This window comes from Peribacillus sp. NPDC097225 (assembly GCF_044761955.1).
Lineage (GTDB): Bacteria > Bacillota > Bacilli > Bacillales > DSM-1321 > Peribacillus.
This window is the reverse complement of the sequence record NZ_JBIWDJ010000004.1, coordinates 230,685-278,834: the sequence shown is the minus strand read 5'-3', so window position 1 is coordinate 278,834 and position 48,150 is coordinate 230,685. Positions and strand designations below refer to the sequence as shown.

The 48,150-nt window shown below is 42.7% G+C and carries 42 protein-coding genes; 36 read left to right on the top strand and 6 right to left on the bottom strand.

Translation table 11 applies throughout. The features are described from left to right. The 13 genes from ACIQXH_RS14050 to spoIID all read left to right on the top strand — a co-directional run. Positions 1-906, top strand: a 906-nt coding sequence (locus ACIQXH_RS14050) for an NADH-quinone oxidoreductase subunit C (protein ID WP_403124159.1), incomplete at its 5' end; no start/stop codon positions are given. A 4-nt stretch (positions 907-910) separates the two neighbouring features. Next, the gene (locus ACIQXH_RS14045; protein ID WP_402870357.1) at positions 911-2,011 is read left to right on the top strand and encodes an NADH-quinone oxidoreductase subunit D; all 1,101 of its coding nucleotides are present in this window, start codon (positions 911-913) and stop codon (positions 2,009-2,011) included. Next, entirely contained in the window at positions 2,012-3,019 is a 1,008-nt protein-coding gene (gene nuoH, locus ACIQXH_RS14040) for an NADH-quinone oxidoreductase subunit NuoH (protein ID WP_402870360.1), read from the top strand. A 33-nt stretch (positions 3,020-3,052) separates the two neighbouring features. Beyond that, the gene (gene nuoI, locus ACIQXH_RS14035; RefSeq protein ID WP_402870364.1) at positions 3,053-3,472 is read left to right on the top strand and encodes an NADH-quinone oxidoreductase subunit NuoI; all 420 of its coding nucleotides are present in this window, start codon (positions 3,053-3,055) and stop codon (positions 3,470-3,472) included. Then, positions 3,469-3,993 (top strand): NADH-quinone oxidoreductase subunit J, encoded by a 525-nt coding sequence (locus ACIQXH_RS14030; RefSeq protein WP_403124157.1) that lies wholly within the window; start codon positions 3,469-3,471, stop codon positions 3,991-3,993. Before nuoI ends, ACIQXH_RS14030 begins: the two co-directional genes overlap by 4 nt. Then, a complete protein-coding gene (gene nuoK, locus ACIQXH_RS14025; protein ID WP_402870369.1) occupies positions 3,990-4,304 on the top strand; it encodes an NADH-quinone oxidoreductase subunit NuoK in 315 nt (104 codons plus the stop codon). Before ACIQXH_RS14030 ends, nuoK begins: the two co-directional genes overlap by 4 nt. 42 nt (positions 4,305-4,346) lie before the next feature. Next, positions 4,347-6,218, top strand: a complete 1,872-nt coding sequence (gene nuoL, locus ACIQXH_RS14020) for an NADH-quinone oxidoreductase subunit L (RefSeq protein ID WP_403124154.1) — start codon at positions 4,347-4,349, stop codon at positions 6,216-6,218. Continuing rightward, a complete protein-coding gene (locus tag ACIQXH_RS14015) occupies positions 6,215-7,738 on the top strand; it encodes an NADH-quinone oxidoreductase subunit M (RefSeq protein ID WP_403124151.1) in 1,524 nt (507 codons plus the stop codon). The genes nuoL and ACIQXH_RS14015 overlap by 4 nt, the downstream gene beginning before the upstream one ends. Before the next feature lie 2 nt (positions 7,739-7,740). Next, on the top strand, positions 7,741-9,267 hold the full coding sequence (gene nuoN / locus ACIQXH_RS14010; RefSeq protein WP_403124148.1) for an NADH-quinone oxidoreductase subunit NuoN: 1,527 nt from the start codon (positions 7,741-7,743) through the stop codon (positions 9,265-9,267). Positions 9,268-9,416: 149 nt separating this feature from the next. Then, positions 9,417-9,659, top strand: a complete 243-nt coding sequence (locus ACIQXH_RS14005) for a DUF1146 family protein (RefSeq protein ID WP_403079706.1) — start codon at positions 9,417-9,419, stop codon at positions 9,657-9,659. Between the two features lie 164 nt (positions 9,660-9,823). After that, complete coding sequence (locus ACIQXH_RS14000; protein ID WP_402870381.1) at positions 9,824-10,573, top strand: YwmB family TATA-box binding protein; 750 nt, start codon at positions 9,824-9,826, stop codon at positions 10,571-10,573. 32 nt (positions 10,574-10,605) lie between these two features. Then, positions 10,606-11,907 carry a UDP-N-acetylglucosamine 1-carboxyvinyltransferase gene (gene murA, locus ACIQXH_RS13995; RefSeq protein ID WP_402870384.1) on the top strand — a complete coding sequence of 434 codons (1,302 nt, stop codon included), beginning with the start codon at positions 10,606-10,608 and terminating at the stop codon, positions 11,905-11,907. 207 nt (positions 11,908-12,114) lie between these two features. Beyond that, positions 12,115-13,149 (top strand): stage II sporulation protein D, encoded by a 1,035-nt coding sequence (gene spoIID / locus ACIQXH_RS13990; RefSeq protein WP_403124144.1) that lies wholly within the window; start codon positions 12,115-12,117, stop codon positions 13,147-13,149. Positions 13,150-13,170: 21 nt separating this feature from the next. On the opposite strand, the gene ACIQXH_RS13985 is transcribed toward spoIID, so the two are convergent. Then, positions 13,171-13,596, bottom strand: a complete 426-nt coding sequence (locus tag ACIQXH_RS13985) for a VanZ family protein (protein ID WP_402870389.1) — start codon at positions 13,594-13,596, stop codon at positions 13,171-13,173. A gap of 152 nt (positions 13,597-13,748) precedes the next feature. Between ACIQXH_RS13985 and spoIIQ the strand changes: the two genes are divergently transcribed. From spoIIQ to ACIQXH_RS13945, 8 genes are all read left to right on the top strand, one after another. Continuing rightward, positions 13,749-14,648: a stage II sporulation protein SpoIIQ gene (gene spoIIQ / locus ACIQXH_RS13980; RefSeq protein ID WP_402870392.1), complete on the top strand. Its 900-nt coding sequence runs from the start codon at positions 13,749-13,751 to the stop codon at positions 14,646-14,648. 438 nt (positions 14,649-15,086) lie between these two features. Next, the gene (gene spoIIID / locus ACIQXH_RS13975) at positions 15,087-15,359 is read left to right on the top strand and encodes a sporulation transcriptional regulator SpoIIID (protein ID WP_402870395.1); all 273 of its coding nucleotides are present in this window, start codon (positions 15,087-15,089) and stop codon (positions 15,357-15,359) included. A gap of 298 nt (positions 15,360-15,657) precedes the next feature. Further along, positions 15,658-16,659 (top strand): rod shape-determining protein, encoded by a 1,002-nt coding sequence (gene mreB / locus ACIQXH_RS13970; RefSeq protein ID WP_402870397.1) that lies wholly within the window; start codon positions 15,658-15,660, stop codon positions 16,657-16,659. 284 nt (positions 16,660-16,943) lie between these two features. Further along, positions 16,944-17,780 carry a flagellar hook-basal body protein gene (locus tag ACIQXH_RS13965; RefSeq protein WP_403124140.1) on the top strand — a complete coding sequence of 279 codons (837 nt, stop codon included), beginning with the start codon at positions 16,944-16,946 and terminating at the stop codon, positions 17,778-17,780. Positions 17,781-17,834: 54 nt separating this feature from the next. Next, positions 17,835-18,683: a flagellar hook-basal body protein gene (locus tag ACIQXH_RS13960; protein ID WP_403124137.1), complete on the top strand. Its 849-nt coding sequence runs from the start codon at positions 17,835-17,837 to the stop codon at positions 18,681-18,683. Between the two features lie 180 nt (positions 18,684-18,863). Further along, positions 18,864-19,127 (top strand): DNA-directed RNA polymerase subunit beta, encoded by a 264-nt coding sequence (locus ACIQXH_RS13955; RefSeq protein ID WP_402870404.1) that lies wholly within the window; start codon positions 18,864-18,866, stop codon positions 19,125-19,127. A 129-nt stretch (positions 19,128-19,256) separates the two neighbouring features. Next, entirely contained in the window at positions 19,257-19,685 is a 429-nt protein-coding gene (gene fabZ / locus ACIQXH_RS13950) for a 3-hydroxyacyl-ACP dehydratase FabZ (RefSeq protein WP_402870407.1), read from the top strand. Positions 19,686-19,959: 274 nt separating this feature from the next. Then, positions 19,960-20,274: a hypothetical protein gene (locus ACIQXH_RS13945; protein ID WP_402990451.1), complete on the top strand. Its 315-nt coding sequence runs from the start codon at positions 19,960-19,962 to the stop codon at positions 20,272-20,274. 64 nt (positions 20,275-20,338) lie between these two features. Here the strand turns inward: ACIQXH_RS13945 and ACIQXH_RS13940 are convergent, their stop codons facing one another. After that, positions 20,339-20,785 carry a YwpF family protein gene (locus ACIQXH_RS13940; protein ID WP_402870411.1) on the bottom strand — a complete coding sequence of 149 codons (447 nt, stop codon included), beginning with the start codon at positions 20,783-20,785 and terminating at the stop codon, positions 20,339-20,341. A gap of 320 nt (positions 20,786-21,105) precedes the next feature. On the opposite strand from ACIQXH_RS13940, the gene ssb reads away from it, so the two are divergent. From ssb to ACIQXH_RS13895, 9 genes are all read left to right on the top strand, one after another. Continuing rightward, positions 21,106-21,471: a single-stranded DNA-binding protein gene (gene ssb, locus ACIQXH_RS13935; RefSeq protein ID WP_403124134.1), complete on the top strand. Its 366-nt coding sequence runs from the start codon at positions 21,106-21,108 to the stop codon at positions 21,469-21,471. 18 nt (positions 21,472-21,489) lie between these two features. Then, positions 21,490-21,789 (top strand): hypothetical protein, encoded by a 300-nt coding sequence (locus tag ACIQXH_RS13930; protein ID WP_402870416.1) that lies wholly within the window; start codon positions 21,490-21,492, stop codon positions 21,787-21,789. Between the two features lie 300 nt (positions 21,790-22,089). After that, positions 22,090-23,094 (top strand): ABC transporter ATP-binding protein, encoded by a 1,005-nt coding sequence (locus ACIQXH_RS13925; RefSeq protein ID WP_402870419.1) that lies wholly within the window; start codon positions 22,090-22,092, stop codon positions 23,092-23,094. Further along, positions 23,075-24,043, top strand: a complete 969-nt coding sequence (locus tag ACIQXH_RS13920; protein WP_402954822.1) for an ABC transporter ATP-binding protein — start codon at positions 23,075-23,077, stop codon at positions 24,041-24,043. Before ACIQXH_RS13925 ends, ACIQXH_RS13920 begins: the two co-directional genes overlap by 20 nt. A gap of 42 nt (positions 24,044-24,085) precedes the next feature. Beyond that, positions 24,086-25,705: an ABC transporter substrate-binding protein gene (locus tag ACIQXH_RS13915; protein WP_402954819.1), complete on the top strand. Its 1,620-nt coding sequence runs from the start codon at positions 24,086-24,088 to the stop codon at positions 25,703-25,705. A gap of 113 nt (positions 25,706-25,818) precedes the next feature. Then, on the top strand, positions 25,819-26,823 hold the full coding sequence (locus ACIQXH_RS13910; RefSeq protein ID WP_402871314.1) for an ABC transporter permease: 1,005 nt from the start codon (positions 25,819-25,821) through the stop codon (positions 26,821-26,823). A 12-nt stretch (positions 26,824-26,835) separates the two neighbouring features. Continuing rightward, complete coding sequence (locus ACIQXH_RS13905) at positions 26,836-27,738, top strand: ABC transporter permease (protein WP_402870427.1); 903 nt, start codon at positions 26,836-26,838, stop codon at positions 27,736-27,738. Between the two features lie 221 nt (positions 27,739-27,959). Next, positions 27,960-31,700: a S8 family serine peptidase gene (locus ACIQXH_RS13900; RefSeq protein WP_403124129.1), complete on the top strand. Its 3,741-nt coding sequence runs from the start codon at positions 27,960-27,962 to the stop codon at positions 31,698-31,700. 199 nt (positions 31,701-31,899) lie between these two features. Next, complete coding sequence (locus ACIQXH_RS13895) at positions 31,900-32,322, top strand: hypothetical protein (protein WP_403124126.1); 423 nt, start codon at positions 31,900-31,902, stop codon at positions 32,320-32,322. A gap of 35 nt (positions 32,323-32,357) precedes the next feature. Here the strand turns inward: ACIQXH_RS13895 and ACIQXH_RS13890 are convergent, their stop codons facing one another. Both ACIQXH_RS13890 and ACIQXH_RS13885 read right to left on the bottom strand, forming a co-directional pair. Then, positions 32,358-35,330, bottom strand: a complete 2,973-nt coding sequence (locus ACIQXH_RS13890) for a DEAD/DEAH box helicase (protein ID WP_403124123.1) — start codon at positions 35,328-35,330, stop codon at positions 32,358-32,360. Then, entirely contained in the window at positions 35,323-36,945 is a 1,623-nt protein-coding gene (locus ACIQXH_RS13885) for a hypothetical protein (RefSeq protein ID WP_403124120.1), read from the bottom strand. Before ACIQXH_RS13885 ends, ACIQXH_RS13890 begins: the two co-directional genes overlap by 8 nt. Before the next feature lie 145 nt (positions 36,946-37,090). On the opposite strand from ACIQXH_RS13885, the gene ACIQXH_RS13880 reads away from it, so the two are divergent. Then, positions 37,091-37,639 (top strand): REP-associated tyrosine transposase, encoded by a 549-nt coding sequence (locus ACIQXH_RS13880; protein WP_402954803.1) that lies wholly within the window; start codon positions 37,091-37,093, stop codon positions 37,637-37,639. A gap of 201 nt (positions 37,640-37,840) precedes the next feature. Here ACIQXH_RS13880 and ACIQXH_RS13875 read toward each other — a convergent pair whose 3' ends face one another. Continuing rightward, entirely contained in the window at positions 37,841-38,734 is an 894-nt protein-coding gene (locus ACIQXH_RS13875; protein WP_403079684.1) for a helix-turn-helix domain-containing protein, read from the bottom strand. A gap of 196 nt (positions 38,735-38,930) precedes the next feature. Here ACIQXH_RS13875 and ACIQXH_RS13870 point away from each other — a divergent pair, with 196 nt between their 5' ends. Together ACIQXH_RS13870 and ACIQXH_RS13865 are read left to right on the top strand one after the other, a co-directional pair. After that, a complete protein-coding gene (locus ACIQXH_RS13870) occupies positions 38,931-39,059 on the top strand; it encodes a hypothetical protein (protein ID WP_402990422.1) in 129 nt (42 codons plus the stop codon). A gap of 235 nt (positions 39,060-39,294) precedes the next feature. Then, positions 39,295-39,627, top strand: a complete 333-nt coding sequence (locus tag ACIQXH_RS13865) for a hypothetical protein (protein ID WP_402870447.1) — start codon at positions 39,295-39,297, stop codon at positions 39,625-39,627. A gap of 31 nt (positions 39,628-39,658) precedes the next feature. On the opposite strand, the gene ACIQXH_RS13860 is transcribed toward ACIQXH_RS13865, so the two are convergent. Next, positions 39,659-39,805 carry a hypothetical protein gene (locus ACIQXH_RS13860; protein ID WP_403124118.1) on the bottom strand — a complete coding sequence of 49 codons (147 nt, stop codon included), beginning with the start codon at positions 39,803-39,805 and terminating at the stop codon, positions 39,659-39,661. Between the two features lie 220 nt (positions 39,806-40,025). Here ACIQXH_RS13860 and ACIQXH_RS13855 point away from each other — a divergent pair, with 220 nt between their 5' ends. From ACIQXH_RS13855 to ACIQXH_RS13845, 3 genes are all read left to right on the top strand, one after another. Next, positions 40,026-41,465, top strand: a complete 1,440-nt coding sequence (locus tag ACIQXH_RS13855; RefSeq protein WP_403124115.1) for a magnesium transporter CorA family protein — start codon at positions 40,026-40,028, stop codon at positions 41,463-41,465. Between the two features lie 152 nt (positions 41,466-41,617). Beyond that, entirely contained in the window at positions 41,618-43,630 is a 2,013-nt protein-coding gene (locus tag ACIQXH_RS13850; protein ID WP_403124112.1) for a penicillin-binding transpeptidase domain-containing protein, read from the top strand. A 543-nt stretch (positions 43,631-44,173) separates the two neighbouring features. Continuing rightward, positions 44,174-47,578 carry a hypothetical protein gene (locus tag ACIQXH_RS13845; protein ID WP_403124109.1) on the top strand — a complete coding sequence of 1,135 codons (3,405 nt, stop codon included), beginning with the start codon at positions 44,174-44,176 and terminating at the stop codon, positions 47,576-47,578. Positions 47,579-48,150 lie beyond the last annotated feature (572 nt).

Below are 48,150 nucleotides of genomic sequence, written 5' to 3'. Positions count from 1 at the left end.
GAAGACAACCTAGATATAGCGAAGCAGAAGGCAGCCGCAGCAGCAAAAGCGAAAGCAGCAGCCCTGGCACGAAAACAGGCAAAAGAGAGCGGAACAGAAGGAGGAGAAGAGGACAACCTAGATATAGCGAAGCAGAAGGCAGCCGCAGCAGCAAAAGCGAAAGCAGCAGCCCTGGCACGAAAACAGGCAAAAGAGAGCGGAACCGAAGGGGGAGGAGACAACTTAGATATAGCGAAGCAGAAGGCAGCCGCCGTAGCGAAGGCCAAGGCTGCTGCACTAGCCAAAAAGAAAGGAGCGACCAATAAAGAAGAAGATCCCGAAAAGGCGAAGGCTAAAGCCATCGCTGCTGCAAAAGCAAAGGCAGCGGCGGCCGCAAAGGCAAAGAATACTGTAAAAGAAAGTCCCGAAGCGACCCCAGAAGCACCTTCACCCAACCAACCTATCCTCGATCAACTTATTCAGGCCATTGAACGGCATTTGGGAGAAGATGTCCTAGTAGATTACTATATTAATACCCTTTCAAAAGATATTCCCACCTTGGTAGCTAAACCTGATACATATTTCCAAATTGCAGACTTTCTACGCCATGATAAAACGTTAAGTTTTCAGTACTTATCAGAGTTGCATGGCACCGACTTTGAGACCCATATGGAAATGTATGTACAGCTGTACTCCTTTCTAATAAATCATTCAGTTGCACTGAAGGTGAAACTTGATAGGAATACTCCTTCTGTCTCGTCGTTGGTGCCCTTATGGCCGGGAGCAAATTGGCCGGAGTGTGAGGCATACGACTTACTCGGCATCGTATTCCAAGGGCATCCGGATTTAAAGCGGATCTTGCTTGGAGAAGATTGGATTGGATATCCGCTTCGTAAAGATTATCAGCCCTATGACGTGGAGGTGTAGCTCAATGTTACGGACGGAAGAGATGTTGCTTAATGTCGGACCACAGCATCCCAGTACGCATGGCGTGTTCCGGCTTATCATCAAAATCGACGGTGAAATCATTAAAGAGGCCACCCCAGTCATTGGGTACCTTCATCGGGGAACGGAAAAGCTGGCAGAAAATCTGCAATATACACAGATCATTCCCTATACCGATCGGTTGGATTACTTAGCGGCAATGACTAATAATTATGTACTTTGCCATGCAGTTGAAACCATGATGGGGGTGGAGGTACCTGACCGCGCGGAATATTTGCGTGTTATCGCGATGGAGTTGGGCCGTGTGGCCAGCCACCTTGTGTGGTGGGGAACATACTTACTTGATATTGGAGCGACAAGTCCCTTTTTATACGCCTTTCGTGAACGGGAAATGATCATCAATTTATTGACCGAATTGTCGGGGGCACGGCTGACGTTTAATTACATGAGGGTTGGCGGCGTGAAGTGGGACGCTCCGGAGGATTGGATAGAAAAGGTGGCAGAGTTTGTCCCCTACATGAGGGAGCAACTGGCTGGGTACCACCAACTGGTTACAGGAAATGAGATTTTTATGAACCGGGTCAGGGGTGTGGGCGTTTATTCAAAGGAAGATGCACTTTCCTATTCATTGAGCGGCGCTAATTTAAGGTGTACGGGTGTGAAATTTGATTTAAGAAAAGATGAGCCTTATTCCATTTATGACCGGTTCCAATTCGATGTACCCACCCGTGAAGAAGGTGATGCCTTTTCCCGTTATCATTGCAGAATGGAAGAAATAGAAGAGTCCTTGAAAATCCTGGAACAGGCCGTGAAGCAATTTCCTGCTGAGGGACCGATCCTTGCCAAGGTCCCGAAAATCATCAAGGTCCCGAAAGGGGAGGCGTTCGTCCGAATCGAATCGCCAAGAGGGGAAATAGGTTGCTATATTGCGAGTGAAGGGAAAAAGGAGCCGTACCGTTTGAAATTCCGGCGACCATCCTTTTATAATCTGCAAATCCTGCCCAAATTGCTCGAAGGGGAAAATATGGCGAATCTGATAACGATACTTGGGGCGATTGACATCGTTTTAGGGGAGGTGGATGGCTAGATGATCCACAATCTACTACAATCAGCTCCTAGCCTTCTCAACTTTGGCATCTTCTTTGGCTTGGCGGTCCTGCTCCTATTCGTAGTGTTAGGGTTTGTCACCTATGGCATCCTCTCGGAACGGAAAATCATGGGGTTCATGCAGATGCGGGTGGGTCCGAATCAACTTGGGGGTAAATGGGGGCTTTTACAGACCGTTGCCGATGTTTTAAAGCTTTTGATCAAGGAAGACACCATACCGAAAAAAGCGGATAAACCGCTGTATATATTAGCTCCCGTGATCGCCTTTGCTCCGGCTTTCATGGTCCTGGCCACCTTGCCTTTCACAGAAGCTTTTCAATTTGCGGATATAGGTGTCGGCCTCCTTTATTATGTGGCGGTATCGGGCATAACGACGATTGGCATCGTGACCGCTGGTTGGGCATCCAACAATAAGTATTCTTTGATTGGCGGGATGCGCGCGGCGGCACAAATGATTTCATATGAAATCCCGCTTGTCATGTCAGTAGTGGGAATCGTCCTTTTGACGGGGAGCCTGAACCTGAACGAAATAGTTGCCGCTCAGGATAAAGTTTGGTTCATTTTCCTTCAGCCCATTGCATTCTTCGTATTCTTTATAGCTTCGGTGGCCGAGTTGAATCGGGTGCCTTTTGATCTTCCAGAAGCGGAATCAGAGCTCGTTTCAGGCTACCATGTCGAGTATTCCGGCTTTCGTTGGGCCTTCTTTATGTTATCGGAATATGTCTATATGTTTGCAATGGCTACGTTAACCACTGTATTATTTTTAGGTGGATGGAATTCTATACCGTTTCTGGATTTTATTCCGGGAGCCATCTGGTTTGGCTTGAAGTTTAGTTTAGTCTTTTACGTATTGGTTTGGATTCGCGTTACGTTTCCACGGATAAGAGTGGACCAATTGATGGAGTTTGGTTGGAAGGTCTTGTTGCCCGTAGCGTTAGCCAATATATTTTTGACTGCGCTTTTCAAAGAACTATTCAAACTATTTTAGACGTTAAAGATTTTCAGAAAGTGGGGGATCCATATGCTGGGGTTAGCAAAAGGTCTAACGTACACGCTGAAGAACCTGACCCGGAAAAAGGTGACGTATGACTATCCGAATGAGCCACTGCCACTCCCTGATCGGTTCCGGGGAATTCAAAAATTTTATCCTGAAAAGTGTATTGTTTGTAATCAGTGCGTGACGATTTGTCCGACAGATTGCATTCAGTTAACGGGAAAAAGACATCCAGATCCTACGAAAAAAGGAAAGATCATCGATACCTATGACATCAATTTTGAAATATGCATTTTATGCGATTTATGCACGGAGGTTTGTCCGACCGAAGCAATCGTGATGACAAACGAATTTGAACTGGCTGAGTATAGCCGGGATCAGTTATTTAAAAATCTGGAGTGGTTGGATGAGAATGATGAGAATATTCGAAAGGTGAATAAGGTATGAGTGTGTCTGGTGAATTACTTGCTTTTATCGGCTTGGCAACCGGCGCGATAGTGGGCGGGGTACTGCTGATTACGTTAACGAAAGTGGTGCACATGGTGGTTGCACTGGTCTTTACATTCCTAAGCATTGCAGGCATTTACTTGCTTTTATCGGCGGAATTTGTCGCTGTCGTACAAATCCTCATCTATTCCGGGGCGATTACGATCGTGATGCTGTTTGGAATCATGCTGACGCGCCATCATGAAAAGGAGGAACCGGCAAAGGACGGTTGGCGAAAGTTCTTTTTGATCTTAGGGATTGCCGGCTTTGCCTTAGTGGTTTATCTAGGCATTTACAACCTGGATATACCGGTTCAGCCATCGACTCTGCATGAGGAAAATACGAAACAAATCGGAATCGAGCTGTTCTCAAAGTATGTGATTCCATTTGAAGTGCTTTCCGTGCTCCTGCTCGTCGCTTTGGTCGGTGCCATAGTCTTGGCAAAAAAAGATGATGAGGAAGAGGAGGGAGGCAAGTTATGACAGGTGTTCCCTTGTCTGCTTACCTCGTCTTGGCACTCGTTTTATTTTGCATCGGGCTATACGGTGCCTTGACGAAAAGAAATGCAGTTATTGTTTTGATATCGATTGAACTGATGCTGAATGCCGCGAATGTCAATCTGGTTGCCTTCAGTAAATTTGGGGTAACTCCGTCTATTACGGGTCAGGTGTTTTCATTATTTACGATTACAATCGCTGCAGCCGAAGCGGCTGTGGGGCTAGCCATTTTAATGGCTCTGTACCGAAATCGAAAAACAGTCAATGTGGATGAAATGGATACGATGAAGCATTGACGGTTCATACAAATGAAGGTATGAAGAAGGGGATTTGATACGATGATGGAGAATGCTTGGGTCATACCGATCCTTCCACTCGTCTCGTTCGTGTTACTGCTTTTATACGGTAGACGGTGGCGGGAAAAAGGCGCCTATATTGGAATACTGTTCACACTCACATCGTTCATTTTATCTGTAATCGTTTTGGTGGAACGGCTGCAGGGACCTACTTATAAGATGGCGATGGATTGGCTTTCTATCAGTGGGACGCAACTCACGGCAGGATTTGAAATCAATCAGCTGAATGCCTTGATGCTTGTGGTCGTATCTCTGGTGAGTCTGCTTGTTCAAATTTATTCGGTGGAATACATGAAAGGGGAAGAGCGGTTTTCCACTTTCTATGCTTACCTTGGTTTCTTTACCTTTTCCATGCTTGGGCTTGTCATAGCACCGAATTTACTTCAGCTATATATCTTCTGGGAGCTTGTTGGAGTTGGCTCATTCCTATTAATCGGATTTTATTTTCATAAACAGGAAGCGAAGCTCGCTGCGAAAAAGGCATTTATCATGACCAGGATTGGCGATGTGGGACTTCTCATTGGAATTATTCTATTATTCTGGGAAACTGGAAGCTTCGAATATGGGGATATTTTCTCAGCTGTTCAAACGGGGGATATCTCGATGGGAAGGTTGACGCTAATCGCCATTCTGATTTTTATCGGGGCTGTCGGAAAATCCGGACAGTTTCCACTTCACACATGGCTTCCTGACGCGATGGAAGGGCCCACACCGGTCTCGGCTTTAATCCATGCGGCAACTATGGTGGCGGCAGGCGTTTACTTGGTAGCCACGATGTTTCCTCTGTTTCTTGCAAGTTCGGCAGCTATGCAGGTCGTAGCCGTGACGGGTGGCTTTACCGCGATCTTCGCCGCTAGCATTGCTCTCGTCCAAAAAGACGTGAAGCGAGTGCTGGCCTACTCAACCATCAGCCAGCTTGGATTCATGATGCTGGCGTTGGGCACGGCGGGGTATGTAGCAGGGGTGTTTCATTTAATGACCCATGCTTTCTTTAAAGCTTTGCTGTTCTTGGCAGCAGGTAGTGTTATTCATGCTTTACATACACAGGATGCAGAAAAAATGGGTGGGATATGGAAGAAGTTGAAGGTAACGGGTCCACTGTTCCTAATTGGTACGCTCTCAATATCGGGGTTTCCCCTTTTATCAGGATTTTTCAGTAAGGATGAAATCTTGATGTCGGCCTGGGGGAATGGGAGCTACTTTCTATTCACGCTCGCTTTGATTACCTCCTTTTTGACGGCCTTTTATATGTTCCGTTTGTTTTTCATGATTTTCGCCGGAGAATCAAGAGGTCCTGCCAATCAAGTCGAAGATCCTTCTTCTTTCATGTTGGTTCCAATGATGGTCCTTGCGGTGCTTGCCGTGCTCAGCGGATATATACAAACTCCATGGTTTGGGGCCTTTCTTGGAGACTGGCTCATCGATGGAAATGAATCGCTGTTAGGCGTCAGTCATCATGAGGGACCGGTTTGGATCATGTTGTTAGCCATTTTCGTTTCACTTGCTGGTATATTCCTGGCGTATCTCATCTACGTAAAAAGGGCGCTATCACGGAGTTGGCTGGTGGGAGAGGACTCCATGATATATAGAGTTTTAGATAATAAGTACTTCATAGATGAGATGTACTACTTTACCGTAGGCTATCTTACCAGAGGTCTTAGCTTGTTTCTATCTTATATGGAAAAGTTCATTATCGGAGGATTGGTGTCCACAGTGAGTAACTCCATAGAAGGTTTAGGGAAAATGGGGGCTAAACTTCAAACGGGACAGGTACAGCAATATGGCGTTATAGCCTTTCTCGGACTTGCGGTTCTGATGGTCATCTTTGCGTTCACTGGGGGGTATTTAAGATGAACGTATACTTACTCACATTGTTGGTGTTTTCCCCGCTGCTTGGTATGGTGATGGTGGCCCTCATGCCTAGAACCGAGGAAAGGACCATTAAGCAATTTGGTTTCTTTGGGACACTGCCGCCCCTTATACTGACGTTATTTTTACTTGTACAGTACTATTCGGGGATAGCACTCTCTTCTTTTGACATCAAGGTGAACTGGATTCGATTTGGGAATCTTTCGATGTATGACCCAAATTTATTCGCGGTGAATTTTGAATTGGGTCTGGATGGTTTAACCCTTGTCTTTCTATTGTTGACGACAATCATTTCCTCTTTGGCGGCCCTGGCATCCTTTTACATAAAGAGGGAGTGGAAAGGGTATTACCTATTATTTTTACTTTTAGAGATTGGGATGCTTGGCGTCTTTACGGCGGAAAACCTCATCTTGTTTTTCATCTTCTTTGAAATGACCTTGGTCCCGACGTTCTTCTTGATTGGCAAGTGGGGATATCTTGAGAAAGAAAAAGCTTCTTATCAGTTTTTGATCTATAACGGAATAGGATCGGCCATTTTATTGGTGGTGATTCTGATATTGTTCGCCCGGACAGGTACGACGAATATTGCGGCTTTGACACAGATGATGACAATGGGTGGTGTATCTCTATTTGCACCGGTTTCCGGCTCGATGAAATATGGACTATGCTTGGCCCTTCTGATTGCTTTTGCCATTAAACTGCCCATGTTTCCCTTCCATACTTGGATGGTGCGGGTTCATGCCGAGGCGCCACCGTCGATTGTCATGATCCATGCAGGGATTCTCTTGAAGATAGGCGCTTACGGAATCATCCGGTTTGGAATGGGAATCTTTCCAGACCAATATCAAACGCTTGCCTCCATCATTGTTCTCTTTGGGGTCATCAGCTTGTTGTATGGTGCCTTCTTAGCGTTAGTGCAGACAGATTTCAAGCTTGTTTTAGCCTATTCGTCCGTTTCACATATGGGAATCGTGATGATGGGGCTTGGTGCCTTGAATGAAGCGGGTTTGCAGGGGGCTATTTTTCAAGTGGTATCACACGGGTTGATTGCCGCTTTCCTATTCTTTTTGGTTGCTGTGTTGTATGAACGGACAGGTACGACGGTGCTTAACCGGCTTGGAGGCCTAGCCAAGTCGATGCCGCTCTTTTCCGGATTTCTGCTGGCCGGGGGGATGGCTTCTCTTGGTTTGCCGGGCATGTCAGGGTTCATCAGTGAATTCATGGTCTTCCTTGGCTTATTTAAGAGCCAGCCGGTGCTTGCTGCAATTGGCGCCATCGGTCTCATCTTAACAGCTATCTACGTCTTGAGGGCTGTCCTGACGATGACATTCGGCAAGGATAATAGCTTAATAGAGAAAGAGATATATGATCTTAAGGGTAAGGAAATGGTACCGACGGCAGTGCTTCTCGGCTTAATTATAGCGATCGGTATATATCCGAATCTACTCGGCAGGCCTCTTCAAGGAACGATTGACGCAATCATGCTAGCCGTAGGGGGGCGATGAAGATGGATTGGAATACGATGCTTTCATATCATTGGGGAGCGATGATGCCGGAATTCGTCATCCTTGGAACGGCGATGGCCCTTTCCATATTGGACTTATTCTGGCCGAAGCATTTTAATCGGAGAAAGCTGGCCTGGTTGGCCCTTACCGGTATCATACTGGCCTTTTTCTCCTTGATAAGTTTGTTTTCTTTTGAAACGGTAAGTATCTTATCCGATACTTTTCGGTTAGATTCTTTTGCAAAAGCGTTTAAGCTAATCTTACTGTTAGGAGCGGGGTTAATCATCCTGCTTGCAGAGAGCTATGAGCCCAAGGAAGGGTTGAAGGAGCATCGCGGGGAATTTTATTATCTGTTCCTGGCGGCGTTGCTTGGAGCAATGATCATGACATCAAGTGGGGACTTGATCACGTTATTTGTTGGCCTGGAGTTGCTATCACTTTCTTCCTATATATTATCGGGCATACGTAAACAAAATACGAAGTCCAATGAAGCGGCCATGAAATATGTAATTAATGGAGGGATCTCTACAGCCATCACTCTGTTTGGCATGAGTTATTTGTATGGTGTGACGGGATCGGTGAATCTGGGGGAAATGAGCAGAACGATGGCAGGCATAACAGATGGTCAACTGCTCTACATTACGGGGCTCGCTTTCTTCATGGTTTTCATCGGTTTATCTTTTAAAATTGCCGCTACCCCCTTTCACATGTGGGCTCCGGATGTTTACGAAGGGGCACCTACGCCCGTCACCGCCTTTTTAAGCGTCATCTCGAAAACAGCTGGATTTGTAATCCTTCTGCGTATTTTTCTCTCCTTATTCTTGGCTGCACCTGGGGATACTCTCGGGGCATTCGACTTTTTCGAGAAAAACAGTGGATATATCGCTTTAGTGTCAGCGGTGACGATGATCGTAGGGAATGTGATTGCATTAAGACAGCAAAATTTAAAACGGTTATTCGCTTATTCGAGTATCGCCCATGCAGGATACCTTCTTGTAGCCGTAACCACATTGGGCGGCGGGTACTTCTTGATGGATACAGTCTGGTTTTACTTACTTGCTTATACACTGATGAACATTGGTGCTTTTGCAATTATTCAAGTGCTCTCGATCCGTAGCGGTTCAGAGGACATCAGTATCCTTGCGGGGCTAGGGAAGAAGTCACCATATCTGTCCATAGCCTTTACCGTGTTTATCCTCTCATTGGCAGGCATCCCGGGAACGGCAGGCTTTATTGGCAAACTGAATATCTTTCTCGGCGCCTTCATTACGGAACCGGGACATTATGTCCTTGCAGGGATCATGATTGCGGCAACAATCGTGTCCTATGTCTATTACTTTGGATTATTGGTCCAAGTCTTTTTCCGGCCGGACCATTCCGGTAAGTTAATAAAGGTGCGTTCGGGTTTGTCCATCGTTATAATGGTTTGTATAGGCGGCACGATCCTATTTGGATTAGCTCCTAATCTTGCCTTTGATTTCCTGCATAACCATTTTGGGGATTTTAAAGACTTTATTTCAAGTGAGTGATATAATGCCTTTATCAGAGGCTGGTTCCAATGGATACAGTCTCTGTCTTTCAATTCTGAAAGATTTTTCACGATTTTTCCTTTTAAATTCCAAATTTAAAGGGGATTTGTGATAGAATGAAAGACGGGTGTCTTTTAGGAGGTATGTACATGTTTTCAACAATGGGACAGCAGGCCTTGCTAGGTATCATTTCCCACTTGTTCTTCATCGCAGTTACATGGTGGGCTCTGCAGGCTCTACATTTTGATAAGATATTAAGATCCAATTCGGTCATTAAGGCTAGGGTACTTTATATTTTATTGACGGTGGCCATTGGTTCTGTTGTGAGTGATTTCTTCCTTGACTACCTAGGACTTGCTAACCAACTTCCATATATGTTTAGCGATGATTAAATAAGCTATAAGATTTCATGTATAGCAAAATATGATTCTTCTTGTATTCGCCATTATTCTACTGATTTTTATAGCATTAGCAGAAAGCATCATCAAATGTCAGGAAATGAAAAGTATGAACTCTCCTTTTTTGGAAATAATGCTTTAAAGGGGAGGGATTTAACATGTTTGCAGAGAGTAAAAAAATGTTATTATACATAGTAATTCTTGGTTTGACGGTGTTTTTAATTGGGAATAGTACAATTGTGGCAAAAGGTAAAGCCGATATAGTTAAATTGGTGGAGCTACTGCAACAAGATAAAGCGGTAAACATAGGAGATTGGTCTGTGTACGCGCGCGAGATAAATAAAGAGATCACAACTAAACAAGAGTTTGAAAGAGAAGTGATCGCATTAAAACGAAAATATCCTCAATTTGATTGGAACCGGGAAGACGGCGCTTCCGCACAGAAGGCTGAGGCGTTACTTTACCATGCCGATTCGGGCCTGACGGAGTCTATTAAATTGATGACAACCGAGGATGAATCTGATAAAGTTACCTATGTCATTTACGAAGTCAAGGGACAAGAATGGAAGGAAGGCTACCCTGCTTACTTTACCAGTACGTACCAAAATAGAGTGAATGACATATTTAAGGGAACTCCTTCAATTTTTTCTTGTATTACGGGGTCTATCAATGATAATATGGATTCGATTTTAAACTCTAAAACCGAAAGCCTGTTAGATAAGTTCCAAGCGAGGGAAATTGAGAGTGTGCATGAAACAAACTTTACATCTATATCTGCACATTCAACTTTGTTTAAACAACCTTTGACTAAAGAAAAATTAAATTTGCAGTTTGGGCTACGGACAGAAGGATTGGGTGACCGGACGAACTTTGTAATTGGCACACCAATCATAACGTTTGAATATTAATATAGAGAAAATGGACGCGGAGGGGAATACTTTTGGAAAAAATCATCGTCCGCGGCGGCAACAGGCTTAGCGGGACAGTTAAAGTAGAAGGTGCTAAAAACGCCGTTTTGCCAGTTATCGCTGCAACATTATTAGCAAGTGATGGGAAAAGTATCATTAAAGACGTTCCTACGCTCTCCGATGTATATACAATCAACGAAGTATTGCGCAACTTAAACACAGATGTTGCCTTTCAAGATAATCAAGTAACTGTAGATGCATCAAGAGAGTTATTAGACGAAGCACCATTTGAATATGTACGTAAAATGAGAGCTTCCGTTTTAGTAATGGGATCATTATTAGCAAGGAATGGCCGGGCCCGCGTTGCTTTACCGGGTGGTTGTGCCATCGGATCCCGTCCTATCGATCAGCATTTAAAAGGCTTTGAAGCGATGGGAGCAAAAGTGAAGGTCGGCAATGGTTTCATTGACGCTGAGGTAGATGGCAGACTTAAGGGAGCAAGAGTGTATCTTGATTTCCCAAGCGTAGGTGCCACTGAAAATATCATGATGGCAGCGACACTTGCTGAAGGTACGACTATTCTTGAAAACGTGGCAAAAGAGCCTGAAATCGTGGATCTAGCTAATTTCCTTAATAAAATGGGTGCCAAAGTTAAAGGCGCTGGTACAGGTACATTGAAAATCGAAGGTGTCCATAAATTATATGGTGCTGAACATTCAATTATACCTGACCGCATCGAGGCTGGAACATTTATGACTGCTGCTGCACTTACTGGTGGTAACGTTCTTGTTCAAGGTGCCGTTCCTGAACATCTTACGTCCCTCATTGCCAAAATGGAAGAGATGGGTGTTACGATCATCGAAGAACAAGATGGATTGCGTGTAATCGGTCCTAAAACCTTGAAGGCCATTGATATTAAAACAATGCCCCATCCTGGTTTCCCGACTGATATGCAATCACAGATGATGGCATTATTATTGCGTGCTGAAGGAACAAGTATGATCACGGAGACCGTCTTCGAGAACCGTTTCATGCATGTTGAAGAATTCCGTCGCATGAATGCCAATGTTAAAATAGAAGGTCGTTCTGTTATTGTTAACGGGCCAACCAACCTTCAAGGTGCAGAAGTTTCTGCCACTGACTTGCGTGCTGCTGCTGCGCTTATCCTGACTGGATTGGTTGCAGAGGGCATTACCCGTGTTACAGAATTAAAGCATCTTGACAGAGGATACGTGAATTTCCATGGCAAATTAGCATCATTGGGTGCTGATGTGGAACGTGTTAATGAAGAGGTTCCAGCAGAAACAAAAACGATAGCGGATTTAAACGCTTAAGATTACTTATTAGAACCCATTCGGGCTTCATTCATTGAAGCCCGAATGGGTTTTTTGTTGTGTGCTGGGAAAGACAAGGCTAACCTGGGCACCTGACACTTTTCTATTCATAAAAGCTTGTCCTTCGACATACATTTATCATGTAGAGAAACCTGCTGGATTTAATTTGTAAAAAAGCAGAGAACAAGTGTAGGGAGGCCCAGGAATTTGAAAGCAATGAAACCTGTGATTGTACTATCCATAGCTGTAGCATTCGTCATTATCATGATTCCAGCAGTGCTTGTGCTTCCGTTTTCCAATGATGTAACAAGTGGGAAGTTAGCCGAACAATTAGAGAAAAAAGAGAAGGAAGAAGGAAAAGAAGTGACTGCAAATAAAATGAGTTCCATTGATGTGGCCGTGTACCGGACGGCTACCCAAAAGATTCAAAAGCTTCCACTTGAAACATATCTATCTGGTGTTGTAGCAGCAGAAATGCCTGCAGATTTCGAGGAAGAGGCATTGAAGGCGCAAGCATTGACGGCAAGGACCTACATCGTGAATCAGTTGATGAGCAATAATCGCCGGGGGTTGCCAAAAGGAGCTGATGTGGGCGATACGGAGATGCACCAAGTGTATAAGAATAATAACGAGCTGAAGAAACAATGGGGCTCTGATTATAAATGGAAGATGAAAAAAATAGATAAAGCCATTAAGGAAACGGAAGGCAAGATATTGACGTATGATGGAAAACCGATCACCGCCACCTTCTTTTCGACAAGCAATGGGTATACGGAGAATTCCGAGGAATATTGGCAAGCAGAGTTTCCCTACTTGAAAAGCGTGTCTAGCCCATGGGATAAAGAATCGCCGAAATTCTATAATAAAATGGTGGTCGATGCGGGGGATTTCGAGAGGAAGTTAGGTGTGAGTTTATCATCAGGGACGACAATCGGTACAGTCGTTCAAAGGACATCCGGAAATCGAGTGGGTGTCGTTGAAATTGGAGGGAAGAAATTGACGGGTAAGCAAATCCGGGAAAAACTCGCATTGAATTCCTCCGACTTTGACTGGGAGCGTCAAGGGAATCAAATCGTCATTACGACAAAAGGATATGGTCATGGAGTCGGAATGAGTCAGTATGGTGCCAATGGCATGGCTCGGGAAGGGAAAAACTATGAAGACATCGTGAAGTATTATTACAAAGGCGTCAAAGTACAGTCCTCAAGTAAGTGGATCAATACCATGACAGCAAAAAAATGAGAGAAGGGGTTTTCCCAGCTCTCATTTTTTTGCGCCGAATTTTTCTATTAGGGTCAGAAAGCCTCGTTTATGTTTGAAATAGTGATACTGCACATGAAAATAGACAGCGAGCACGCCAATGATGTCCTTCGCCACATCAATCAAAGATGCAGAGCGGTATGGGATGAATGACTGGTGATATTCATCAATGATACCGTATAGACCGGCAACGAATGCGGCTACCAAACTCAATCCAGGCTTCAACTTATGATTAACAGCAAGTGCAGAAACGAATAATATGTACAAAATCGCAAATTCGACTAAATGGAGTGCCTCTTTAATGAATCGATCCACTGTGGAGGACGGGAGGTCAAGAATGATGTCATCAGGTTTACTCGACATTATCCAAATAGCAATCATGTAAAGAAAAGGTAGAATCGTTACTAAGATTTTAATGGTCTTTTTCATCAATTAAACATCCTTCAATAGCAAGATACCAAACATTTTACCATTCTACGAATAAAATCGGATTCTTTTTCATAAAATAAATCTAAAATTTTTTTCACTCGGATGTATATAATCTTGGCAAAATGTTCAGAATGGTTGCTGAGGTGATTAATATGAGAGAGGAAGAAAAAAGACCAACTTCCAAAATCCAACGAATACTCAAAAAGCGTTGGGCATTATCAGCAATCTATATCGCAAGTGCAGCCTTAATCTTAGCCGCGGCCTTTTTATTACAAAATAGTTTTGATGATTCAGCTAAGGACGAGAAAAAGGATTCAGCTGAAACAGGAAAAAACTATGATCAGCCTTCAGTCGAAGTGAATAGTGATCTGGAAACCGTTAAGATGCCTGTAGCCAATGCCGATAAAACGGTCATCAAAAAACAATTCTATGACGTGAATGCAGATGAGAAGGCACAAGAAGATGCGTTGGTCTTCTACAACAATAGATATGAGCAGAATAAAGGGATCGACATTGCAATGGAAGATGGAAAATCTTTCGATGTGAAAGCATCATTGAGCGGTAATGTATCGAAAGTACAGGAAGACGCTCTACTTGGCAATTTGATTGAAGTTGAGCATGAAGATGGCGTCGTTACTCGTTATCAATCTGTTAAGGATATCAAGGTTGCCGTTGGGGACAAAGTGAAACAAGGACAAGCTATCGCAACTTCAGGCAAAAGCCAAATCAATGAAGAGGCAGGCGTTCACGTTCACTTCGAAATCAGAAAAGACGACATCGCGTTGAATCCAGTTGACTTTATTGAAAAGCAAGCATCCGCTATACAAACAGCAACTGAAGAAACAGAAGGTAACAAGGATGATTCAGCAGGCAAAGAAGAAGCACCTGCTGCCGAGGGTTCTGAAAAAGGGACAGAGGAATCACCAGCAACGGGCGAATCTGACGCAGGCACTGAGCTAGAAAGTGGCACTGAAGATGATAACTCCACCCCAGCTGAAGACTCTACCGAGAAAAGCGATTCTTTGGAAGATTCATTAAAGGAAGCAAATTAATCACAATAAAAAATTCAAATACAATCAAAACATAAACCATGAGCGTTAAGAAGTACAACAACTGAAAATTTGGTAAAAAGGGGGCCGTTCAATTTGAACGGCTCCCTTTTTTAATTTCGGGGAAATAGTGGAATATGTGAGAAAAAGTCTGAGTATCTGACATATTTCTCGGGAAATAATGCAGTTACTGGAAAAGGAACGGCAGAATGTTGATAAATAAAACGAAACGCCCTGTCCATTAGGCATATATTCTTAACCAAGCTAATAAGATGTTATAAACCATGCAAAGAGAGTGTTTGAGGTGAGGGGTCGTTTATTACAAATAATCTAATAGTTGATCATTCTATCTTTCATTGTTTATAAGACAGGGGTATTCGATTCGAAAAATACGAATCTCATTTCACACTTCTCACATCCAATTTGGGGAGGTCGAGTGGTGTGCACGATTACATCAAAGAAAGAACTATCAAGATAGGCAAGTATATCGTGGAAACTAGAAAGACGGTCCGCGTCATTGCAAAAGAATTCGGTGTCTCTAAAAGTACAGTCCATAAAGATTTAACGGAGAGGCTTCCGGAAATTAATCCTGAATTGGCTAACGAAGTGAAGGATATATTGGATTACCATAAATCCATTCGTCACCTTCGGGGTGGAGAAGCGACCAAGCTCAAATATAAACGGTCAGAAAAAGAAGAAGAAATCGCTAAGTAAATCACAAATCCATTCCGGAAATTGGAAATGATTCCAAGGGATTAGGGTAAAGACAAAGGATGGCATATAAACATGTCCTTTTCTACACCTAAGTCAGGAACCTCCAACCCGGAATTTTTTTATGGATTAATTTTGTTAATATGGAAATCCTTTATATATCTATGTTAAATAGGATAATACGGGACAGGTTTCGTTTTTATTTGTATTTCATACTTCTTCTTGACAAGGCGATATGGTAAAATAAACAATTAGGACAGAATTAGGTTTTATGTGAGGATATTCAAGGAGGATTTAAGAAATGTTTGCTAGAGATATTGGGATAGATCTTGGAACAGCCAATGTTCTAATACATGTCAAAGGTAAAGGAATAGTGTTAAATGAGCCTTCGGTAGTAGCCATTGATAAGAATACGAACCGTGTTCTTGCTGTTGGTGATGAGGCTCGTAAAATGGTAGGCCGGACACCAGGAAACATTGTTGCAATTCGCCCTCTAAAAGACGGTGTCATTGCTGACTTCGATGTAACGGAAATGATGCTTAAGCATTTTATAAATAAGTTAAATGTGAAAGGCTTTCTTTCTAAGCCACGGATTTTGATTTGCTGTCCAACAAACATCACGAGTGTTGAACAAAAGGCAATCAAAGAGGCTGCTGAAAAAAGTGGCGGGAAAAAAGTATTCCTTGAAGAAGAACCTAAAGTGGCTGCAATCGGTGCTGGCATGGATATTTTCCAACCAAGCGGTAACATGGTCGTGGATATTGGCGGTGGTACAACGGATATCGCGGTTCTTTCAATGGGGGATATCGTTACGTCTTCTTCAATCAAAATGGCCGGGGATAAATTCGATAATGAAATCTTACACTACGTTAAACGTAAGTATAAGCTCCTAATCGGTGAACGTACAGCTGAAAATATCAAAATGCAGGTTGCGACGGTATTCCCAGGTTCACGCAACGAAGAAATTGATATACGCGGACGTGATATGGTTTCAGGCTTACCTAGGACCATCTCCGTTAACTCGGAAGAAATCGAGGAGGCGCTGCGTGAACAAGTCTCCGTTATCGTACAAGCTGCCAAAGCCGTGCTTGAACGGACACCACCAGAACTTTCTGCTGATATTATTGACCGTGGCGTGATATTAACAGGTGGTGGAGCATTGCTTCATGGCATCGACCTGCTTTTAGCAGAAGAACTTAAAGTCCCTGTACTCGTTGCAGAGCATCCAATGGATTGCGTAGCGATTGGAACGGGAATCATGTTAGATAATATGGATAAATTGCCAAGGCGCAAATTCAATTAAAAAAAGCGGCCGTAAAAAGCTGCATTATAAGATAAGGGTCTAAGGTTCAGACACACATGAAGCATAGTGAAAGTCCGTGCAGTTCTAGTACTGATGAGCAATAGACCCTATTCTTTTAGTTTGGAACTTTAACACTATTCCTTTAAATCTGACCTATCCTAAAACAAGAAATGAATGATTCTGGACCAAGCATTTATTTTCCCCTTAAATACAGACGGTTATATCCGATAAGATACATATAGGAAATGAACGGAATACTTTTGTGGAATGAGGAGTGAAATAAAATGTTAAGAGGTTTTTATACAGCCGCTTCTGGAATGCTTACACAGCAAAGACGCACAGAAATGCTAACGAATAATATCTCCAATGCGAATACAACCGGGTTTAAAGCCGATCAAACCAGTGTACGGTCTTTTCCGGAAATGTTACTTGGCAATATGCAACGTAATGCAATACCTACCGAAAAGAATTTAAGTGTGCCCAAGTTATTGCAAGTGGGCAGTCTTAGTACAGGCGTTTATGTACAAGAAGCGAATCCATTGTTCACACAAGGGACCCTTGAAGAAACGGAGCTTAGTACCGATATTGCCTTAGCAGATGAAAATCTTCCCATCAATGAGGAAACGGGGAAGACAGGGTCGGTCCTTTATACCGTCCAAGATAAAGACGGGCAAATGCGTTATACAAGGGACGGCAGTTTCACTCTGGATGGACAAGGCTATTTGACGAATTCTAAAGGCTATTATGTATTGGATGAGAACAATGAACGGATACAGCTTGAGAATGATCGCTTCACCGTGACCGAAAAGGGAATGATCTTTGAAGGCAATAATCAAGCGGCCCGCCTTGGCATCGGTTATGCAGACGACCCCACTAAACAGCTCGTGAAAGATGGCGAAGGGTTATATAGGGCTGTCGATAATGAATTGCCCAATGCGTATGCAGCAGAAGGATTGACCTTCTCAACGAAACAAGGTTTCCTTGAGGGATCTAATGTCGATCAATCGAGGACGATGACGGAAATGATGTCGGCGTACCGATCTTTTGAAGCGAATCAAAAAGTCCTTCAAGCTTATGATAAGAGTCTCGATAAAGCGGTTAATGAAGTGGGGAAACTCTAATTATGGATTTGTAGAAGGAATCTTTAGGAAATTTGAACAGTAAGGGGAATGTCTATGAATCGAACGATGTTATCCGCGACGAATACACTCAACCAAATTCAAAGTCAAATTGATCAGATCAGCAATAATATTGCTAATGTGGATACCACGGCTTATAAAAAGACGCAAACCAGCTTTAGTGATATGTTAACCCAAAGTTTTAATAATCAGCCGAGTGAGACGAAGGAAATCGGAAGGCTGACCACACCGGGCATTCGTCAAGGAACGGGTGCCAAATTAAATCCATCCCAAATCGTGCTGACACAAGGTTCGCTAAAGAATACCGATCGCAACCTGGATGTGGCATTGACGAAGGAAGATCTATTTTTCACGGTAAACGTACAGGATGACGGAGGGACCAACACTCGTTTAACGAGAGATGGCGCTTTTTATCTTTCTCCTAACGAGGCGAACCCAGATCAAATGATGCTCGTTACCTCAGCCGGACATCAAGTCCTTGATGAATATGGGAATCCGATTCTAATTGATGGCAGCATCAAAGATATTAAGGTTTCGGAAGAAGGTTTATTGAATGTGGATACAGAAGAATATGGAGAGCGAAGCTTCGGTCTTGGTATCGTTTCTGTAAAAAAACCGCAATTCCTGGAACAATTGGGGGGGAATCTGTTGGGGCTCCCGGGCAACCTCGGTGAAATGGGTGTAACGGAAGACGACATCATGACGCTATTGACGGGGGATGACCGTACAGAGATCGCAGTGAAACAAGGTTCACTTGAATCATCAAACGTCGATCTATCAAAAGAGATGACGGATTTGATCAATGCCCAACGTCAATATCAATTTCAATCCCGGGCGATAACGATGGCCGATCAAATGGGTGGACTGATTAATGGGATTCGGTAAGCGCGATAGGGTATAAAATCATGACTTTAGGTTTCATATTGAAGCGTTTTTCATTATACTTTAGCAAAGAGGACCGTTGACGCTCATTCATTTTGACATGGCATGTGATTTGATGCTTCTATTTATGTATAAGCCAAGACGCTTTTATTCGGCGAGTTTTCTGAAAAAAGGAGCTTTTGTATGGGTATGGAACAAAAAAGTGTAATGAGACAAGAAGTGAGTGAAGAGGTCAAGGAAGCAAAAACAACGCAACCGAACCGAAGAATCAAGGTCCGGCTGTTGCCGATCTGGCTGCGTTTACTTATGATCATCGGATTGATATTCATCGCTTTACTTGCCGGTTCACTAATAGGCTATAGTGTGATTGGCGGAGGGCAGGCAACGGATGTTTTCAAGAAATCCACATGGACCCATATTATCGATATTGTAAATGAAGATGCATAGAAATAGTCTGTCGACGCAGTTGCCACCGTTTTAGAAAATTTCAATTGGCAACAACATGCCTCTTCCCTATGTAAGGGAGGGGCGAGTTTTCGTTAAAAGTAGGCAATATCATTATTAGGAGGAAAAGCCATGTTAGATATTACGCAGATAAAGGACATCATTCCCCATCGTTACCCTTTTTTATTAGTTGACCGGATTATTGAAGTGGAAGATGGGAAAAGAGCTGTAGGATTAAAAAATGTATCAGCCAATGAAGAATTTTTCAATGGCCACTTTCCGGATTACCCTGTTATGCCGGGTGTATTGATTGTGGAGGCGTTAGCGCAAGTAGGTGCTGTAGCTGTATTGAAACAAGAAGAATTTAAAGGGCGGCTGGCCTTTTTTGCAGGAATCGATAACTGTCGTTTCAAGCGCCAGGTAAAACCGGGAGATCAACTCCGCCTCGAAGTAGAAATTATTCGGTTAAGGGGATCGGTTGGTAAAGGAAAAGCGGTCGCGACAGTAGATGGCGAAGTTGCCTGTGAAACGGAAATCATGTTCGCTTTTGGAGATAAATAAGCTTAAAAGGGCTAAACATGGCCATTTTGAGCAAGAATGTTTAAGAAGAACGAATTAGGTGTACATAATACATATACGATGCAGATGATAGCTACAATGATTGCAGTTAGTTGTTTACAACCATTTTTTCTCCCTTTGATGCCGGACATTTATGTCCGGCATCTTTTATATGCAGAAGTTCAAGCATATTTTACTAATTAAAAATAAGGCGCAAGTTATTTTTACATTCGGGCAAAATACTAAATGATAAAGAATGAAGGGAGGTTACCTACTCATGATGAAGAAAAGACTTTATGCGCTAATCGGGGGATCTTTGATGTCTGCCATGTTCCTTGCTGGATGTGGAAATGATGATGACAACAATCCTGCACCCGAGAATGACAACATGATCGAAGAAAATCAAAATGATGGTGTCGATGATAATGGAGGCACTGGAAACGATAATAACAATCTTGATACGGATAACGACGGTATGATCGAAAATGATGATACGATGAATGGCGACGACAATAACAATACAACGAACAACAACAATGATTCTGACGATTTAATTGAAGATGCTGAGAAAAAAGGCGAAGATAACAAATAAAAGGCATATAAAGAGGACTGGCTTAGCAATGGCGGGTGTTATTCCCTTCAGCTAAGCCAGTTTTTTATTTTATGGACGATTTATAGGTGGCCAGTTTAGGTCTGGATTTAATTTTTTTCTTGAATTCCCTGATTAAATCCTCGCCCTCCAAGCCTTTATAGACTAAATCCTCAAGAAGAAGTTCTGCATATTTTGTGTGGTTTTTTTTGATATGGCCGACAAATAAAAGGCTATAGTGACCATCGACTTTTTTAATGGTGCGCAGGACGGTATCGAATAAAGCGGGTTCATTGTCTTTTTTCGTTATAACAGCCTGAATGGTCACTTCTCCATCAATATCAGGAAGTGAGGATGCAAACTCATGAAAATGTTTTTCTGCCACAAAGGCCTCTAGGAGCCACGAGCTGATATCATTTTCTTTATTAATGATGAGTCCATCGGCTAAGGGTATATCAATTAATCGTGAATCCTCTGTAACAATCTGTAGATAGATTAATTTGAAAGATTTCATTAAATACCTCCATTCCTTGCCTTTATGAAGAAGACAGTCAAATGCCCATTTATCCCTGTTAATTCCTTTTAAAGGTAATTATATCATACTAGAATATTTTGATTTTTTAAAATGATAAACCTAAAAATACGCTAAAAGTAAAAAAAAGTCCAAATTGATAGGTTTAAGCTTTTTAGTAAACAAGTTTTCTGCAAAAAAGAGTTATGGGTGTAATATAACGTTTTTTAAAGCTAAAATGAGTGGCATTCGTCCATTTTGTCGATTTCCCCTTTTTAAAAGAAAATCTTATGATTAGATCATGAAAGGAAAGGAGGAAGAAGATGATCAATCAGGTAACCCTTGTCGGACGATTGACGAAGGATCCCGAATTAAGGTATACGCCAGATGGCAAGGCGGTTTCCAATATTACTTTAGCTGTGAACCGTAATTTTCGTAATAATGCGGGGGATTACGAGGCTGACTTTGTACACTGTACCCTTTGGAAAAGAACAGCCGAAAATACAGCACAATATTGTAAAAAAGGTTCGATTGTCGGGGTTACTGGCAGAATTCAAACGAGGAGATATGACAACCAAGAGGGTAAAAAAGTATATGTCACCGAAGTTATTGCCGAGCTGGTTCAATTCATAGGGACTAAGCAACAGAATGATGGCAAGGCAAAGGAATTCGAACATATTGGTTTATAGCTTACTTGGAGGTGAAGCATGAGTGAAAAAAATGGAATGCTTTCCAACGGGCAACAGCGAAACCGACTCCTGTTCAGTTCGATGCAGGATAAGCAACGAGTAGAACAACTCATTGGCGACTTAATTGGACATGTGGCCAAGACCCATGTCCAAACGAAAGAGAATGAAGATGAGTTGAAACACCTCAGGTTAAAGGTAGCCCAATTAGAATCGTATAACAAGTATTTATATGAGCATAATGAAAAATTAGACAAACGGGTTACAAATTTAGAACAAATCAGTGAACGTATAAAAAGCGGCACCCTTCAAAAAGCATAATAATACTGGGCAAGTCCCTGTAATTTTTCTCTTTCCCCAAAGCCGACCAGGCTTTTCCCCCGTAAGTTTCTCCGAATCCTCTCCTAAAATGGAATCGAAAAGCATGATTCCTCCTCTTTTTAGAATGACTGTACACGTACAGTCATTCTTTTCTGTGGGCTAATACTATTGTACTAATTAAAAATATAATTCTGTTAAGTTGGAATTTTAAGAAAATATATTGTAAAATTTTAATTTTGATGTAATAATAAACCAAATAATATTAAAAATGTAAACTAGAGATATATGGGAAGTGATGTAATGAGTGTTCCAATTATTGAAGTCAACGGGTTACGAACGAGCTTTCGTACTGACGATGGAGAGATTCCTGTCGTGAATTCCATCGATTTTCATATCAATCCTGGTGAGGTGTTAGGAATTGTCGGGGAATCGGGCTGTGGGAAGAGTGTAACCTCTTTGTCGATCATGGGGCTTGTGCCTTCGCCTACCGGTAAGGTAGAAGGGGAAATATTGTTTAAGGGAAGTAACATTGCCAACGCATCTGAAGCTAAAATGCGAAAGATTCGGGGAAATGAAATCGCTATGATCTTCCAGGAACCAATGACAAGCTTGAATCCTGTCTTTACAATTGGAGAACAATTGGTGGAGACACTTCGGATACATAGAAAATGGAATAAAAAACAGGCCCGCCAAAGAGCGGTCGAAATGTTGAAGTTGGTTGGGCTTGGACGAGCCGAAGAACTGATAGATGAATACCCTCATCAGCTTTCGGGCGGGATGAGACAGCGTGTCATGATTGCCATGGCCATGATTTGTGAGCCAAAGCTACTTATAGCGGACGAGCCGACCACGGCCTTGGATGTCACGATTCAAGCCCAGATTTTAGAATTGATGAAGAACCTGAACAAGGAGACTGATACAGCAATCATGATGATCACCCATGACCTTGGTGTAGTGGCACAAATGTGTGAGCGTGTCATAGTCATGTATGCCGGCAGGGTGGTCGAGGAAGGAAAAGTGCAAACGGTTTTTCAAAACCCGAAGCATCCGTATACGATTGGCCTCCTGCAATCGATTCCTGATATGCGCGTAAAGAAGGAACGGCTTTATTCAATCCCTGGAAATGTGCCAAAACCGGGAACGAGCAAACTTGGCTGCCAGTTTGCCCCTCGCTGTTCTCATGCGATGGAGCAATGCCTGAATGAAACCCCGTCTCTTCTGGCTTTTGATGAAGGGCAACAAGTGCGTTGTTGGCTGTATGAAGATGCGAAAGGAGCACCATTGCATGACTCAACCATTAGTTAAGGTAGAAAATCTGAAGAAGCATTTCCCAATCAAAGGGGGAGTGCTCGGTAAAACGATCGGCGAGGTGAAAGCCGTCGATGGCTTGTCATTCTCCATAAACAAAGGGGAGACGCTTGGCCTTGTCGGTGAAAGCGGATGCGGTAAATCGACGACGGGCAGACTTCTGCTTCGATTACTCGAGCCAAGTGAAGGTAATGTCTACTTTGAGGGTAAGGACCTGACGACACTATCCACCCGTGAAATGAGGAAGATGCGCCGTGAAATGCAAATGGTCTTTCAAGATCCATTCGCCTCGCTCAATCCTAGGCACACGGTTGAAAAGATATTGGAAGAACCACTCATCGTCCATGGTGTCAAAGATAAGAAAGAACGGAAAAAGCGTGTGCAGGAGCTACTTAAGGTTGTTGGGTTAAGCAGTTACCATGCCAAACGATACCCACATCAGTTCAGTGGTGGTCAGAGGCAACGTATTGGCATCGCCAGGGCACTAGCCGTCAATCCAAAGCTGATTATCGCGGATGAGCCTGTTTCGGCTTTGGATGTTTCCATTCAAGCACAGGTGTTAAATCTCCTACAAGATTTGCAGAGGGATTTTGACCTCACTTATCTATTCATTGCCCATGATCTCGGAGTCGTCAGGCATATCTCGGATCGGGTAGGCGTGATGTATCTAGGACATATTGTTGAATTGACGGAAAGTGAAGGGCTTTATGAAGATCCGCTACATCCGTATACACAAGCCTTACTATCGGCGGTTCCGATTCCGGATGTAGAGTATAAGGGCGACAGGGTCATATTGCAGGGCGATGTCCCGAGTCCATCCAACCCGCCTAGCGGATGCACATTCCATACAAGGTGCCCGAAAGCGATGCCAGAATGCAAGACTGTAAAACCAATTTTACAGGAACACAAACCAGGTCACTACGTCTCTTGTCATTTATATAATTGATAGGACGTATACATAAATTTACAGAAAATAAGGGGGAAGAATATGAAGAAGACATTAGCTTTATTGTTAACCAGTATTTTAGCCATTTCACTTGCGCTTGCTGGCTGTTCATCATCGACATCGAAAGATAAGGATGATGAAAAAGGCGGCTCAAGCGAGGCAAAGGGTGGCGGGGTTTTAATATACGGTAAAGGCGGAGATGCGGTTTCACTTGATCCTGCTATCGTAACGGATGGCGAGTCTTATATCGTCACACAGCAAATCTATGAAACACTTGTGAAATACGGAGAAGATAATACGGAAATCGAACCGGGCCTTGCAGAGTCATGGGAAGTTTCCGAAGATGCGAAAACTTACACGTTCAAGCTGAAAACGGGCATTAAGTTCCACGATGGCACGGATTTCAACGCGGAAGCGGTCGTTAAGAACTTTCAGCGCTGGGCAACAAGTAAGGATGAAGCGAAATTTGCTTACTATGCTTCCATGTTCGGTGGCTTTGAAGGTGACGAAGGCCACGTGATTAAAGAAGTAAAAGCTCTTGATGATAGCACAGTGGAATTCACACTAGTACGCCCACAAGCACCATTCTTGAAAAACGTTGCGATGTCACCATTTGCCATTGCAAGTCCAACGGCAGTTGAGAAAGATGGAGACAATTTCGGCAAGAATCCGTCTGGAACGGGTCCTTTCAAGTTCAAATCATGGAAACCAGGCGACACGATTGAAGTCGTGAAAAATGAAGACTATTGGCAAGAAGGATTGCCAAAACTTGATGGTATCACGTTTAAAGTCATCAAAGATAACTCGGCTCGTTTGAATGCAGCAATCAAAGGTGAAGTCGACCTAATGGACGGATTGAACCCAAGTGATATCAGCAAAGTGACAGGGGACAAAAACCTTCAAATCTTTGAACGTCCATCCATGAACGTTGGCTACTTTGGATTTAACGTTGAAAAAGCGCCATTCGATAAAAAGGAAGTGCGTCAAGCCATTTCCCATTTGATCAACAAACAGGAAATCATCGATAACTTCTTTGAAGGAACGGCTGAGCCTGCGAAGAACCCGATGCCACCATCCGTCTCTGGATACAATGATGAAATTGAAGACTATGATTACAACGTAGAAAAGGCAAAAGAACTTTTGAAAAAGGCTGGTCTTGAAGATGGATTCAAAATGGATCTATGGGCCATGCCGGTACCACGTCCATATATGCCTGATGGACAAAAAGTCGCTGAAGCCATTCAAGCAAGTCTGAAACAAGTCAATATTGAAGCCAATATCATGACGTATGAGTGGGCTGCATACTTGGAAAAAGTACAAGCCGGTGAAGCTCCTTCATTCATGCTTGGCTGGACTGGTGATAATGGAGATGCCGATAACTTCCTTTATACATTATTGGATAAAGATACAATCGGCTCGAACAACTACTCTCGCTATGCAAACGAAGAAGTGCATAAATTATTGATTGAAGCTCAATCTACTGCAGATGAAGCAAAACGTAATGAGCTATACGGAAAAGCACAGGAAATCATACATGAAGAAGCACCTTGGGTACCACTTGTACATTCGTTGCCACAATTAGCTGGTACTAAGACAATCAAAGGATTCGTTCCGCATCCTACAGGTTCTCAGTCTCTAATTAACGTGTCAATCGAAAATTAATTGTACGGACCGGGGGGTATGAATGTATGCTCCCCGGTTTTGTCATGTGAATTAAAGATTTAAAGAATGAAGGGCGATTAAAAGCCCATGTGTAAAAAAGGCAGGTGAGTGTTTTGTTTTCCTATACCATAAGACGTTTGGGTTCTCTCATTCCGGTGCTTCTCGGAATGGCGTTTATTGTATTCATGATGATTCGGGCGATACCGGGAAACCCCGCCCAGGTAATATTAGGGCAGCAGGCAACGAAAGAAGCCGTCGCTGCCATGACAAAGGAGCTTGGTTTGGACCAACCATGGTTCATTCAGTTCTGGGATTACTTAATTGGCCTGTTAACAGGCAATCTGGGGGTTTCTCTAAAAACGAATACCCCTGTTTCAGAGGAAATTTGGCCTTACTTGACGGCCACGATGGAATTGGCCCTGATTGCGATGATCATAGCGGTTATCATCGGCGTAAATGCCGGAATCATCTCGGCATGGTTCCAAAATTCCTGGTTTGATTATACGGCCATGATCGTCGCCTTAATTGGCGTATCGATGCCGATATTCTGGCTTGGTCTTATGGAACAGTATCTCGTTGCGATTCAGTGGGACTTGCTTCCAACAACTGGACGGGACAATATAAGAGACCCTGTGGAAGCGATAACGGGCTTTTATTTAATAGATACTCTTGTTTCCGGTAGGTTCGATCAATTTATTGAAGTGGTGAAACATCTTATCTTACCGGGAATTGCACTTGCAACCATCCCGATGGCGATCATTGCGAGAATGACACGCTCATCCATGCTAGAAATCATGAGGTCCGATTTCATCCGGACGGCTCGCGCGAAGGGCATGAAAATGTTCTGGGTGGTTTATAAGCACTCCCTGAAAAATGCTTTAATTCCAGTGGTCACCGTTATCGGTCTGCAAACGGGTCTACTATTGGGTGGCGCAATTTTAACGGAAACCATCTTTGGATGGCCGGGTATTGGAACATATATCTATGAAGCTATCCTTTACCGGGATTATCCGGTCATTCAATCGGGAATTCTCGTCATCGCCTTTTTGTTCGTCATGATTAACTTGATTGTGGACCTTTTGTATGCAGCGATTGATCCTAGGATTAAATATAAATAGGGAGGATATCTCATGGCTGAAATTGTTACGAATACACCGCCGATCATTCCCCCTCAAGAGGTAGAGGAAAAAGCCATTTCTCCCTGGAAGGAAGGTTGGAAAAGCTTCAAGAAAAATAAGGTTGCCCTGGTTGGCCTCGGCATTGTCCTATTTTTCATTATACTGGCTATTTTCGCCCCGCTTATTGCACCCTATTCCTACGAAGGGCAGAAGCTCAGCGATAAACATTTGTCCCCTTCGTCAGAGCATTGGTTTGGCACGGATGAATTCGGCCGCGATATCTTGAGCCGAATCATCTATGGCTCTCGTTTATCTCTATGGGTCGGCTTTTTATCAGTGGCCGGTTCTGTAGTGGTCGGATCTTTCCTCGGCATCATTGCCGGGTATTATGGCAAGTGGATCGACACGATCATTTCGAGGCTGTTTGACATTGTACTGGCGTTTCCGAGCATCCTGCTAGCCATAGCGGTTGTTGCCGTATTGGGACCATCCCTGCGCAATGCGCTCATCGCGATTGCAATCGTCAATGTGCCTACGTTCGGTAGACTTTTACGATCACGGGTTCTGACTGTAAAAGAAGAGGAGTATGTAACGGCCGCTAAGGCGATTGGTATGGGGGATGGCCGGATTTTGATTCACCACGTCCTGCCGAATAGCCTTGCGCCCATCATCGTTCAGGGGACTTTAGCGATAGCGACCGCCATCATTGAGTGTGCGGCGCTTGGATTCCTTGGGCTCGGTGCACAACCACCTTCACCAGAATGGGGAAAAATGCTTGCTGATTCAAGACAGTTCATCATTCAGGCGCCTTGGACCGTTCTATTCCCAGGGATCGCCATCATGTTGACCGTACTTGGCTTCAACCTGATGGGCGATGGCCTACGTGATGCATTGGATCCAAGAATGAAAAACTAAAGAGGAAGAGGCGATGATTTTCGGAATCATCGCCTTTTTTGTGTTTTGATATTTTCCATAAACTCTTAATGATGACAGGTATTGAAAAATAAACATATTATACTAGAGTCTTCTAGGAAAATAGTGACTATTATCTCTTAAATTCATGATAAAGGATGTGATACTTTTATACCTATAAGGAAAAATATAGAAAATTCTAATTTTATAGGAGGAATCGTTCATTGATTAAACGCATTTTGCCCATTCTAGCAATCTTTCTATTAGTATTTACAGCAACGGTTTCCGCTGCCAATCTTCCTGATCCTTCGATTGGAAAGAATGCGGGACAGAAAAATCAGGAAAGTATCCTGAAGTTGAAGAAAGAAGAGACAGATAAGAAGTACAAAACTGATGAAAAGGTCAGGGTAATCGTACAGATGAAGGAAGCCCCGGCCATTGAATATGCCTCTAAGGAAGGTAAACGATTTAAAGACCTTTCTAAAAGCAAAAGGGAAGAATTGAAGTCTAAAAAACTATCAGGCCAGAAAAAAGTGAAAAATAAAGTAAAAGAGAAGAAGATAGCTTTAAAGGAATTTGAAAGTTTTACGACAGTCTTGAATGGGTTCAGTGCAGAGCTACAATATGGAGAAGTCAAAGAAGTGGCAGCCTTGCCTGAAGTGGCTGAAGTACATATTGCGAATGAATATAAACGCCCTGTTGAAAAACCGGATATGGTATATAGCAAGGAACTGGTCCAAGCCCAGGAAGCTTGGCGGGAGTACGGCTATACGGGGGAAGGGATGGTCGTCGGGATCATTGATACCGGGATTGACCCATCTCACCGTGACATGATCCTCAGTGACGCTTCAAAGGCGGAACTGACGAAAACGGAAGTCAGTGAAATGATACAAGCCAACCAGTTACTTGGAAAGTATTATACGGAAAAGGTCCCTTACGGATATAACTATATGGATGACAATCAAGAAATCCTCGACCTTGCTGAGGGAGCTTCGATGCATGGGATGCACGTTGCCGGGACAGCAGCGGCTAATGGGGATGAAGAGAATGGCGGCATTAAAGGGGTGGCCCCTGAAGCCCAGCTGTTAGCTTTGAAGGTGTTCGGGAATGACCCTGCTGTGAAGACGACCTGGGGGGATATTTACATCAAGGCCATTGATGATGCCATTATTCTTGGGGCAGATGTCTTGAACATGAGTCTTGGTTCGACGGCAGGCTTCGTCTCAGAGGAAGATCCTGAGCAACAGGCCGTATCAAGGGCCGTGGAAAATGGAATCGTGATGTCGATTTCGGCAGGAAACTCTGCCCACTTCGGAAATGGGTTCGCGAATCCATGGGCAACGAATCCAGACATCGGCATAGCGGGTTCTCCGGGACTTGCCTATGATTCGCTTCAAGTGGCATCGATTGAAAACAACTATCTTGATTTAGATGCTGCTACCTATCAGTTGAACGGACAGGAAGGGAAAGCACCGTTCATGTCGGCTTCCGGTGTGCATCCTAACGCTTTAAAGGAAAAGACGCACGAACTAGTCGATGCAGGCCTTGGAACCCCTGAGGAGCTAGCCAAGGTGGATGTCAAAGGCAAGTTTGCCCTTATCGAACGTGGGGGAATCACCTTTATCGAAAAAGCGCAAAATGCTCAGAATGCAGGAGCAACAGGTGTCATCATCTATAACAATGCCGATGGATACGTATCCATGGCAACAGAGCCTAGCATAACGATTCCACAGCTATTCATGCTTAAATCGGATGGTGCGAAGCTACAAGCCGCCTTATCGGAAGGTGAAAAAGTGACGCTCACTTTCAAGGGGGATAAGGTGAAATCAGCTAATCCCGAGGCTGGGAAAATGAGTGCCTTTACTTCATGGGGCGTCGCACCGAACCTTGATTTCAAACCGGAAATCACAGCGCCGGGCGGACAAATCTATTCGACATTGAACAATGATGAATACGGCATGATGAGCGGTACATCGATGGCGGCTCCTCACGTAGCGGGAGGCTCTGCCCTCGTATTGGAAAGAGTCGATAAAGACTTGAATGCAAGAGGGTTCGACCGGGCAAACCTGGCCAAAAACCTAATGATGAATACCTCTCGACCTGTAACCGATCAAGGCATGGTCAATGCTGCATTCGGATGGGATATTCCCTACTCGCCGCGCAGGCAGGGAGCCGGGATCATGCAATTGAATTCCGCGTTGGCTACGCCGGTGGTTGTGACCGAGGCATTTACGAATGTAGCGAAGGTTGCATTGAAAGAGGTAGGAAACACGTTCGCTTTTACTTTGAAGGTTGAAAATATAAGTGACGAAGCGGTCAAATATGATGTATTGGGGAATATCCAAACAGACTATTCGATTCAGGGACAGTTAGGTTATGCAGCCAATCAATTAGAAGCACAGGAAATTCAGGATGCTACGATAAAAATCAATAACCGTGAACAAGAAGAAATCACTATACCTGCAAAGAAATCGGTCAACATTGAAGTGAAGGTGGACCTATCCAAGGCTAAGGTGCTTGGGGACGACCTCCAGACGCCAGTCGCAATCGATAAGGTCTTTCCAAATGGGTACTTTGTTGAAGGGTTCGTGACACTGAAAGACCCGGCAGACAATAATCCAGAACTGAACATTCCATATGTAGGGTTCAAAGGAGAATGGGACAAGGCACCTATCTTGGACGGAACGAAATATGATGAAGAATCATACTACGGCATGGCTGGGGCGGTATCAACTGCAGGTGAAGACTTTACCTACCTGGGTTATGAGCCGGTTGGAAAGATATTTGACCGGAAATATATCGCGATCTCCCCGAATGGCGATGGAGCGCAGGATGATTTTATCCCGATTCTATCATTCTTGAGAAATGCGAAAAAAGTAGAATACAGCATCATGGATGCTGCGAAAAAATCGGTCCGGACAATCCGTACGGAGAATCAGGTGCGGAAGGACTATTATGACGGCGGAAGCGGGACGGCCTATACGTTAGACCCCGCCCGTAAATGGGAGGGCAAAATCAATAATAAGCTCGTTGCAGACGGTGAATATATCTATGAAGTCAAAGCAGTGATCGATTACGCGGGAGCTAAATGGCAGACGTTTGAAATCCCTGTCAAAGTCGATACAGTGGCACCTACGGTCAAGATTTCAAAAAGTGGCAAGGTGGTCGCCATTGAAGGATCGGATAATGCCAATGGATCAGGCTTGGCGTATTACGATGTACAGATAGACGGGAAATCAATCATAACGGAACCGCTTGCTGCGGATACAAAAGAATATACTCTGCCGGATGTTAAGGGTGAGAAAGTACAGGTTGTTGCCATAGACTTCGCAGGTAATGAAAAGACAGCTGAAGCGGACTTGACTCAGGATACGGAGCCGGTTGAAAAAGATAAAGCGGCCCCATCCGTCTTTATCACGAGTCCTGAAGTGTTGAGCGTGACCAATACGAAGAATGTGACGATTACGGGGTACATTAAAGAGGCATCTGGCATCAAGGAATTCAAGATCGACGATAAAAATGTCCCAGTGAAGTATAATGAAGAGAAGAAACAATACGAATTCTCGTATAAAAAGAAATACAATGACGGCGTCCAAAGCTTCGTGGTTAAAGCAACGGACATAGTTGGTAATACAATTTCCTTCAAACGGATGTTCATGGTGGACACAAAGAAACCAAGCTTGAAGGTCAAAGGAGCACCCCTGATGGTAGGGGCCAAAAAACCGAACCCGAAAGTGGATGTGACCGTCGAGGACAACTTCGATGAAATCCGCCTTTACTTGAACGGAAGTGAAGTATTCTATCATGAATTTAAAGAACCGTACAAAATGCGTTCTTTTAAAGAAACGATAGAGGATGTTGAGTTGCCACTTGAAGTGGGCAACAATACATTCGAATGGAAGGTCACGGATATTGCCGGAAATGAGACGAAGAAAACGACCTACATCTATAAAGCGAAACGATAATAGAATGGCAGCTCCCTTTTTACAGAGGGGGCTGCTTTTCTTATGTTTTAGGCTGCGTTGCACCCTTTCAAGCGTTTTATGGATTATTACGTTGCTTATAACGTAATCCAAGAGAAGCATTCTTTTTTTGAAATAGAGAAGGAAAATAAAAAGATGGTACCGAAATAGGTATATGGAACTAAATAAGAGGAGGAAATCGATGAATTTTAAAAAAGGTCTGACTACGAAGGAATATGGTCGTGGTGTTACAGTTAAATATGAAAATTATGATAGGTCACTAGCAAAAACGAGTTTCTTTGATGCACTTCAACTTGCTAATTCTCCATTTGAAAAGGAACCCCGGCACGATTCATCTTATCAAGAATATCCGCTTATTCCGGATGTAACCCTTTCGCTTTTTGAAAAGGATATGGCTAAGACTTCGATCACATATGATCCCCATAGAGAAAAGGTCATCATTGAAGAACGCTCAGAGAGATATTTGCCCAATAAAGGTGAAGCGCTTACAACGGCATTGGAGCATATCATGATCAGTCATGGAAAGTACCAATCTTTTTTTATAGTCAATCCGAAAGATTGGAACACAAAAAGAAAAACCACCCATAGCTTGAAACCCGATTAATCAGGAAAGCTATTGAGTGGTCTAACTAGCCAAAATTAGTGAAGAGAGACGAGGTCCTTGATTTCATCAGTGGAAAGTTCTGTGATCCAGTTATCACTACTGATGATTTCATCGTTCAGCGCCTGTTTTTTGTCGAGCATCTGATCGATCTTTTCTTCAAGCGTCCCGGTACATATCAATTTATGAACGTGAACGAACCGCTGTTGCCCGATACGGTAGGCACGGTCAGTGGCTTGATTTTCTACCGCAGGATTCCACCAGCGATCATAGTGAATGACATGGTTTGCCGCCGTTAAATTCAGGCCTGTGCCCCCAGCCTTCAACGAAAGGATGAAGATTGGGAAATCGCCATTTTGGAAGCGGGTGATCATATCATCACGCTGTTTCTTGTTCGCACTTCCGTTCAGGAAGGGAACTTCAAAGCCATAGCGATTTTCAAGCAGTTTTTTCATCATGTTCCCCATACCGATGTATTGGGTGAAAATGAGGCAGCTTTCCTCCTGCTCGCGGACAGCATCCACGATTTCCGTTAGCTTCTCAAGCTTCCCGGATCGGCTAGCTGCCATCATGATGTTTTCCTTTTCAGTTTCCTTTAGATAAAGGGCAGGGTGATTGCAGAGCTGTTTCAGTTTATTCAGCATCTGCAGAATGATCCCTTTGCGTTCAAAGGTGGACAACTGCTCGATGTCTGCAAAGGTATCCTTGATTAGCTGTTCATATAATGAAGCCTGCTCGGTGGTGAGTGGTACGAATTCTTTTTGTTCCTGCTTATCAGGAAGGTTCAGTGCGACCTCTTTATCCCGTTTTGTCCGACGGAGCAGGAAGGGCTGAATTAAGCGTTGCAGCTCTTTGATTTTATCTTTTTGTTCTTCCCGCTCGATGGTGGTCACGTATTTTTCCTGGAATTGACCAAGCGTTCCCAGGTAGCCTTTGTTAATGAAATCAAAGATGGCCCATAACTCGCTTAAGCGGTTTTCCATCGGTGTACCCGTTAAGGCGATATGATGACGTCCATCAAGCTTGCGGACTGCCCTGGATTGCTTCGTTTGGGCGTTTTTGATATTCTGAGCTTCATCTAGGATGACACTGCTCCAATGGATGGAGGACAATTCCTCCACATCTTGGTGGGTCAGACCATACGAAGTCAGGATGATGTCGTGGGTAGAAGCTTTTTTAATGAACGCATCACCCTTGGACCGATTCGAACCATAATGAAGGTGAACCTTGAGTGATGGAGCGAATTTTTCCAGTTCCTTCTGCCAGTTGCCGAGTACCGATGTAGGGCAGACAATCAACGCGGCCTGAACAGGAACATGCTCAGGCGGGTTGGTGATTACTTCGACCTCATCGGCGCTTTCCGTTTCACTTTCCTCATCGACAATGATGGGTTCGCTCGTTTGCACCTTTTCTTCATGGATAGGTAGCTCCTTGTCAGTCGCTTCGGCATTCTTGACATAAAGGAGGTAGGCAATCATCTGGACAGTTTTCCCAAGTCCCATATCGTCGGCGAGACACGCGCCAAAACCATATTCCCTTAAGAACAGAAGCCAGCTCATGCCCAGTTTTTGATAGGGACGTAAATCACCTTGCAGTGTCCCAGGGACTGGCATGATCGAAATGTTCTTGGTTTCCCGCAGTCGTCCGACCATTTTTCTAAGCTCCTGATTCAATTCGAATTGAATTCGGAGCATTTCGCCGTTTTCAGGGTCATCCTCGATTTCTTCCCCTTCACTATTTAAAAGCTCCTGTTGCAGCAAATCGGTCAGCTGTATGCCTTTTTCGTTGGCCGTTTCCATCAGGTTCTGGATTTGCTTGATGAAAGCGGGGTCGAGCTTGACCCATTGGCCACGGATATAGACAAGCCTGCGCTTCTCATCGACGAGCTCCGCGAACTCGGACTCAGTGAGCTCCTTACCGTTCAGGGAGAATCTCCAGTCGAAGTCCATCAATGCTTTCAGCCCAACGTAGGAAGGCCCGCGATTCGATTGGCTCTTCACTTTTGCCTTCACTTTGAGGGAGGATTCCTTCAAAGCGACCCACCAGGATGGAAGGAGGATTTCGACACCGAGAAATAGCAGCTTTTCGCTTGCATCGGTCAAAAACTCCCAGGCATCGATTTCGGATAGCTCGCTTTTTAACCGGCCCTTTTCCCCAATCCATGGAACGACGAGCTGCCAGCGTTTCGTCGCCCGTACGACTTCACTTGCGTACTTATTCCAGCCACGCGGCAATTTCTTGCCTGTATACGTTTCGATAATGCTTTCATCTTTTTTAGAGCGAAGCGTGACGTCTAGCTTCCATGGGCCATTTCCTTCAGGTGGTTCGGTTAAGCGTAGGCCGATGGTGAAGGGTTTAGGATCCGGGTTAACACCGAGCCATTCCTGCCAGCTATCCTGATCGAAAAAGGCCTGCAATTCTTCAGGAGAAAGCCTTGAATCCTTTAAGGCCCCAACTGCTTCGCTCCATTTATTGTGCATCGGCGAGTAGGTCTTCAAATACATATTAGCGGCGCCATTATACCATTTCTCGATAAAGGTCCGATTGGTTTCCACTTCAGGTGAAGGGAGGTCCAAAGGAATCTCCTCTTCCCAAAAGGAAGGAAGGAATTCTTCCTCGACCTCTTCCGGCAGTTTCCAACCGATGGAGTCCAACTGTAAATTCGTGAAATCAGGCACAGGAATCCCCGCTTCAATCGATTCATGAAGTACGGGGGCTGCGGATAGGCATAAGGATGAGAGCTCGGACCATTCCCATTCTATAAAGGAGTTAAAGCTTTCCTTCGCGAAAAAGTTCAGCAGTCCCCAGGCATCAAGAATGAAAACAGGGTTTTCGTTTATTGTATCTGTCGTCATTTTTGTTCCATAAAAACTGGCGTCATCCCAGTTGAACAGCAGTCTTCGAATATAACTTGTATTGAGGAAGCTATTCTCTTCATTGACGACACCAAGGACGTAGGATCCATTTTCGAGAGCCGCTATTTTGATTTTTAATTTTCCTGTATTAAACATCGATTAGCTTTCCCCTTTTTAATTCTTCTTGAAAAGCGCGCAGTCGTTTCGTCGAATCGACTACATATTGCATATACCGTTCGAATACCTCTTCCTTTTTCATCTTTTTATAGATGGTACGCATCTTTTTCAAATAACGGACTGCCTGTTTATAGGCTGGCCTGTTTTTCAAGGACACTTTTTCCTGTACCGCATGATAATAGAGGGGAAGCATCACTTCCGGATCTTTCGAGACGACTTCCTTGATGGATTCAGTGCTTATTAAGTCAATGCTGATTTCGGAGTAGATATGCATCTCCACCCATTTTTTATATTGGCCCTGTTCAAAAAGAAAGTTCGCATAGTTCCAATAGCTATGGGGAAGGGTAGCCCGAAAGAATTTCTCAAGCAAGTCATTCCGCTTCAACTTAAAGCAACAGCTTGTGATCAGGGTCGTGAAGGTCCGGACAAAATCGACCCGCTGATAATAATCGGATAGGTCAATCAAGAATTCCTGAACATGGGCGTTGATGAATTCAATGAAAGGAATGGCCCGGGTACGGTCCTCTGAATCGGAAAGGAACTCCAGCCAATAAAAAATATACGGACAGGCTTCCTTCTTCAATTCGTGGAGAAGCTCGATCGCTTGTCGGTCCTGGTTCTCCATCAGAGATAGGTGAATCGTAGCCAGAGTATAGGAAATGCGCTCCGTCGTGCCTGCATATTGCTTGGGCAGTTCCTCCTGAACTCGGTTCAGCTCCTCTTTACGCCACGAAGATGTGGTGAACAGGTAGCTCCAGATTTCCCGGTAGAGGTCGATTTTTTCATACTCCAACCCTTCGCTGCCGTCCAGTAGCTTCGCTACATCTTCCTTAATGCTAAAGACGAAGGGGTCAAAAGCAAAGGGACGGGCCTGTCTGCTCAGTGGCTGCACCGTTTCATGCAGCTCTTCGGCCAAATCGGCGGCGAGCGCATAAAAGACACGGACCGCTTGGGTGTTGCTTTTATGTAGCTGGATCATTCTCATAGTCAGCTGCAACGTACAAAAATGGGTCACAAAATGATAAAGCAGCTTCCATTCCCGTTCCATCGGGGTTTTGGAGCTGAGACGTTTAAAGAAAGTCTGTATATGATTCTCAATCATGTAAGGCGGTTCCTCTATATAAGGCTCCACTTGCTCAGTGAAGGTATCGTGCACGAATTGCTTCCATGATGGATAGCTTTTTTCTAAAATGATGGATTTCTCCTTTGTATGTTTAAATATTTCACTTGCCCGCTTTACCTGCTGCAAAGCCTGGGTAGGTGTGGATTTTGGCGCGTTCCAGTCGCTAACCCAATCGGACACACTGGCATGCTCGGAATATCCGGAGAAGAATACGGCCATTTGGTGTCGGCAAATAAACCTGGAATCGCAGGTGCAGCTTCCATCCTGAGGGATAAGCAAATTCAGCCTTGCCTTATAGCGCGTGACATCCTGTACCTCCGCGGTAATCAAGTCTTCCGCTTCCTCTTTCAGATCAACGAGCCCCTGGCGATACAACTGAAGACCCTCATTCACAACGGCCACATCATCCGGATCACCGGCCTCCAACAACTCCGCCAGCCGATTCCCAACAAACAACAACTCCCGCTCCATACTCTCCTCCTTTTTGGGGTCACTTTTAGGGGTCAGACCCCATTTCCCAAAATTATATTTTTGTATTATCATTGATCTATCAGTACTTTAACAACACCGGATGGGGGTCAGACCCTATTTCCCGGCATAGGAAAGGATGATGTTCATGCCTCGTAGACCGAGGATATGGTACCCTGGTGCGATGTACCATATTACTAGCCGCGGCAACCGCCGCAGTGATATTTTTTTAGACGACAAGGATCGCCTTCGTTACCTGCGTTATTTAGAGGAAACGAAAGAAAGGTATTACTTCGAACTCCATAGCTACTGCCTCATGACGAATCACGTGCATCTTCTCCTCGAAACGAAACAACACCCGATTAGTGATATTATGCATAAGCTGAATTCCCGCTATGCCATCTCCTTCAATAAACGGCATGACCATGATGGTCACCTCTTCCAAGGCCGTTACCATTCCGTCTTAATCGAATCGATCGAGCAATTCACTGCCACGAGCCGTTATATCCATTTAAACCCTGTACAAGCCAATATCGTCAAAAACCCCGCCGATTATAAGTGGAGCAGCTACAAAGTCTTCCAAACAGGAAAACCAAGCAAACACGTCAACCCCACACAAATCCTTCATTACTTCCAAACCCCACAGAACTATGAAACCTACGTCATGCGGGGGTCAGACCCTATTTCCCAGACTTAACAAAAAGCAAAGAACCTTTGCCAGTCAAGGGGTATGGAGCATTCGGTAAGGGGTCAGACCCCATTTCCCGGCACCCATTTCGAGGTCATCTCTTTATTATACTTCATTTGGGCTTGGAATTTGAAATGTTGTATACAGGTTTTGGAATATGTTTGTAGTCGGAATGTGAAAAGCCATTCCCGCATTAGGAATGGCTTAGTATTAATTTGTTTCTACGAGAGCTTCCCACACTTTGAATTTCTCATCGATAAAGGTGACAAAACGGTTTTGTTTTTGCAAATCGAATATGAGGCGGGCTCGTTCCATAAATTTTTTTGCTTGTTTATAGTTATTTTGCAATTCGTAGTTATATCCCAGGTGGTAATGGAGTTCAGCTAAAAGGTACATATGGTACTCTTCCAAACACCATTTGATCGCTTTTGTACAATACATAATGGAAGATTCATAATCCTCTAAACGGGTGGAAACTCGTGCTGAATTATAAAAAAGTCTGGTCTTTATCTTTTTATCATTTAAAAATGGTAGATGATTCATATGTGTAAGAGCTAATTTATATGTACATAGAGCTTTTTCATAAAGTCGTTCTTCGAAATATATTACACCCATACTTAGCAGATATTCTATTTCCCTTTCAGAGTACACCTTATCCGTTATATCAGATAAAGCAATGGCCTCCTCTAGGTGCTTTATCGCTTTATTCATGTTTTTATTCATCATGTATTCATATATCCCTTTATGCCACAATAACAATTGCTGGTTTTGCTTGTTTTGCGTGAACAAGGGATTATTTTCCTCTGTTTTAACAATGTCTCTCATATCTTGGTAATTCAAGGTCCTTCGTGTCAATTCCAATTGATGGGCGACTTCTTGAACATAGTCTAACCGAGGGGTCATTCCTATATCAAAAAAGTAATTAACATCTACACCTAACCTTCTGGAAATCATATATAGAGTGGTGGCGTACGGATAAACAACACCTTTTTCGATTTTGCTAATCTGGGCTTGCGTGCAAATTCCTTCTGCAAGTTCCTCTTGTGAAAGGCCAATTTGTTTTCTGAGTTCTTTTATTTTCTTCCCTACTGCTGAAAAATCCATGTTAACTCTCCTTAAAATATGCCTAGAGTTATATTTATAGTGAAAAATAGAAGAATAAATAAGAATGATTTATTTTCTTTATATGATGTGTATCAACACAACGAAAACGTATTTGATAAATCTATGGTTAAATACAACTATAGAATTTATTTCTATTAAATCCAATATTTTTTTTAAAAATAAGGAGGAATTACCCATGAAAAAAAGTCTTAAAGGGATGGCGGTATCCTTTCTTCTAGTAGCTGTAGTAGTTGTTGGTGGCTTAACATCAGTAACTGAATTACCAAGCGTACATGAGTTACCATCAGTTCATGCGAAAGCATAATATAGACGGTTAGATTATAATTCTCTGTCACCTCTTAGTAGGGGTGTCTTTTTTTTTTGCCTTCATCTAAAATATTCTTTCACGCATATGCCTTTAGTTATATTTATCTATGATTTGTCAATATAAGGGGGCATAGGAAGATGTGGAAGAAACGTGAGGGGCTATATGAACACATGGATGCATGTAGAAAGTTTGCTATAGTAAGAATAACAAAACAGAGAGAGGTGGAAGGATTATGATTGATATTAATATGAAAGTTCAACCCTCTTTTTATGATGACGAATGTGCCATTGTATTTTCTTTCTATTTTGATAGGGCTGCCAAGAAGGTTGGGGAAGCTGTGGTCTACACATGCAAGAAATCAAATGAGAAAAAATACAACCAGGATGATATAGATACAGATGAACTCCTTGACCCGAGTAGTCAAGAAAAAATCGCTTATATAAAAGAGTTTTCCATCGTGGATGAATACCAGGCGAGCTCTATGAAAAAAATTCAACACTTTTTGGACGTAATCGGCATTCAAAATTGCGTGGGGCAAGATCATCAGAAAAAAGTTGCATATTAAGAACGTAAAGAAACTCATGACATCTCATATGTCATGAGTTTTTGCTTGTTAATTGGGAGTTTTGTGCATTGTTTTTCATTTTTTTTATAAATTCGCTCATCCGCTTCCGGTCGCTTGATTCCGAAGGTTTTACCCGTTCTAATAACTCGAAATGGTATTTGTTCGTATCAGACTTCACGTTGTCGCCCCCTTACCAAATTCTTCTTATTTGTTTTGTACCCGTTTTGTGGTTGTTCAAACCAGAAATTACCTTCCATTCAATAAGGAGTGGAGGGGAATAGAAGCTTGTCCGTTTTCTTACCATATTATGCTTCGTTTTTATTTGATAGAACTGGGGTAAGTGAATAAGAGCACGTGAATGAGAACCGGAGAACCCGGTCAAGGCGGAGGAAAAAAATATGGCTATGAGTAATGAAAAAAACGACCGTACGAAGCGCTCCTTCCAACAATTTATTTTTCCGTTCATGCTAGAAGGAAATAAAATCGAAGGGTTTGTCAAACGGTTGCTTAAGGATGACTTTGTCTTTTTGGATCTGGATAATATGGACCTGCAGGACGATTTTTATGGCAATCATAAAGTTTCCCATCGTAACTTGGAGCAATACTTTATGCCGAATATTGTCCCCATTTTGTTTCCGAGCAGTTCAAAACAGAAAGAGGGAATACGCCGTTTCTCGAAGAAAATGGATCTGGGATGTACGTTCCGTTCGCCATTCTTAAAAACGGCTTTTATAATCAACTCCATTGATATCTATATTTGCCCGTTTCATATAGGGATGATTAATATCCGGGTAACATTGCCCGAGAACCTTCCTTATGACGATGTCCTTTATTTCACGGATACGTTCCGGATTCTCGAACCCATTGCGGAAGACGAAATCGAGATGAAGGTCGGCTGTAGGAATAATGAGTATGGATACGTGAAAGATTTCATCTTTGAGGAGTTAATCCCTCCTGCTGAGAAATATATAGATGATGAAGAAGACCACACATCCTACTTCGGAAGCTTGCCTTTCTTCGTGGATGAACGCATGTTTGTCCTCAGTAATACGAACCTGCCGAAGGATCGGGTGATTACCAAATCGGATTTATACCGAACGAGTCAGTTAAATGGGTATGATAATGATGGAGAACCCTATGTCGGCGCCCTGAACCCGAACTATATTGACAAGTATTACAAGGAGAGGGTGTACGATCGGTGGGGGGAGGAAACGTATTATGTCACGAGCGAGGGGCATTTTGCCTGTGTCACAAAAGCGACAGGTAAGCTAGAGAACCAACTTGCGAGTGAAATGTACGGGCAACACTTCTATTCCATGCTGCTTTACTTCTATTATAAAATAGTCCTGTTGAAACTGGCTCATGACCATTCCCAAATCGATGTGGAAAAAGACCAGTCGGATACGGAATTGTTAATCTTCATGATCACCGAGTTTTCGGCGAAGTACTTATTTGCTGAAGTGAACAGCACCTTCACAGGGAAAGAGCTCTTCAAAATGACGAAAGAAGTATTCAGGATCGAACCGCTCTATCAAGAAGTGAAAGAAACGCTTTCCTACTTGTATCAAAATCAAGATAAGCTTTCCGGGAAAAGCAGTAATTACCTTCTGCAAATCCTTACCATCTATACAGTTATCTCCGGCATATTCGGGATGAACCTGTATATAGAGGATTGGCAAAAGAAATTGACGTTGGAAGATTATATGAATTACACACTGTATGAATGGGTGGCCGTCTTGGTGACATCATCCGGCCTGATCATCTCCTTTATCATGGGCTTCTTATTCTTGAAAAAATGGCTTCAAGAACAAAAGAGCCGGAAAAAGAAAGTGCTATAACAATCAAGTCCTGCGCACATGTGCAGGACTTTTGTTTGTGTTCATGATCCTAAATAGTAAAAAGAGGGAAAGTGTCATTACAAATTTCCCCTTTTCCTCCCAACCTTTGATAAACTATAGATATCATTCTTACTGTTCATTAGGAGGAGATTATGAAAAGATTAGCATTAGTTTTCGGCTGTTTGTTGATGAGTGTATTGTTTTTGGCGGGGTGCTCGGAAGAACCTAGTCCAGAAGAACGCTTTGCGGCCTATACGAAACTATGGAATAAACAAGATTTTGCGAAGATGTATGATTATCTGTCTGCTGATACGAAGAAACAAGTCAGTGCAGATGAATTTGCAGAGCGATATAAAAAGATCTATAAAGGAATCGAAGCCGACCAAATCAAGGTGGGCTACACTCAACCAAAAGAAGAAGACGCAAAAGAACATAAAGATGATGAAAAGGTGAAATTGGCTTATACCGTCGACATGGACACGCTAGCGGGACCTGTCAGTTCCGACCATAAGGCGACCCTTGTCAAAGAAGAGAGAGACAAGGAAGAGAATTGGTACATTAAATGGGATGAAAGCTATATCTTCCCCAATCTCAAAACCGGTGAGAAGATATCAGTCGAGTCCTACCCAGCCATCCGGGGCGAAATTGTCGACCGGAAGGAACGTGGCCTGGCGATGAATGGGACGGTTTCGGAAATCGGAATCGTACCAGAGAAAATGGGTGACAAAAAAGCCACCGTCAAACAGGTGGCCAGTACTCTTAACATGACAACGGATGAAGTCGAAAAGAAATTGAACCAATCATGGGTGCAGCCTAGTTATTTCGTGCCCATCAAGCAAATATCTTCTGATGAGGCAGCGACCTTGGATAAGCTATTAAGCATCCCGGGGGTCTCTGCCAACAGTTCCGAGGAACGGATCTATCCTTATAAAAAAGCCACTGCCCATTTAATCGGCTATGTGGGGGAGGCGTCAGCGGAAGATCTGGAGAAATTAAAAGGCAAGGGGTATACCGCAAATGACGTCATCGGAAAACGTGGCCTCGAACAAATTCTAGAAGAACGCCTAAAAGGGAAACCAGGCGGCAAGATCTTCATCAAGACAGAAGAAGGCGAGGAAAAAATCATCGCCGAGAAGCCGGCTGAAGAAGGCGAAACGATCACGTTGACAATCGATGCCGAGCTTCAAAAGGATATCTTCAAGCAGTATGATAATGAAGCGGGATCGGCGGCAGCACTTGATCCGAATACCGGCGAGACATTGGCACTCGTATCCAGTCCTTCTTTTGATCCGAACAAATATGTACTGGGCATCACGAACGCGGAACAGAAGGCATTGGAAGAAGACCCAGACAAGCCACTACTGAACCGATTCAGTTCAACCTTTGCACCGGGCTCAACGATAAAAGCATTAACGGCGGCGATTGAATTGAAAAATGGAATCGACCCTAAATCTGCACTCAGTATTCAAGGAACAAAATGGGCCAAATCGAACTGGAAAGACCATTCCATCACACGGGTCTCGAACCCTGGAGTGCCGATCGATATGGAAAAGGCCCTCATTTATTCCGATAATATTTACTTTGCCCAACAAGCATTGAAACTTGGTAAAGATAAATTCTCAAAAGGGCTCCAAGACTTCGGATTTGATGAGTCCCTGAACTTCGACTACCCGGTTAAGGCATCAAGCATCGGAAAGCTCGATAGCGAAGGACGCCTGGCTGATGCGAGCTATGGGCAGGCCCAAGTCCAAATGAGCACCCTTCATTTGGCAATGACCTACTCGGCTTTCTTAAATGAAGGAAACATCATGGCACCTTCCTTAGTGACAGGTGATAAAACGGAAAAGAAAAAATGGAAAGAAAATATCATTTCTGCAGATCAAGCAAGCACGATCACCAAGATGCTCACACAAGTCGTAGAGCATCCTAAAGGGACCGCCCATGATTTAAATGATCTTGGCGTGAAGTTGGCTACGAAAACAGGTACAGCCGAGACCAAGGCATCCAAAAATTCCAGCGGAACCGAAAATGGTTGGCTAGTTGCCATGGATACCGAAAACCCAGAGCTGATCATGGCCTGGATGATGGAAGACGTAAAAGGACGAGGCGGCAGCCATTTGGTTAGTGATAAAATGAAGCCGGTTCTGAAGAAATATTTGAAGTGACAAGGAAAGGCATCTGCTTAGAGCAGGTGCTTTTTTGTATATAAAAATTTATTTTGAACACCAGTTTTAATTCTTGTTAAAAGTAACTTCATAAAATTCCTATTACTGAAATTAAATATTACATATAATAACAAAAGGTAGTCCTAAAGTTTTGTAAATTGGTAGGTTAATAACTATAAAGATATGTAGTAGTAAAAATGGTATACAAAAGCGTTATTAGCCATGTTTTATAAAATAAAATGTATTATAAATGAAATAATGTAAGATAATTGTAATTTAAATTCCAAAAAATATATAAAAAAAGGTAGAAATTATAAATTAATTGTATTATTATAGATTAGCAAGGATGATTTGGTAATTAGTTAAATATTTTCCTTGTAGATTAATGGAACTATTTATTTGGGTTTCTGGCCGATGGTAGTCTTAAAGTTTTAGTTAATTAGGACTAATACAGTTTGTTTCGTAAGCCGCTGGATATTTGCTCTATTTGGGGAGTCGTACCAAGCGCACTACTTTAGATATTGAAAGGGAGTATTTTCTAACATGGGAAAAAAGAAAGCAATTAAATTAGCAACGGCAACTGCAATTGCCGCATCAGCATTCGTAGCAGTAGCACCAACACAATCAGAGGCAGCAACTAGCTCGGTTGACAAAGCGATCACAAAAGCAACTAAACAAATGGCGAAAGCTTATGATACATATCATAAAGCCGCTAAGAACGACGGTGAGCTTCCTGCAACAGGAACAATCAGAAACCAAACGGCTCTAGCTAAAGACTACTATGATAAAGCTAAAGCTGAGATCGCTAAAAATGGTGGAAGCAAAGCGAAGAAAACGGCTTACACTAAACAATTGGACGGTAAAAAATACTTCCTTGATCGCGCTCAAGCATATGTAAATGCAGTGAACACAAACCTTAAGCCTGCACAAACTAATTTCACTAAAGCTGTAGAAGCTGGAAAAGCGAAACAAGTTTTAACTGCTCAAACAGTATTGAACAAAGATATCGCTAGCTTCGAAGGTAAAGTAGCTAAGATCTACGGCCCGGATGCTCGTAACTTGCTACTTAAAAAATATGCTGCTCCAGCTCAAAAATTAGCTGACTCTGTAAACGAAGAAATGAAAGTTTACAATGCATACAAACAAATCGAAAACGGCTTCCTTATCGAGAAAGACGTTAAAAAAGCTGGAGAACTAATCGAAAGCGTTAAAGCTGAAGTTGCAAAACTAAAAGCTAAAAACACAAAATTAGCTAAATCCCTTCTTGCAGCTGTAGAGAAAAACAACGCAGCTTACGAAAAAGCTAATAGCCCAGCTGTAAGCAAAATCACTGCAGTTAACGCTACAACTGTTGAATTAACATATAAAGAGAACGTTAAAGACGTTGAAGCTAAAGACTTCTCAATCGAAGGATTAACAGTCACAAACGCTGTTGTTAAACAAACAGATGATAAAACTGTAATTCTTACAACTTCTACTCAAGTAGGTGGAAAAGAATACACAGTTAAAGCTGGAGAAGAAAAACTTGGATTATTCACAGGGATTTCTGCAGTTATTCCAACTGCTGTTAAAGTAACTACTCCTTCTATTCAAGGAACAATTGGTAAAGAAGTAACGGTTAAAGCTACAGTGACAGTTCCAGAAGGCCAATCTAAAGCTGGTATTCCTGTGACTATTAATATCCCAGAATCAAATTCATTGAATAAAGCAATCACTGCTGAAGTTTATACGGATGCAAATGGCGAAGCAGCTTATTCTTATACTCGTTACAGTGCTGTAAATGACAATGTAGTAGTTTACGCAACTGGTGATCGTTCTAAATTCTCAACTGCAACTGTATACTTTGCTCAAGGTCTAGCAGTTTCAGAAGTAACAGCAGGTAATACTTTAGCGAACGGTTCTAAGAAAGTTTACAAAGTAACTGGAACTCCAGGTTCTACAGTAAACGTAACTTTCAAAGAGAACGTACAAGTAACTCCAGACAAATTAGTAACTGGAGCAAAAATTGAAGATGCTAAAATTAGCATTTTAAATGCTGATGGTACTTTAACTGCAGTTACTAATCCAAAAACCCAATATCCATATGAAGTAACAACTGGTGGTTCACAAGTTGCATTAGTGAAACTTAATGAACAAGGGACTGCGACATTCACTGTTACTGGTACTAATGCAACTGTAACCCCAATTGTATTCGCTGACGGATCTTACGATATTAATAATAAATGGACTGGTAACGGAAAATTGGGTGCTACAGAACTTCAAGCAACAGCACCAGCAGTAACATTTGCTCTCAGTCAAACAATTGGTTTAAATGTAAAGGCTGAAGGTGTACAGAATGCCGCTGCTAACACAGCAAAAGGAGAAGGTGGTCGTGATTACACGGTTACGATTACTGATAAAGATGGAAAAATAGCTCCTGCTGGAACTACAGCATATGTCGTTTTCCCACAAGGTAGCTTTAGTAAAGGTAAAAATGTTCAACTGAAAACTGAGAATGAAGCTTACTATGTTGCTGAAGATGAAAGAATTCCTGTTCAAGTCACAGGTGCTAAAGGCCAAGTTACTTTTACTTTAATTGGTGATAAAGACGCGTATGCAACACCAACAGTTTACCTTGATAACGGCTCTGATAATGGGAATGGTAAATTAGATAGTAGTGATTTACAAGTAGTTGGGGAAATCACTTACTTCGTAAATGCAGTAGTAACTGATGCAACACTTGAAGTGAAAAATGAAGCTAAAGAAGAAGCAACTAGTGTGAAATTAAATGAATACGCAACATTTACTTACGGGTCAAAAGATCAAAACGGATTTAAATATTATGCTGGTGACGGCAGATATGAAGTAACTTACCAAGTTTCAGCACAATTTGGTGATGTTACTGTAAGAGATGAAAACGGTGATTATTTAGAGACAGTTGCAAAAGGAACTACAAAATCAGTTAAAGTTTTTGCTGTCGGAGGAATAGCTAAAATAACTGCTACTTCTAATGTCGCTTCAACAATTTCTGTCGAAGCTTCTGCTTCACAAGTAAGTTTGCCGAATAAAACTGCTACAATTCAAGTCGTTGGTAAAGCATCTACACTTGAACGTATCAACGCTGCAACAACGGTTAATCATGTTTTAGATGCTCTAAATGATAATTCAACATACAAGGAAAAATTAGATGCAATTTCTTCTGATAATCGTCTTGTAGTTGCTCAAGACATCTTAGATAAACGTCCTGGTTCTGGATATACTCAAACCCAACTAGATACTGCTTTTAATACAGCATATAACCCAATTGCTGGTTTGACAGTAAATGGTTCGGCTAAATACACAGCTCCTGTTCCAGCTGTAACTGCTAAAGCTGCAGAAGTTTCTTATACAATTACTGGAACAGATACTCTTAAAATTTCTGGAACATCTGCTGCTGGTGCTGGATATAATGGTTGGAAGGTTAAGTTTATTGACAATGATAAGCTGAATCTAGATGAAACAGTAACTCTTGATAATGCAAACAAACAAGTGGTTTTAGATCTGGCTAATACCAGTTCAGCTGACCCAACGATTACTACTAAATATTCCGATATCGATTCAGAATTAGAAAAAGTCACTGGTTTACCATTAGTAGTAACAGTTTCAGCTGGCTCTACAGGAAGTGTTGCTAATGCACTAGTTGGTACAACTCTTACGCTTGTGGATGGTGTTACTGGCGTAATAGCAGAACCTGCTAAATTAACATTAACATTCTCTGAAGCATTAACTACAACTACATTTGCTAACTTTACAACTACTGGTACTACAACTATCACTAACAAATCTACACCATCTATTTCTAGTGATAAAAAGACAGTAACTATTACAATTGGTGGTACTGATTCTGTAAAAGTGGGAGATAGTATTACTAAAGTTGGTAATTACGCTGTAAGTGGAAAAACAATTTTAACTCCAATTGTTATTAAGTAAGAAGAAATAGGATATTAATTATAAGACGCTAGGACCATCTATTAAACTGGAAGTAAGCATCTTATGAAGAGCCCTGTAGAGAGTAAACCTCTGCGGGGCTTTTTTTAGTCATTTAGAAGTAATGTTTATATAATGAACACAGAACAGAAGTTAGCAATCAGTCATTGTAGGAAATCCACGAAAGTAAAAGGCAAATCAGTAGAAGAATATGAGGGTTACCGAGAGAGGAAGTTAGGGTTCCAAGCACCATACATTAAACTTGTTGAATGACCTGTTGAAAGAGAAATCACGGCAAGCCTTTTTTATTTAAGAAAATTGTTTCAAATATATTAAATTATGGGTTATAATCCTTTGAGAACAATAATTACTATAATCGGCAACTGAGCCAGTGGACAACCTCTACTTAGCGGAGGATAAACAAAAGGCAGTTCGAAGTTATTTGCAAAGAGTCCTATAGGATTCGGATAAAAACGCTGATTACAAAAGTATCTCAATATCTGAGATGTTTTTGTAATCAGCGTTTTTTGTAATACAAATTATTAATTTTGAAGGGTGAGAATATTTTATGGAAA

Coding starts and splice junctions, on each gene's coding strand:
- nuoI (WP_402870364.1), top strand. CDS start 3,053: ATGCTGGGGTTAGCAAAAGGTCTAACGTACACGCTGAAGAACCTGACC.
- ACIQXH_RS13905 (WP_402870427.1), top strand. CDS start 26,836: ATGGCTGAAATTGTTACGAATACACCGCCGATCATTCCCCCTCAAGAG.
- ACIQXH_RS13920 (WP_402954822.1), top strand. CDS start 23,075: ATGACTCAACCATTAGTTAAGGTAGAAAATCTGAAGAAGCATTTCCCA.
- ACIQXH_RS14000 (WP_402870381.1), top strand. CDS start 9,824: ATGTTTGCAGAGAGTAAAAAAATGTTATTATACATAGTAATTCTTGGT.
- ACIQXH_RS13960 (WP_403124137.1), top strand. CDS start 17,835: ATGAATCGAACGATGTTATCCGCGACGAATACACTCAACCAAATTCAA.
- ACIQXH_RS13940 (WP_402870411.1), bottom strand. CDS start 20,785: ATGAAATCTTTCAAATTAATCTATCTACAGATTGTTACAGAGGATTCA.
- ssb (WP_403124134.1), top strand. CDS start 21,106: ATGATCAATCAGGTAACCCTTGTCGGACGATTGACGAAGGATCCCGAA.
- ACIQXH_RS13890 (WP_403124123.1), bottom strand. CDS start 35,330: ATGTTTAATACAGGAAAATTAAAAATCAAAATAGCGGCTCTCGAAAAT.
- ACIQXH_RS13915 (WP_402954819.1), top strand. CDS start 24,086: ATGAAGAAGACATTAGCTTTATTGTTAACCAGTATTTTAGCCATTTCA.
- ACIQXH_RS13850 (WP_403124112.1), top strand. CDS start 41,618: ATGAAAAGATTAGCATTAGTTTTCGGCTGTTTGTTGATGAGTGTATTG.
- nuoK (WP_402870369.1), top strand. CDS start 3,990: ATGACAGGTGTTCCCTTGTCTGCTTACCTCGTCTTGGCACTCGTTTTA.
- spoIIQ (WP_402870392.1), top strand. CDS start 13,749: ATGAGAGAGGAAGAAAAAAGACCAACTTCCAAAATCCAACGAATACTC.
- nuoH (WP_402870360.1), top strand. CDS start 2,012: ATGATCCACAATCTACTACAATCAGCTCCTAGCCTTCTCAACTTTGGC.
- nuoN (WP_403124148.1), top strand. CDS start 7,741: ATGGATTGGAATACGATGCTTTCATATCATTGGGGAGCGATGATGCCG.
- ACIQXH_RS13945 (WP_402990451.1), top strand. CDS start 19,960: ATGATGAAGAAAAGACTTTATGCGCTAATCGGGGGATCTTTGATGTCT.
- ACIQXH_RS13925 (WP_402870419.1), top strand. CDS start 22,090: ATGAGTGTTCCAATTATTGAAGTCAACGGGTTACGAACGAGCTTTCGT.
- ACIQXH_RS13955 (WP_402870404.1), top strand. CDS start 18,864: ATGGGTATGGAACAAAAAAGTGTAATGAGACAAGAAGTGAGTGAAGAG.
- ACIQXH_RS13870 (WP_402990422.1), top strand. CDS start 38,931: ATGAAAAAAAGTCTTAAAGGGATGGCGGTATCCTTTCTTCTAGTAGCT.
- ACIQXH_RS13985 (WP_402870389.1), bottom strand. CDS start 13,596: ATGAAAAAGACCATTAAAATCTTAGTAACGATTCTACCTTTTCTTTAC.
- ACIQXH_RS13875 (WP_403079684.1), bottom strand. CDS start 38,734: ATGGATTTTTCAGCAGTAGGGAAGAAAATAAAAGAACTCAGAAAACAA.
- ACIQXH_RS13845 (WP_403124109.1), top strand. CDS start 44,174: ATGGGAAAAAAGAAAGCAATTAAATTAGCAACGGCAACTGCAATTGCC.
- ACIQXH_RS13895 (WP_403124126.1), top strand. CDS start 31,900: ATGAATTTTAAAAAAGGTCTGACTACGAAGGAATATGGTCGTGGTGTT.
- fabZ (WP_402870407.1), top strand. CDS start 19,257: ATGTTAGATATTACGCAGATAAAGGACATCATTCCCCATCGTTACCCT.
- ACIQXH_RS14045 (WP_402870357.1), top strand. CDS start 911: ATGTTACGGACGGAAGAGATGTTGCTTAATGTCGGACCACAGCATCCC.
- ACIQXH_RS13885 (WP_403124120.1), bottom strand. CDS start 36,945: ATGGAGCGGGAGTTGTTGTTTGTTGGGAATCGGCTGGCGGAGTTGTTG.
- ACIQXH_RS14005 (WP_403079706.1), top strand. CDS start 9,417: ATGTTTTCAACAATGGGACAGCAGGCCTTGCTAGGTATCATTTCCCAC.
- ACIQXH_RS13855 (WP_403124115.1), top strand. CDS start 40,026: ATGGCTATGAGTAATGAAAAAAACGACCGTACGAAGCGCTCCTTCCAA.
- ACIQXH_RS13965 (WP_403124140.1), top strand. CDS start 16,944: ATGTTAAGAGGTTTTTATACAGCCGCTTCTGGAATGCTTACACAGCAA.
- ACIQXH_RS13880 (WP_402954803.1), top strand. CDS start 37,091: ATGCCTCGTAGACCGAGGATATGGTACCCTGGTGCGATGTACCATATT.
- mreB (WP_402870397.1), top strand. CDS start 15,658: ATGTTTGCTAGAGATATTGGGATAGATCTTGGAACAGCCAATGTTCTA.
- ACIQXH_RS14015 (WP_403124151.1), top strand. CDS start 6,215: ATGAACGTATACTTACTCACATTGTTGGTGTTTTCCCCGCTGCTTGGT.
- ACIQXH_RS13865 (WP_402870447.1), top strand. CDS start 39,295: ATGATTGATATTAATATGAAAGTTCAACCCTCTTTTTATGATGACGAA.
- ACIQXH_RS14030 (WP_403124157.1), top strand. CDS start 3,469: ATGAGTGTGTCTGGTGAATTACTTGCTTTTATCGGCTTGGCAACCGGC.
- ACIQXH_RS13930 (WP_402870416.1), top strand. CDS start 21,490: ATGAGTGAAAAAAATGGAATGCTTTCCAACGGGCAACAGCGAAACCGA.
- nuoL (WP_403124154.1), top strand. CDS start 4,347: ATGATGGAGAATGCTTGGGTCATACCGATCCTTCCACTCGTCTCGTTC.